This is a genomic window from Streptomyces netropsis (assembly GCF_014203545.1).
In the GTDB taxonomy this organism is placed as follows: Bacteria; Actinomycetota; Actinomycetes; order Streptomycetales; family Streptomycetaceae; genus Streptomyces; species Streptomyces netropsis.
In genome coordinates, this window is sequence record NZ_JACHJG010000016.1 from 150,194 (window position 1) to 195,064 (window position 44,871).

Sequence of the window (44,871 nt, forward strand, 5' to 3'; positions counted from 1 at the left end):
GTTCCGCAGCCCGCACGCGTCCTCGTACAGTTCGCCCTCCGCGCCGAACAGACTCCACAGCGGCTGCAGCGGGAGCCAGGTCAGGCCGAGAAGCCAGCGTCCCACCGCCTGCCAGAAGTGCGGCCGTCCGGCGTCGGCCTCGCGCACCACGCGCGTCACGAGCAGGAACTTGCCCACGGTCGTCCGGAATATCACGGCACCCAGCACGTGGTGGACGAAGGACACTCCGAAGAAGCACGCGGCGACGTACGCCCAGTAGATGCCGACGGTCTTGTCGTCCGCCAGCTGGTGGGCGAGGCCGAAGCCGGCGAAGAGCGTGATGGCCCCGTCGATCGTCGCGGAGAGCATGCGGCGTTCATCACTGATCGGCTCGGGGACGACGGGAGACTGCGGATACGGCTGCGGGTGCGGCTGAGCGTACGGGTGCGGATACGCGTGCGGCTGAGCGTACGGGTCGGGCTGAGCGTACGGGTGCGGCTGTGCGTACGGTGGCTGGGGAGCGTACGGCTGGTGCGGGTGCTGCTGGTGCTGGTAGTCGATCACGGGGGGCCATCCTGCCGTACGACTGTGACAGCTGATTCTCAGGTTGATACCCGGGATGTATCGAAGGCGCACGTGGCGCCGGGCGCTGCGGTCCCCCGTTCTGCAGCCCCCGGCGGCGTGTGGTCGGTCAGTTCAGCCGGGCGTCGGCGTAGGCGGTCATCGCGTCACGCTGGTAGACGGCCAGCCCGTCGGCGATCTTGTCGTAATTCGCACGGAACCGCGGGTCGTCGACATACGTCTGGCCCAGACCCTTGTACCCGCACGCGTTCGGGGTCCAGAAGCGGCAGATGCCCTGGTAGTGGGCGTCCACTTCGGCCTGCACCGCGGGATCGGTGACCGGTGTGCCGGCCACCATGAACTCCGCCAGGCGGATCATCTGCGCCGTCACCTCCCGCTGCCACCGCTCCGTGTCCTCGTCGGTCATCGTCTCGACGGCCTGCCGGGACTCCGCCCAGGCCTCGGGCCACCGCTCCCGTACCTCGGCATCTTCCTCGGCGGAAGAGGGCTCGAAGCCCTCGAAAAGGTTCTCCGGCCTGTTGATCTTCGTCATGGCGTTGTTGTCCTTGCCTTCCTCCAGTTCGGCGATGGTGCGGCCGACCGTGCGGGCGAGCGTCTCCAGCCGGTTCCGCTCCGCCAGCAGCCGCTGGTGGTGCTCGCGGAGCACGGCCACCTGGTCGACCTGGCTCTCCAGGACCGCCCGGATCTCGCGCAGTCCCAGGTCCAGCTCCCGCATCAGCAGGATCTGCTGCAGCCGCAGCAGATCGGCCTCCTCGTAGTAGCGGTGCCCGTTGCTCCCGATCCACGCCGGCGGCAGCAGGCCGATCTCGTCGTAGTGCCGCAGCGTCCGGGACGTCACCCCGGACATCCGGGCCACATCCGCGATCGACCAGGCCATAGCCCTGCTCCTCCATCGCCGGGCCGGTCTCTCCGGCCCCACACGAAGACCGTAGAAGTTGACGCAACGGCAACCGCAAGCCGCAATCGGCGCCGGCCGGGCCTCAGAGCCGGGACAGCTCGTCCACCAGGTCGTCGAGGCCCAGCGGGCCCTGGGACAGGGCCGCCATGTGCCAGGCCTTGAGGTCGAAGGACGCCCCCCGCGCCGCGCGGGCGTTCTCCCGGCCGCGCAGCCACGCGCGCTCACCCAGCTTGTAGCCGATGGCCTGCGCCGGCAGGGAGAGGTAGCGGGTCAGCTCGCTCTCCACGAACGCCGCGGGGCGGCTGCTGTGCCGGCCGAAGAAGTCCTGGGCCAGCTCCGGGGTCCAGCGCTCGCCCGGGTGGAAGGGCGAGTCCGCCGGGATCCGCAGTTCCAGGTGCATGCCGATGTCCACGACGACGCGGCACGCGCGCATCATCTGCGCGTCCAGACAGCCGAGTCGGCGCTCCGGGTCCGGCAGGAATCCCAGCTCGTCCATGAGCCGCTCCGCGTACAGCGCCCAGCCCTCCAGGTTGGCGCTGACCTTGCCGATCGTCGCCTGGTAGCGGGAGAGGCGGTCGGCGACGTGCACCCACTGGGCGATCTGGAGGTGATGGCCGGGCACGCCCTCGTGGTACCAGGTGGACACCAGGTCGTAGACGGGGAAACGGGTCGCGCCCATGGTCGGCAGCCAGGTGCGGCCGGGGCGGGAGAAGTCCTCCGACGGGCCGGTGTAGTACGGGGCGGCGGCCGAGCCCGCGGGGGCGATACGGGACTCCACCACCCTGAGCGGGGCGGCGAGTTCGAAGTGGGTGCCGTCCAGCGCCTCGATCGCCTCGTCCATCAGCTTCTGCAGCCAGAGGCGGGTCTCCTCGACGCCCTCGATGTGGCTGCCGTGCGCGTCGAGGTGCGCCAGCGCCTCCCAGGGGCCCGCGCCGGGCAGGATCTTGCCCGCCTCGGTCTTCATCTCGGCGAGCAGCCGGTGGTATTCGGACCAGCCGTACGCGTACGCCTCGTCCAGATCGAGGTCGGTGCCGTTGAAGTAGCGTGCCCAGCGGGCGTACCGCTCCCGTCCCACGGTGTCCGGGGCGCCCTCGATCGCCGGGGCGTAGACGTCCCGCATCCAGTCGCGCAGCCCGGCCACCGCGGCCGTGGCCTTGGCGGCGGCGTCGTCGAGTTCACGGCGCAGGGGGTCCGGCCCCGCCGCGGCGAACTCCTGGAACCAGCCGCGCCCCTCGTCCACCCACTCCGTCAACTGCCCGACGACGGTCCGTGTCGCGCGCGGTCCGCCCGGCAGCTTCCGGTCGAGGCCGAGGGCCAGCGACTCCCGGTACCCGGCGAGGGCCCCGGGCACGGCTCGCAGCCGCGCGGCCACGGCCGACCAGTCCTCCTCGGTCTCCGTCGGGGTGACCGTGAAGATCTTCCGCACGCTGTGCACGGGTGAGCTGAGATTGCTGACCGACCGCAGCCCCTCCTCGGCCTCGTGCACGGCGAGCTGCGCCGTGAGCCGCTCCCGCAACAGCCGCCCGCACCGGCGCTCCACATCCCGCTCGGCGCCCGGCAGCCGTTCCGCGTCGGCGAGTCGGCTCAGCGTCGCGCGGGAGAGATCGGCGAGGGCCTCCTGGCCGGCGGGGGAGAAGTCAGGGAGCCGTGGGGAGCTCTCCCGAACTCCCAGGTAGGTGCCGGTGATCGGGTCGAGGGCGATGAGGGCGTCGACGTGGGCGTCGGCCACCTGGCGGGGCAGCGCGCCGTTGGAGGTCTCTGGCATGCGGACATCCTGGTACGGGCGGAGGGCCGGCGTCACTGGGGCCGATGGCCCCGGTAGATTCTGGAACAAGTGCGCAGTGGTGATCCGAGATGTCGCCGGACAAGTCAGTGACGGCTCTCAGAGGGTACTGATGGGAGCCCAGTCGATGAACGTTGAGCAGCTCATGGAGCAGTTGGGCCGCGCTGGTGTCAGCGTGCTCGTCAAGGTGGACGACGTGCGAATGACGGAGGGCCGCCAGCCCTGGACCGTGGTGATGACGGGGGCGGTGCTCGGTGAGGACGAGTATGTGCATGTCGAGGCATCCACTCTCGACGAGTGCCTGAAGAAGGCCATCGGCCGTCTGCAGGCCTGCCCTGGTGAATGGGATTGGGTGACGGAACTCCTGTAGCCCGCACTGCGCGGTTTCCCGCGCCGACAGGTGTCGCGGTCCCTAGTGCCGCATCAGGCAACGTTCGCCCTGTTCACGACCTCGCGGAGCCGTTCGTCGGTGGCGTGCTTGTTCCGCCAGATGATGTAGCGGCGGATCATGCTTCCCTGCTCCTTGTGGCTGGTGTGGTCGGTGCCGTCCAGGGTGAAGTAGCGAAGGGCGGTGAACTGGGCCTCGATGCGGTTCAGCCAGGAGCTGTTGGTCGGGGTACAGGCGAACTCAACGTTGTTGGCCTCGGCCCAGTCGCCGACCCGGGTGTCCTTCTTCGTGGTCAGGTGCGGGGAGAAGTTGTCGAGCACGATGGCGATGCGGGTCGTCGGCGGGTAGAGGCTGCGCAGGTAGCGGCAGAACTCCAAGAACCTCGTCCGGGTCTTCTTCGGCTTGATGTGGCCGTAGAGCTTGTCCCGGGCCAGGTCGTAGGCGGCGAACAGGTGCCGGACCCCGTGCGGGCGGGTGTAGGTCGCTCGCCTGCGGGGCCTCGATTCCCGGTCGGGGTCCTGGTGCTCCCCTCCACGCTCGGCCCATTGCCTCCCGGGGTGGGGCTGGAGGTTGAGCGGACCGAACTCGTCCAGGCATAAGACGACTTCAGGATCACCCACCTCGGGTACGACCTCACCGTCGGCAATCGCGTAGAGGTGCTCGACGCGGGCCTTCTTGGCTGCATGGTCCGGGTCGCGGGAGGTCTTCCAGGTCTTCACGCGTTGAAACGAGACGCCCTCCTCGCGGAGCAGGATCCGAAGGCCCTCGTGGCTGATGTCGTCGACCACCCCCTCGGCGACCAGGAAGGCAGCCAGCTTGGCCAGACTCCAGATCGAGAACGGCAGGCCGTGCTCGACCGGCCTGGACCTGGCGATTTTCTTGATCTCCCGGCGTTCCGGGAGAGTGAAGGTCTTGGGCCGGCCGCCCTTGTACTTCGGGTAGAGCGCCCCGAAGCCGTCGGCATTGAAGTTGTGGATCACGTCCCGGACCCGGTCCACGCTGACCAGCGCCCAGATGGCACGTCACACCACGACAGAGGCTTCCAAGTGGGGCGTTGCCCACCTTGACAGCACCATATCGTTTATCGATAGCATCGAATAACGATATGACGTCGCCTGAGTGGGAGGCATTCACGTGCTCGACGCATCGACCTGGTGGTCGCGGGTCAACAATCATGTGCTGGAGTCGGCGCTGGGACTGGCGTTGCTGCTGGTGGGCCTGTTCAAGGTCTTACTGCCGGTCCTCGGGGTTGTCGGCCCGCTCGCGCTCGCGAGCACCACCCGCACGGTCGGCATTGACGCCGACGTGCCCCTACCCGACACGACGGCTTCCGGGGCGGTGACACTGCGGGCGGCCGGCCGGGCCGAGCTGGTCTTCCACAGCCCGGGCTTCGGGGATCGGCTGCTGCTGATCCTGCCCGGTCTGGTCGGCGCGGTCCTGCTGCTCGTGATCTTCGATGTCCTCATCCGCCTGGCCCGCACCTTTCACGCAGGGGACTTCTTCGTCCCGAGGAACGCGCGCCGCCTGCTCGTCGTCTCCGGGCTGGTTTTCCTGATCGGCACGCTCCCCCCTGCTCTGGACGTTCTGACCACGCATCTCCTGGTCGACGGCACGCCGGTGGGGCAGGTCGTCCACACCCCTTACTCCCTCGACATGGTGGCGGTGTTCGGGGCCTTGCTGATCGCAGCGGCGGCTGCAGCGTTCCGTCAGGGTGCGCGTCTGCGCGAGGACGTAGAGGGCTTGGTCTGATGCCGCCGGAGGACCCGCACGAGATCCGCTGTCACCTTGACCGGCTTCTGGCCGACCGCAGCATGACCCTGGCTGAGCTCGCCGATCGCGTCGGAGTGACGGTTGCGAACCTGTCGATCCTGAAGAACGACCGTGCCAAGGCGATCCGCTTCAGCACTTTGAGCGCGATCTGCCGCGAGCTCCACTGCCAACCCGCAGACGTCCTCACATTCGGCACCCAGTGAGGACAAGCGGCGCGTCACGAAGCGACAGGGCAAAGGCTCTCTGACGCGGCACTAGGAGGCCCACCGGAAAAATTTCGGTGGGCCGAATCCCGCGTAGCGCGATGCGCCTCGCAGGCTTCCCCGTCATAGGTAATGGCGAGATAAAGGCGGGCGGCGATAGCCTACCAGTTACCCGAACTTTGCCAGGAGTTGACTGAATTCCGGCTGTCATAAGGCCTGGAATCGCAGGCCGTACCCCCGGTAGTGATGGATGTGGGCATGACATAAGCCCATTTTCGGAGCCTTGCATTCCGCTCACTCCGGCCTCAAGTAAGGCCCCGCATAAGGCCACATGACGGTCAATCAGCGGGGTTATGCTCACCACGCGCCGATGAGTTTCGGCCATCAACTGACAAGAACGGTCAACGTGGTGAGAAGAAAGCCCTATCGGGCGAGACCCGGGGGAAAGCAGGGGCTCTGCACGCGCGCGGTGTGCCTGAGTGTGCTGCCCATGGCTCTCGTGGCGAGCCTGCTCGGAACGAGTACCGCCTTTGCGGCGGAAGAGCCCGACCAGCCGACCGATCGCGGTCGCGTCCTGGAATTGTGGAAGTCGGGCGGGCCCGGTGTCACGGCCGCCGCGGAGGCGGCCCTCATGGGCACCGACGAGGACGTGAAGCGGTTCCTCGGCAGCGAGAAGGAAATCGCCGAACTCCACGACGACCGCATCTACACGATGCAGCTCTTCACCGTCGGCGGTCGCGGGGTGCGCGAGGCCGCGAAGAAGGCGCTCGCCGGGTCCCGCGAGGATCTGACGGACTTCCTGAAGGACGGGTGGCGGGAGCCGCTCGAGCAGGACCAGCGGGTGCGGACCACGCAGATCGGCAGCGCCGGTGGCAGCGGTGTCCAGGACGCGGCGAAGGCCGCGCTCGGCGGCACGAGCGGCGACATCCGCGAGTTCCTCAGCGAGAACCAGTACACCGCCCGGGAGCAGGACGACCGGGTGCAGCTCATGCAGATCATGAGCGCCTCCGGCCCGGCGACCAAGGAAGCCGCGAAGGTCGCGCTGAACGGCTCGGCCGAGGACATCCGGGAGTTCCTGGAGACGGGCCAGCACGTGTCCCGCGCCCGGGACCAGGAGCGGGCCACCGTCGCGCAGTTGGCCGAGCAGGCCACGCAGGCGGGCAGGACGGCCAAGCGGGAGACCGAGGCGGCCAAGGAGGCCTCGGAGCGGGCGGTGGCCGCGTCGAAGCTCGCCAAGGAGGCGGCGCAGAAGGCCGCCGGCGAGACCGAGGAGGCGAAGAAGGACTCCAAGCGCGCGGCGAACGCCGCGGGCCGTGCCGCGGACGCGGCGGCGGGTGCCGCCGAGGCCGCGCAGGAGGCCATCAGCGCCGCCCGGGCGGCGAACAGCTCGGCCCGAATAGCGGCGAGCGCCGCGTCGCAGGCGGCGTCCGCCGCCGCCGGTGCGGCCGAGGCCGCCTCGCGTGCTCGCGGTGCGGCATCCGCCGCCGCGACGGACGCCGGTCAGGCCGCCGCCGCCCGCAAGGCGGCGGAGGACGCCCGTAACGCGGCGAAGGGCGCGCGGCTCGCGGCGCAGGCCGCCGTGCAGGCGGGCACCGCCGCGACGGCGGCGGGCGAGGCGGCCTCGGCCGCGGCCAGTGCCGGTGCCAACGCCGAGGCCGCCGCCGGTGCGGCCGCCCAGGCCGGCGGCTTCGCCGACCAGGCCGGCGCCCAGTCCGCGCGGGCCAAGTCGGCCGCCGCGTCGGCCAGGCGCCACGCGCGTGAGGCGACCCGCGCGGCCGGTGCCGCCAAGTCGCTGGCCGACGAGGCCGCCTCCGCCGCGTACCAGGCGCGGGACGCGGCCAACTCGGCCGCCGACCACGCCGACGCGGCGGCAGCGGCCGCCGACGAGGCCGCGAAGCACGCCGGTGACGCGGTGAAGGCCGCGCAGGAGTCGACGACCCACGCCGAGGCCGCCAAGAAGGCCGCGGACGCGTCGTCGGCGGCGGTCGAGAAGGCCGGCAAGGTCCACGAGCTGGCGGCGAAGATCGAGGCAGAGAACCTCAAGTCCCGCACCGCGGGCGCCATCGAGCAGGCCAAGGACCTCAAGGCGAGCGACGAGGAGCGGAAGGCCAAGTCCGCCGACGCGGCCAAGGAGACCAAGGAACTCGACGACGAGGCCGCACGCCTCGCCGCCGAAGCGGCCGAGCCGGGCACGGACCTCAAGGACGTCGCCGGCAAGGGCCGCAAGGTGGCGCTCCTGGCGATGAAGGTCCGCGGCCCGTGGAGCCGCGCGGCCGCGGCGACCGCCCTGGGCGGGACGGACGACGTCGTCCGTGACTACGTGCGCACCGACTGGAACGCCGCCGCCCAGCAGGACGAGCGCGCCCGGGTCGAGGTCCTCGCGGACCAGGCCGACTCGGAAGCCGTGCGCACGGCGGCGGAGGAGGCCCTCAAGGGCGATGCCGCGAAGATCACGGAGTTCCTGCGGACGGGCCAGCACAAGGCCGCCGCGGACGACTACCGGGTGCGGGTGGTGCAGATAGCCAACGGCACCGACCGGGGCATCCAGGAGGCTGCCAAGGCCGCGCTGAAGGACGGGTCGACGGACAAGCTCCGTGAGTTCCTCAACACCGGGCAGTACTCCGCCCGGGAGGCCGACGAGCGGGTCCGTGCCGTCCAGCTGGCGACCACCGGTGGCGCCGAGGTCAAGGCGGCGGCCCAGGTCGCCCTCGCCGGACCGGTCGAGGTGCTGCACGGCTTCATCCAGGCCGGCCAGTACAAGGCGGCCCGCAAGGACCAGCTCACCGCCACCCACGTGGCGGAGGTGAAGCGGATCATCGCCGAGGCCTCCGGGGTGGCGGCGACGGCCCAGCAGAACGCGGCGGAAGCCGCCCGTGTGGCCGCCATCGCCCGCAAGGCCGCGGAAGAGGCCAAGGGCTACGCGAAGCAGGCCGAGGAGTCGGCCAACCAGGCCAAGGGTTACGCGGAGCAGGCCCGCACCTCGGCCAAGCAGGCGGAATCCTCGGCCGCCGACGCGGCCAGGTCCGCCCGGACCGCCCGTGACGCCGCCGCGGCGGCTCGCCGCGACGCCCGTAACGCCGACGACTCCGCCAGCCGCGCCGGGGCCTCGGCGATGTGGGCCCGTTCGTCCGCCGACCAGGCCTACGCCGCGTCGAGCCAGGCACGTGCCTCCGCCGTGGCGGCGGGCAAGGACTCCGCCGCGGCCGGCAAGGCCGCCCAGGAGGCCTTCGCGATCGCCGTCGCCAAGCAGCGCGCGGAGGACGAGGCCAAGCGACGCGACGAGGAGGCCCGCAAGAAGCGGATCGAGCTCCAGAAGAAGGAGCAGGCCCGCCGCGAGGCCGAGGAGAAGAAGAAGGCGGGCCGCTGGGGCTGGCTGCGCGAAGGCGGGCACTTCCTGCTCGACGTCGCCGGTGCCGTGCCCGGCCTGGGCACGGTGACCAACGGCATCAACTGCGCCTGGTACGCGGCCGAGGGCGACTACGTCAACGCCGGCATGTCCTGCCTCGCGGCCATCCCCGTCGCCGGATCCGCGGCGTCCGCGGCCAAGCTCGCCAAGTACGGCGAGAAGGGCCTCAGCTTCATCAGGGGCGGCCAGAAGGCCTGCAAGGTGCCCAACAGCTTCACCCCGGAGACCCCGGTGGTGATGGCGGGCGGCACGACCAAGCCGATCAAGAACGTCCGGATCGGTGACAAGGTGCTGGCCACCGACCCCGACACGGGCCGGACCGTGGCGAAGCCGGTGTACAACACCATCGTCGGCACGGGCCGGAAGCAGCTGGTCGAGCTCACCGTCGACACCGACGGTGACAAGGGCGGGGCCACCGGCACCATCACGGCGACCAAGGGCCACCCCTTCTGGGTCCAGGACAAGCGCAGCTGGGTCAACGCCGGTGACCTCAAGCCGGGAGCGCTGCTGCGCACACCGGCCGGCACGTCGGTGAAGGTTGCGTCGACCCGTGCCTGGGTCGCGGAACAGCAGGTCTTCAACCTTTCCGTCAGCGACATCCACACCTACTACGCGGTGGCCGGCAACGCCCCGGTCCTCGTCCACAACTGCAACGTCCCGCTGACGAACATCCACCCGCCGGAGTCCCTCTCCCCGGCGTCACTGAAGTTCTGGGGCGACCAGTCCACGGACGACATCGTCCACTCCCTGCGGCCGGGAGCCCACGAGGCGCTGCGCGTGACCCCGGAAGGAGCCGTGCACAACGGCAACACGCGGCTGACCGTCCTGAAGGAGCGCGGCTACGATGTCGACTCGCTTCCCCGGGAGCGGTACGAGAAGACGGGCATGACCGACGAGGAGATGTGGGCGATGGAGCAGTGAACGTACGGGCGCAAGTCCGGTCGATCCTCGCGTCCGAGGCCAGGGAGACCTTCCTGCTGGCCCTCGGCCACCGGCTCGGCACCTCGACCCGCCTGGTCTTCGTCGAGGAGGGTCCGGAGCGCCTGCGGGCCGCCCGGGCCTGCAACGAGATGATGATCGTCGTCTGGTCGCAGCTCTGGGCCACCCGGGCACCGGAGACCGCGTCGGGGTACCCGGACGCGGAGTTCCTCCCGGTCCTGCTGGAGAAGGCGGACGCCGGTGACGCGCGTCCGTATCTGCGGGACGCCCTCGAGAGCACCCTCGTCCACCTCCGCGGCTCGGGCGCCTGGTCCGAGCCGGACGGGGCGGGACAGTAGAACGACCCACCCCGAGGCGTGGCCACGCGGGTGTGCGAAAGCCCCGCCGAGCACCTGCTCGGCGGGGCTTTCGGCTGCGGGCCAGGTCAGGAGCAGCTGCGCACCCAGTTCCAGCCGATGAAGCTGTGCCGGAGCTGCACGTCGAAGGTGCAGGCGGACGTGCCGTCCGCGCGCAGCTCGACCGACGTGTCGTGGGAGTTGGCGTACCAGGCGCCCGTCACGTCGAAGATGCCCTTGTAGCCGAAGTCGGCGTGGGCCTTCGTGGTGGAGGTCGCGCAGTCCTTCAGGCAGTCCTCGCTCTGGCTGGGCGTCTTCAGCGACCAGCCGGCGTCCCACGGCTCCCGGTTCCAGCCGTGCGTGACCGTCGTCTTGGCGTCCGTGATGCGGCCGCCCGCGGTGTTCCACTCCGAGGTGCTGTACAGACCGGTCATCCGGATCTTGCAGCAGTCGAACATCTCGGAAGCGGACTTCACCTGGTGGCGCTGTCCGTCCGCGGCGGCCAGCTTCTGCTGCCGGGCGGCGGCCGGGGCAGGGGTGTACTGCACCGTGCCGAGCTGCGGCTTGCAGTCGGGGCCTATGGTCACCACCTGGCTGACCGTCGTGCCGGCCGGCGGGGCCGGCAGCTCGCCGGTGAGCTGAAGGCTTCCGCAGTCCTTCGAGGTGTCCCGGGAGGGCGTGTCGGCCGCGGCGGCGGAGGTGGCGGTGAGCGGCATCAGACCGGCCGCGAGCGCGGCGGCGACGGTGGTGAGGACGGACAGCTTCTTGCGCATTTCTCATACCCTTCGTGAATTCCTGGGGGAGCGTAACCAGGGGGGAGCGGGGCGAGTTGTGGATCTTCGACGGTTGGCAGGAAGATGACATCCCCGGCCCCGGCGCGGGTGGCGCCGTCGGTTCGTCCGGGAGCGTTCGCAGCCTCCTGCGGCGTGCGGCGGGCCCTCGGTGGGTGCCGTGCAGCTTCCTGCACCGCCCATTGCCCCGCTGTCCCGCCGTCCGTTGGTATGGGCTGCATCTCGACAGTCCGGCTCACGGGGAACCGGAATTCAGCGCGGCCGGTCGCGGCCCACTGGAGAAGTAGGGGGCAAACATGCTCGAGCGGGAGCTCCGCGCTTTCATCTCCACCGCGGAGATCGGGCGGATGGACAGGGCGGCGAAGATGCTGGGGTATTCACAGCCCGCCGTCAGCTATCAGATCAGGTGCCTGGAGCAGACACTGGGCGCCAAGCTGTTCGTCCGGGGCTCGGCCGGCGCCCGGCTGACGGCCGAAGGCCGCATGATCCTGCCGTCGGCGCGGGCCGTGCTCACGCTCATCGACAGCATGAAGGACGTGTGCGAGGTCTGAGGAACGGGTGCCGCCATACCAGGAGGGCCGCCGCCGATCACATCGGCGGCGGCCCTCTTCGTCAGGCGGCGGCGGATGCCACCAGGTCGTCCACCAGCTCGTCCACCGTAGGGCCCTCGGCCCGGATCAGCCGGTGGAACAGCACGGTGTCGAAGACGTCCTCCATCCGGACGGCCCGGCCGTCGCGCAGCGTCCAGGAGTGGATGAAGTCGAGCGTCTCGGTGTGACCGGTGACCGAGGTGACCTGCCGGACGCCGAACACCACCACCCGGTCGCCGGACTCGATGAACTCCTGGGGCTCCAGTCGCATGCCGCCCAGCACCAGGGGAACCCGTGCCAGGAACTGCTTGACGCCGGCGTGGCCCGACTTGGTGCCGCCCAGGCCGAACTCGGCCATCCCCAGCGGATGCACCCACTCGATCTCGGGGTCCAGGGCTTCCAGCAGTGCCTCCAGGTCCCGGGTGCGGAAGGCACGGTACGCGGCGTGGATCACTTCGAGGTTGTCGGTGTGACGAGGCATGTCAGGGTCCTTCCTCAGCTTGCGGTCAGCAGCTCGTGGTCAGCGCTTGTCAGCGGCTCATGTGGTCGGGGTACAGGGCTTCGAGGGTGCGGCGGATACCGTCCCGCCAGGTCACCTCGCACGGCCCGGTCAGGGCGCGGCGCAGGGTGGGGTCGAACTGGTAGGTCTCCCGGGTGACGTCGCTCGGCACCAGCTGCGCCGGCACCCCGGTGAGCTCCTCGATGTAACGCACGCAGTCGGTGATCCCGACGGACTCGTCGCCGCCCCAGTTGACCAGGGTGGAGGGTACCGACGCGGCGTCCCACAGCCGCGGGACCTGGGCGACCAGGTCGTCGGTGTACAGCAGGGAACACCAGTTCTGACCCGTGCGGGGCACCGCGATCGGCTCGCCGGCCAGCATCCGCTTGAAGTACAGCATCGGCACCCCGCCGTAACCGCCCGGGCCGTACGCGATGTTGAGCCGGGCGATGGTGGTGGGCAGTCCGAGCACCCGGGCGAAGGCCCGTACCGCGCCCTCGGTCGCGATCTTGCCGACCGGGTACGCGGGCAGCCAGTCGGCCACCCCGTCCACCGGGTCGGACTCGGTGTACCGGTGGTCCAGGGTCTGCCGGGCGTAGAGGGCTCCCGTGGAGACGTAGAGGAACGCCTCCGCGGTACGGCAGTGCGTCATCAGCCGGCCGGCCGCGACGGAGTTGACCTCGAAGGCCGCGTTGAAGTCACCGTCCTCGCCGCGGCGCACGGCCGAGTGGATGACGTGGGTGAAGTCCTCGGGCAGACCCTTCAGCGCGTGCTCGCCGGTGTCGTCCATGTCCCAGCGCCAGGTGGTGATGCCCCGCTCGCGCAGCTCCCGCTCCACGCCCGGGGTGCCGAACCGGCCCAGGCACCACACGTCGTTCTCCGCGGCCAGTGCCTCGGCCACCGGCCGGGCTACCTGCCCCGTGCCCCCGGTGACCAGGATCTTCTTGCCCGTCATGCCCGTCACGCCGTTCCCCCTTCGCCATCGCCCAGGGCACGGTCGAGCTCGCGGCGCAGGATCGCCTGGAACGCGGCCACGTGCCGTGGGCCCATCAATGTGTAGTGCTCGCCGGGTACGTCGATGTAGCGGGCCGTACCCGTGGTGTGTTCGTCCCAGCGGTGGAGTTCGTCGCGCAGCCAGTCCTCCTTGGTGCCGCGCAGCGGGACGGCGTAGAAGACCGACATCGAGCGGACCGTGCCGCTGGGCTGATAGGTGCGCCCGAGGTCGGTGAGGCCGTCGGCCAGTTCGGCCCATGCGCCGAACTTCGCCACGTCCAGGTCGAGTTCGGCCAGCCGTCGCTTCGGCGCCAGGTCGATGATGCGTGCGAGCTGCTCCTCGCGGGGCAGGCCCCGGAGCCGGCCGGGCAGCTCCAGCGACTGCTTCTTGTCGATCAGGGCGAGGAAGAACGCCAGGTTGGCCGCGGTCTCGACGAAGTCGAGCTCCTCCATGCGGTATTTGATGTGGGGCGGCAGATTGAAGCTGCCGACGAAGTCCACGCGCTCGCCCTCGGACTCCAGGACCTTGGCGATCTCGAAGGCCACCGCCCCGCCGTAGGAGTACCCGGCGACGGCGTACGGGCCGTGCGGTTGCCTGCTCCTGATGGCCGCCACATAGGTGTCGACCATCTCCTCGAAGGAGGCGAACGGCTTCTCGTGCTCGTTGAACCCGCGGGCGCGCAGGGCGTAGAACGGCCGGTCGCCCACGAAGTACTTCGCGAGGTTGACGAAGACCAGCACCTCGCCGACCCCCGGGTGCACACAGAACAGCGGTGTCTTGTCGCCGCCGGTCTGCAGGGGCACGATCGGGTCGTACGCCTGCCCGTCGGGCCCACCGCGCTGCGCGAGCCGGGCGGCCAGCGCGCGGACCGTGGGTGCCGTGAGGAGCGTGATGACCTCCAGGCCCGTCACCCCGAGCCGCCGGGCCACCTGGTTGCGGAGCCGCAGGATGTCCAGGGAGGTCCCGCCGAGGTCGAAGAAGCTCGCCGTGACGCTGATGCGCGACGGCTCGGTGTCGAACATCTCGGCGTAGATCTCCGTCAGGACCCGCTCGGTCTCGCCCTCGGGCGCGGTGTAGCCGCCGAGTCGGCGCAGCGTGAGGTCGGCGACGCGTTCGACGACCGCGTCGTACCGTCCGTCCTCCAGTCGCCGGCGCATCACCGCGCGCTGCGTCTTGCCCAGGCTGGTCTTCGGGAAGGCGGCCTTGGGCAGCGGGAGGACGAGGGCGGGACGGAAGCCCCAGTGCATCACCACGGTGCTGCGCACCGCGGTCAGGACGCGGTGGAGCGCGGCCTCGTCGTCGGCGGGGGTCTCGCAGTGGAAGGCGATCACCAGCTGCTCGGTGTCGCTGCCGGCCGGGCGGATCGGGAACGCGGCGACGTACGACCTCGCGACTCCCTCGAGCTGTTCCAGCTCGGTCTCGATCTCGTGGCTGAAGTAGTTGACTCCGTTGACGATGACGCAGTCCTTGCTCCGCCCGACGAGGCTGAGCCGCCCCTCGTCGATCCGCCCGAGGTCGCCGCTGCGGAACCAGCCGTCGGCGGTGAATGCGTCGGCGGTGGCCCGGACGTCGTTGTAGTAGCCAGGGGTGATCATGGGCCCGGACAGCTGGAGTTCACCGATCTCGCCCTCGGGCAGGGCGCGGTCCCGCTCGTCCGCGACCCGGATGCGCAGGCCCTCGACGGGGGTGCCCAGATTGGCGAACTCCCGGCCCCGGTCGGCGGCGGGGAAGCGGAGGGAGTAGATGCTGCCGGCGCACGTCTCGGTCATCCCGAACGCGGGCCACAGCGTGTCGGGTGCGAGGCCGAGGGGCGCGAAGCGGGTGAGGAACGCCTCGCCGGTCGCGCGGGGGACGGCCTCGCCGCCGCTGATGACGTGCCGCAGGCACGACAGGTCGAGCGGCTCCTCGGTGATCTGGCCCGCGGCCGCGTTGAGCATCCCCAGAAGGAAGTTGGGGGTGAACGTCATGGTGACGCCGTGGTGGGAGACGAGCCGCAGGAACTCGGCGGGTTCGCCGACGACGACCCCGGGTTCGACGTGCAGCTGGCGGCTCCCGGCGTACAGCGGCAGCAGATGGCACTCCATCAGCGCCGCCACATGGTCGAAGGAGACCCAGTTCAGTGTGGTGTCCGTGGCGGCGAGCCGGTGGTAGCCGTTCTTGCCGGCCATGGACGTCAGCAGATTGGCGTGCGTGAGCCGCACCGCCTTGGAGTTGCCGGTGGAGCCGGAGGTCAGCATGAGCACCGCGGTGTCCTGCGGCTCCGCCTCGTGGAACCGCTCCGCGGGCTCCTCCCCGTAGAGGGAGGTGAGGGTGATGGCGGTGATGTCCGCGGCCTGCGGGAGCTCGGCGTGCAGCGACTCGCCGGCGATCAGCAGCGGCCGGCCCAGGAGGGCGTCGACATGGGCCAGTTGGGCGGCCCAGCGCTCCGGGTCGCCGACGAGGGGGGCCATGGGGCAGGGCACGAAACCACCGAGCACACAGGCCCAGAAGGCGGTGAGGAATTCCTGCGGCCGGTCCAGCAGCAGGACCACGTTCTGCCGCGGGCGCACCCCCCGGGCACGCAGCGCGGTGAGGACGCGGCGGGCCTGGTCCAGCAGTTCCGGGTACGTCTGGAAGTGCGACGGGGCGGCGGCGCCACCCAGGCAGTGGCGCAGTCCGGAATCGGGATGCTCGCGGGCGGCCCGCAGGAGGAGGTCCGCGATGGAGCGGGTGTCCGTGGGCCCGCTGTCCCCGGTCGTGGGGCATGCGGCCGCGAGGTATGCGGTCACGGCGGTTTCGGGCACGGCGGTTTCGAGCGCGAGGATGGCCATGGTGTTATCCAATTGCCTTTTCTCTGGGTTCACATGGATGTAGTGCGCAAGATGGGCATTACGGGGGCCGGTGGCCAGAAGAGGCGGGCCGGCCGATGGGCCTCAGATCAGGCGCGCCATCGACTGTGAAAGGCAATTCCATGCCACGCGTCGGGTATACAGATATGCGGACACACTCATCCCCCCGGAGTGAATGTTGTCGAGTTCGGATCGAATAGGGCTTCGAGCCGAGTGGAAGCTATCACGCGTTTTCGCTGCCGCTACACGTTGCTTGAAAGCAGAATTATGTACGCGCTCGTGATCGTTCAACGGTGACGCGGTCGCTGCGGCTGTGGTTCCCGTGTTGCGTGTGATGCCCATGTGCAGCTTGTGGTCACACGGTGACCGTAGTTCGGTGGCGGGGTGACACGCGGGGCGATGGCCAGTAGAGGACAGCCGGGCTACGGACTGTGACCGAGGTGTGATTTAGAGTACGGAAACCGGAAAGATTTAATTCCGGTTGCCTCGGAAGAGGTGCAGCTTGCTGACAACGGGCGGCCCCGATCCCGACCGCTTCGAGAATGGGAATGAACCCGCACCGGTGCCCGCTCACGTCCGCCCGGCAGGATTCCCCCGCGTTGACCGGCCGGATGGGGAGAACTATCGTTTCGGTGATCAACTGCGTTCCTTGCGTGTCCGGGCGGGCCCGGCGACAATGGGGGACGCGCGCCGACCAGCCGGTTTGTTGTGACTGCGGTGGGGTCACCGGATCCGTAATTGGTCGGGCCGGGTGGCTGTGTCGGCCAACAGGGTTCGGCAATCGGGGGTACGGGAAATGGCTGGTACGCCGGTCGGTCCAGCAGGGGCCGACGGAACGGATCGGGCGAGCCAGGGGGATCACGCCACGCGCGTGGAGCAGGCCCTGCTGGAAGCCGACGCCTTGATCGAATCCACACTTTCCCTGCACCAGGAGCGGTTCGAGGCCCCGGTGCTGCTCTCGCGGCTGGACAGCAGCCTCATCGCGGACGCGGTGGACCAGTTCCTCGACGGCGTGCGGCACTCGGTGAGCGTCACCGTGACCGGGGCCGGAGCGTTCGTGGAAGCGGTCGCGAAGGCGCTCGCGGAGCGCGCCCCGGACGGTACCGCCCACAGTGGCTCCGGATTCCCGCCACGGGTCGTGGTGCGGATGCTCTGGGCAGCGAACGCCGTGCCCGAACTGCTCGCCCTGGCCGATCAAGTGCGTGGCGTACGGATGGAAATCCGGGTGGCCGAGGGGGAGATGCGCGAGCTGCTCGTCGTCGACGGAGCCGTGGCGCTCGTGCACTCCAAGGCCGCGATCCCCGACGGGCACGCCGCCATCGTGAAGGACCCCGCCGCGGTTCGAGCACTTGAACTTCTTTTCGCGGGCGCCTGGTCCGGAGCCCGCCCGCTCTCCGTGCACCTCGGGCTGGGCACCCGGCTGCGTACCGACATGGCGCGCAGGATCCTCGAGAAGCTCCGCGCCGGCTACACCGACGAGGAGGCTGCGGGCGAGGTGGGCGTCTCCTTGCGCACCTACCGTCGCCATGTCGCGGAAATCATGCGTGAACTCGACGCGACCTCACGCTTCCAGGCGGGTGTACGGGCCGTGGAACTGGGGCTGTTGCCGGACAGAACCGTCTAGGCGCGTACCGGCGCGATCGAACGAGCGGGCACACTCGGGCCACAGACCGATCAACTACGGGGGGATGGCGGACACATGCCACTGGACAGAAGCCGACACGGCGCGAGACGCGGCAGCCGCATGCGTCCGGTGAGCGCGGGATGCCGATGAGCGCGCGTGGAGCCGGTGAAGGCGACCTCGAGCACGCACTCCGCGAGATCCGGGCGTTGATCGAGACGGCCGTCACCCAGCACCGCAGCCAGCTGACCGGCAGTCGGCTGATCGACACGGTCGACGGCGGATACGGCGAGATCCTCGACACGGCCCAGGAGCTGATCAACGGCGCCGTGGAGAGCGTGGACATCATCCACGGCCGCAGCGTCGGACACGAGGGCCACCCTCGGGAGGCCGAACGCGACCTGCTCTCCGACGCCCCCGACGCCGTCCGGGTGCGGCTGCTGAGCTCCCCCGCCCTGTTGGACGAGTACTTCGTCCGCGAGCAGGCCGGACGTGACCGGCCGGTGTCCATCAGGGTGGCCGGGCTGCCCCCGATCCAGGCGCTGATCGTCGACGGGTCCCGCGGCCTGGTCGTCGCCGAGTCCGCGCTCGGACGGCGGGCCTCGGTCGTCCAGGCGCCGGAGATCCTCCACGCGCTGCACACCCTGGTCGAGGGCGTGTGGCGGGGAGCGGTGCCGGTGAACGACCGCATCTTCTTCGGCGACCAGTCCCGGGCCGACCTCGCCCGGCAGATCCTCGGAGCGCTGCGCGCCGGTGTGACTGACGAGGTGGCCGCCAGGGAGCTGACCGTCTCCGTCCGCACCTACCGGCGCTACGTCGCCGAGATCATGACGCTGCTGGGCGCCCGCTCCCGGTTCCAGGCAGGCGTACGGGCAGCGGAGCTGAGGCTGCTGCCGCCGTCCTGGACGACCGGCCCCTCGGGTCCCGGGCCGGGACGGCCGACGCCGCCCACGTATGTGGCAGCTTCCTGAACGGGCCGTTGCCGATACCCCCGCACGCACAGTTCCATGGGATGTGAGGAAGGCATTTCACCCCACAGGGAATGCCTCTTGTCCGACGGCCCTACCCCTTCGTGCCGTCGTCGCATGGGCCCGGAGCCGCGAATGCGGCTTCCGGGCTCCATGCCGTCCTATGACCTCTGTTCGTAAGGTGATTCGATGAATCCGATGCCGATCGCCCTGGTATTTCCCGGACAGGGAACTCAGCGCCAAGGGATGGGTGAACCCTGGCGGGAGACCGCCTCCTGGTGCATCACCGCCGAGGTGTCCGAGGCAACCGGCGAGGACATATCCGAAATCCTTCTGCACGCCTCCGACGAGGACCTGCGCAGAACCGACCTCGCCCAACTCGCCGTCTTCACCGTCTCGGCGATGGCCCACGCCGAGGCGGTGCGCAGCGGCGCGCTGGAAGGCACCGTGGTCGCCTGCGCGGGACACAGCCTGGGCGAGTACACCGCGCTGACCGCCGCCGGCGTCCTCACCGTCCGCGAGGCCGCGGCGCTGGTCGCCGCCCGCGGCCGCGCCATGCGGGAGGCGGCACGGCAGCGCGAGGGCACCATGGGAGTCCTCGTCGCCGCGCCCCTGGACGAGGTGCGGCAACTCGTGGACGGACTGCGCGAGTCGGGGGCCGAGGTGTGGGTGGCCAACATCAACGCACCCGGCCAGACCGTGGTCTCCGGCACCGTCGAAGGCGTCGAGCGGGCCGCCGAGGCGGCGCCTTCCATCGGCGCCAAGATGATCCGTCTGCGGGTCGGCGGCGCCTTCCACAGCCCGCTCATGGAGCCCGCCGCGGACGTCCTGTCCAGGGCCCTGAAGAACACCCTCTTCGCCCCCTCCGGCGTGCCGGTGGTGGCGAACGTGGACGCCGAGCCCTACGCCGGCATCTGCGACTGGCCGGCGCTCGGCGCCCGGCAGCTGACGTCGCCCGTGCTGTGGGAAGAGAGCGTACGCACCCTCGTCGACCGGCTGGGGTGCCGTCGGATGGTCGAGCTGGGCCCCGGGAAGACGCTGGCCGGGCTGGTCCGCCGGATTTCCCCGGACACCCCGGTGGTGTCCGTGAACAGCCCCGACGTGCTGGGCTGACCCCCACCCGAGTGAGGAGACCCGAAGCACCATGGCAGTAGACATCCGAAGCACCTGGCTGCGCCGGTTCACCACCCAGGCACCACCCCGGCTGCGCCTGCTCTGCCTCCCGCACGCCGGGGGCTCCGCCAGCTTCTTCCACACCTGGGGGCACGCCTTCGGGGACGACGTGGAGGTGATGGTCGCCCGCTACCCGGGGCGCCAGGAGCGGATCGCCGATCCGTTCGTCACCACCATGGAGGGGATGGCCGACGCGCTCACCGAGGAGCTCGGGCCGTACACGGACACGCCGTTGGCCGTCTTCGGCCACAGCATGGGCGGCTCCATCGGTTACGAGCTCACCCTGCGGTTGCGCGAGCGGTACGGGGTGGCGCCGGCCGCGCTGCTGGTCTCCGGCCGCAAGCCGCCGCACCTGCTCACCCCCCGTACGACCGATCTCGACGACGACGACAGCATCGTCGCGGAGGTCGGCCGGCTCGGTGGCACCGATGCCGCCCTGCTGGAGGACCCCGACCTGCGCGAGCTCGTCCTCCCGGCCATCCGCACGGACTTCCGGATCGTCGCCGACTACCCGGCGAGGCCCGGGGTTCCGCTGCCGTGCCCCGTCGTCGCCTACGTCGGCGACAGTGATCCCGATGTGGACCCCGTGTCCGTCTCCGGCTGGTCCGACCTCGCCCCCGGGGGATTCGACATGGTGGTGCTGCCCGGTGACCACTTCTATCTGATCGACCGGCGCACGGAGCTCGTCTCCGACATCCGCGCGCGACTGGAGTCGGTACGGGGCTGAACCCACGACCGCACGAGCCCCGACGGCGTCCGCGCCGTCGGGGCTCTGTGCTGTCTGCTGTCGGCTGCCCCAGGGGGGGGCGAAAGCCGGGCGGCCGGCACCACCGGGAAACCCGGTCGTGCCGGCCGCCGGCCGTGGTTGGGGAGCGTCACCTGGAGGCGGATCCGGAGACCGCCCGGTCCCCGGGCTCCCGGAACGTGCCCGTCGGCTCCGCGGCGTCCGGAGCCTGGTGCCCGGGCCACCACGCCTTCTCCCCCAGCAGGGTCGTCAGGGTCGGCACCAGCAGCAGCGCCATGATGAACGCGGTCAGCAGGATGCCGAACGACACCGCGAAGCCCATCTGCTGGAGCATGCTGTTGTCGGCGAGCATCAGCACACCGAACGTACCGGCGAGAATGACCGCCGCCGCGCTGATGGTCGGCACGGACTGGGCGACGGCGAGCCGGACGGCCTCCCGGGGCGGGGTGCCCTTGCGGACCTCCTCGCGCAGCCGGGCCACCATCAGGATGTTGTAGTCGGTGCCGATCGCCACCACGAAGAGGTACACGATGACCGGGAGCATGAACAGCAGCCCCTTCTCACCCTGCGCCCCCTGGAACAGCCACACCGTGGAGCCCAGCGTCGCCGCGAAGCCCAGGCCCACCGACACCATCAGATAGAGCGGGGCCACGACGCTGCGCAGCAGCAGACCGAGGATGACCATGATGGCGACGCCCGCCACCGGGAAGACCAGCTTGTAGTCGTGGTTGACCGCGGTCTCGATGTCCGCCAGCACGGCCGTCGTGCCGCCCACGAGGGCCTTGCTGCCCTCCGGCGCCGCCTCGTCGACCGCGTCGCGGAGCGGGCCCGAGACCAGGGAGATCGCCTTGTCCTCGGCGGGCCGGTACTTCAGCACCACGCTGAACTGCGCGACATCGCCCTTGGGGCTGGGCACGGCCTCGGAGACCTGGCCCACACCCTGCACGCCCACGAGCGCGTCGTGGAACGCCTTCAGCTCGGGCTTCTCCAGCTTGCCGCCGTCCTTCGCCTCCAGGTACACCAGCGTCGGGTCGGCGCCGCCCGCGGCGAAGCCCTTCTGCAGGACCTCCATGGCCTGGACCGACTCCAGGTCCTTGGGCAGTGAACTCTCCGAGTCGAACTCGGCCTTGAAGCCGAAGACACCGACCGCGAGGACCGCGAGGACACCCGCCGACACGGCGGCCACGGCCGCCGGGCGCCGGCTGACCAGCGAGCCGATGCGGTTGGCGGTGGTGTTCTTCGGCTGCTTCTGCCACGACTTGGACGGCCAGAAGGCCTTCGTGCCCAGCAGGGAGAAGACGGCGGGGACGAGCGTGAGGGCGGCCACCAGGGTCACCGCGACCGCGATCGCCAGGGACGGGCCGAGGGACCGCATGCTGCCCATGGTCGACAGCAGCAGGGCCAGGAACGCCACGATGACCGCGCCGGCCGCCGAGGCGATGGTCTCGCCCACCGAACTCACGGCGTTCACCAGTGCGTTCTTGGGCTGCTCACCGGCCCGCAGCGCCTCCCGGTACCGGAACAGGAGGAACAGGATGTAGTCGGTGCCGACACCGAAGAGGACGACGATCAGCAGGGCCGAGACGCTCTGGTCCGCCTTGAGGCCGCCCAGTTCGCTGGCCGTCGCGATGAGACCGTTGGCCACGGTGAAGACCACGAGGATCGTGAGCACCGGCAGGAAGGCGATGAGGGGGCTGCGGAAGATGACACCCAGCAGCACGATGATCAGGACCAGGGTGGCCATCATGATCATGGCGTCGGTGTCGCCGGACGACTCCCGGCTGTCGAGGGCCGTGGCCGCCGAGCCGGTGATGCCCATCTTCAGCGCGGTGCCGCCCAGCGGGGACTTGGCGTCCGCCCGCATCTGCTTGACCGAGTCGACCACGTCTTCGTCGTAGACGTTCTTCGTGTCGGCGAGGATGTTCGCCAGGGCGATCGTGCCGTCCGCGGACACTGCCGCGGGGTCCGACAGCACCTGCTTGATCTTGCTGTACTTCTGGTCCTGCAAGTTCTTCGCGACCTTGCCCACGGCCTCCTTGTCGGAAGCCGTCAGCTTCCCGCCGTCGGACCGCTGGAAGACGATGATGGCCGCCGGCTGGTCCCGCTGCGGGAAGGCCTTCTCCTGCAGCTTCGCCGCCTGCACCGATTGATAGTGCGAAGGCAGGAAGTCGGCTTGGTCATCGGTGGGCTTGAGTGAAGGCGCGAGCGCGCTGAGCGCTATCGCCGCGACAATCCAAGCCACGATGGTCAGCCACGGGCGGTTGACGCAGAACCGTCCGACTCGTCCGAACATGGGGCTCCTTAAAGGAAAAGGCTTCGCCACTGTCCGGACTTCCGACTCCGGCCAGCGGTATGTGCTCGATGGGGAAGACCGACACGGAAGCCCGCGCTCCGCCCCACGAATAGGCATCAGGTTCCCACCGGGCGCGGGCAGCGGAGGCCACGCGCGTGAAGGGTGTCCGCTTGTTGACAACACGGCCGGTCAAAGGCACGCCCCCGGCCTCCGCCGATGCCCGGACGGCGGCGAGTGGCAGCTTGCTGAAACCCGCCTTGCCGGTGGTCGGCCGCGGCTCCTAGAAATGTGTCCGACCGAGTTTCGTCATTGTGGCTGAAATGAATCGGTATACCGAAAGGGCTGAATCCGTCGTGAGCGGTACGTACGAAGAGCGCCTGGCCAAGATCAGCGAAATCATCTGCGACATTCTGGAGCTCGAGGAGGACGAGGTCACCGAGACCAGCCTCTTCAAGGAGGACCACGGCGCGGACTCGCTGCGGGCCATCGAGATCCTGGCCGCGCTGGAGAAGCAGTTCGGCATCGTCATCGACCAGTCGGAGCTGTCCCGCATGGTCCACCTCAAGGGTGTCTACGAGGTAGTCGCGGAGTCCGCCGGCTGGTAGCGGGGGTCGGTCGATGCCCTGCCGGATTTCTTGCCAGGGCATCACCGCCGCCACGGGCAGCACAGGCCGGTGCGGCCGGCGCATAGGTGAGGGAGAGCAATGACGAGCAAGGACACCCGGGTCGCCCTTGTCACGGGCGGTTCGCGTGGCATCGGGCGGGCGACGGTGCTGCGACTGGCGCAGGACGGCTTCGATGTCGCCTTCTGCTACCAGTCCAATGACGAGGCCGCCCGCGAGCTGGAGAAGCAGGTCACCGAGATCGGTGTCCGCGTCCTGGCCCGCAAGGCCGATGTGACGGACGCCGAAGCGGTCAAGGCCCTGGTCGCCGAGACCGAGGACCTCCTCGGACCCGTCGACGTGGCGGTGACGGCGGCGGGCATCACCCGGGACAACCCGCTGGTGATGATGACCGAGGACCAGTGGCACCAGGTGCTGGACGTCAATCTCGACGGCGTCTACAACCTCTGCCGCTCCGTGGTGTTCTCGATGATGAAGCGGAAGTCGGGAGCGATCGTCAACCTCTCCTCCGTGGCCGGGGTGTACGGGAACGCGACCCAGACGAACTACTCCGCGTCCAAGGCGGGGATCATCGGGTTCTCCCGGGCCCTCGCCAAGGAAGTGGGCCGATACGGCATCCGCGTCAATGTGGTGGCACCGGGCTTCATCGACACGGACATGACCTCCGTGCTCACCGGCGCCGTCAAGGACAAGGCCCTGGAGCAGGTCCCGCTCGGACGGCTGGGAACCGCCGAGGAGGTCGCCGATCTCGTCGGATATCTCGCCTCCGACCGCGCCGGCTATGTCACCGGATCGGTCCTGCAGATCGACGGCGGCATCACCATCTAGCTACGCCCGGACACGCCGGACGAACCGGCCCCGGTTTTCCAGGAGGCATTCGATGGCCATCAAGCCACCGCGCTGGTATTTCTCACTTCGCAGCCCGTACTCGTGGCTCGCGTTCCGTGACCTCACCGAACGGTACCCGGATGTCGCGGACGCCATCGAATGGCGCCCGTACTGGGAGCCGGACGAGGTCAGCAACCGAATGCTCGCCGAGGAGGGCGTCCAGCTTCCGTACGTCCCCATGTCCAAGGAGAAGCACTTCTACATCCTCCAGGACGTCAAACGGCTGAGCACCGAACGGGGACTGACGGTCGCCTGGCCCATCGACAAGGACCCCAACTGGGCGGTCTCCCACCTCGGTTACCTGGTGGCGCAGGACGAAGGCCGCGGCCGCGACTACATCGGGGCGGTCAGCAAGGCCCGCTGGGAGCACGGCCACGACATCGCGGACCGCAAGGTCATCGCCGGCGTCGCCGAGGAACTGGGGCTGGACCCGGACCGGGTGGCGAACGCGGTCGACGACGAAAAGCTGCGGGCACGCGGCCTCGACATCCTCCGCGAGATGGAGCGGGACGGGGTGTTCGGAGTGCCCTTCTTCATCCATCGGCGCGACAAGTTCTGGGGAATCGACCGGCTCCCCGCCTTCGTCGAGACGGTCCGGGCAGCCCGGGCAGTCGGCGCAACCACCTCTACGACCCGCACGGAAGGAACCGAATCATGAGCAACCCCTTCGAGGACGAGAACGCCAGCTACTTCGTTCTGGTCAACGACGAGAACCAGCACTCCCTGTGGCCCGCCTTCGCCGAGGTCCCGGCCGGCTGGACGACCGCCTTCGGCCAGGACACGCGCGCCGCCTGCCTGGAGTACGTCGAGCAGAACTGGACCGACATGCGCCCGAAGAGCCTCGTCGAGGCCATGGGCTGATCGTCCACCCCAAGCTGCGGGGCCCCGCGTCGAAACCCCCGACGACGCCGGGCCCCGCTTTGTGCTGGCAGCTTGCTGCTACCCGCCTTGTTCCTGGTTGCAGCGGGCTGTTAGAAGAATTCAGAAGAATTCAACGACACCATCCGCATCCATTGAGGAATATGCATGACGATAGCGACCGTCGTCCTTGCGGCGGCCAGTTTCGCGCTGTTCCTGGTCGTCTTCCCGGTGCTGGCGCGGCGGCTGCTCGGAGTGCGGGTGGGAGTCATCCGCACCTTCCTCACCGGAGCCGTCGCCGTCGGCGGGGTCCTGGTGTTCAGCACCGTCATCCGGACGCCCGACCGCAGCGGGCTGCTGATGGGCCTACAGATGGGCTGTGCCCTGCTGCTCGCCATGGGATTCCTGGCCGTGACGGACATGGTCTTTCCCAGTGACTCCGCGGGACCGGCCGTCGGATGGTTGCGCGCCCTGCGCTCCCGTGTCGCCAGGGCCCGCAGATACGCGCAGATCAGCGGCATCGCGGTGCGGCACGGTCTGCGACCGTACCTGCGCGGGCGGGGAATCGACCGCGGCGGCAGCGAGGCCGCGGGCGCCGGCCGGGCCACCGCCCTGCTCGCCAGGCCCCTGCGGCTGGCGCTGGAGGAGGGCGGCCCGACCTTCGTCAAGCTCGGCCAGGTGCTGGCGACCCGCCACGACCTGCTGCCGCCCGCGTTCATCAGCGAGCTGAGCCGGCTCCACTACCAGGTGCCGCCGGAGCCCGCGGAGCGCATCGCCCAGCAGCTGCACACGGAGTTCGGGAGGCCGCCGGAGGAGGTGTTCGCCTCCTACGACCCCGAGCCGCTGGCCGCGGCCTCCATCGCGCAGGTCCACCTGGCGCGGCTGCACTCCGGAGAGCGGGTCGTGGTCAAGGTCCAGCGCCCCGGCGTGCGGCCCGGTGTCGAGCGGGACCTGGACATCATCCGACGGATCGCGCGACTGCTGGAGACCCGCGCGCACTGGGCCCGCACCCTGGGCATGATCGAGCTGGCCGAGGGATTCTCGGCGTCCGTGCGGGAAGAGCTCGACTTCCGGATCGAGGCACGGAACCTGACCACCGTCCGGGCCGCGTGGGAACAGCGCAAGGCCGACACCTCGGTGGTCATCCCGGACACCCATGAGGAACTGAGCGGCGAACTGGTCCTGGTCCTTGAGGAGTTGCCCGGCAAGCCCATCAGCGCCGACGACGCCCTCGCCGCCGCCTCGCCGGCCGCCCAGGCCGACCTGGCGCGGGCACTGCTCGGCAACCTCCTGACCCAGATCCTCTCCGACGGCACCTTTCACGCGGACCCGCACCCCGGCAACATCCTGCTGCTCGACGACGGCCGGGTGGGCCTGGTCGACTTCGGCTCCGTCGGGCGCCTCGACGGCCAGGTGCGGACCGCACTGCGGCGTTTCCTCATGGCGGTGGACCACGCCGACTCGGCGGCCCTGTGCGATGCCCTGCTGGACCTGGTGACCCGGCCGGAGGAAATCGACGAGCAAGGCCTGGAGCGGTCGCTGGGCCGCTTCATGGCCCGCCACTTCACCCCCGGCGCCGTACCGGACGTCAAGGTCTTCGTGGATCTGTTCCGGGTCGTGTCCCAGCACGGCCTGGGCATCCCGCCCGAGGTGGCCGCGGTCTTCCGGGCGCTGGCGACCCTGGAGGGCACCCTCGCCCGGCTGTCACCGGGCTTCGACATCGTGGCGGAGTCACGGACCTGGGCCGTGCGGCAGTTCACGAGCCAGGCCGGCTACGCGTCCACCGGGTCCTCGACCCAGAACGAGCTGTACTCCGCGCTCTCGGTGCTGCGCCGGCTGCCACGCCGGCTGGACCGGGTCACCAGCGCCCTCGAGGCCGGGCGGCTCGCGGTCAACGTACGGCTGTTCGCCGACAGCCGTGACCGCCGCTACTTCCGTGCGCTCGTCCACGAGATCCTGCTCACCTGTCTCGCGGCGACCCTCGGGCTGATGGCGGTGATCCTGCTGCACACCACCGGCGGGCCGATGGTCACCCGGTCGATCCGGCTATTCGAGATGCTCGGCTACCACCTGCTGGTCATCAGCGGTGTGCTGTGCCTGCGGATCGTCTTCGCCATCTTCCGCGCCCAACGCTGAACGCACGAACCCTGAACGCACCGAGCTCCGAGCGCATCACGCCTCGCGCCCCCGGCCGTCATCGGACCGGGGGCGCGAGGCGTCGCGGAGGTGTTCGGCGTCACCACACCACGGGCAGGGACTCCAGCGGGCGCACCACCATGTTCTGCACATAGCGCAGTTCGGACGGATCCACGGCCGGCCGGGCGTCCGGGAACCTCTCGAAGAAGCGGCGCGCCGCCACCTCCGTCATCAGCTTCGCCAGGTGCGCGCCCGAGCAGTAGTGGATGCCGTGGCCGAAGCTGAGGTGCGCGGGCTTCGGGCGCTTGAGGTCCAGCTCGTCGGGGCGCTCCGGGAACGGGCACCGGTCGCGGTTGGTCGACATCGCGGAAACGATCACGATCTCGTCGGCGGGAATGGTGACCCCGCCGATCTCCACCGGCTCCAGCGTGACCCGCTGGAGCGTGTTGGCGATGGGGCTGACGTAGCGGATCAGTTCGTCCATCTCCGCCATCCACCGGCCGGGTGCCGCCAGCAGCTCGGCGCGCTCCGCCGGGTGGGTGAGGAGCGTGCGCAGCACTCCGCCGATCAGGCTGGCGGTGGTGTCGTTGCCGCCCGTCATCAGCGCGAAGCTGGTGGAGAGGACCTCCGTGCCGGTCAGCCTGCGGTCGGGCTCGGCCTGGATGAGGGCGGAGATCAGGTCGTCGCCCGGCTCCCGCTCCTTCTCCGCGATGAGCGCCGACATGTAGGCGGACAGCTCCTTCACCGTGCGGTCCGCGGCGGGATCGGTCGGGTCGGTCGCCCGCAGCTCCGTCGACCAGCGCAGGAAGTCTGGCCAGGCCGTGGCCGGCACGCCCATCAGCGTGGCGATGACGATCACCGGCAGCGGATCGGCGTAGTCGGCGATCAGATCGGCGCCCGGCTTCGCGGCCAGCTTGTCCAGGAGTTCGTCCGCGACCGACTCGATGTGCGGACGCAGGGCGTCCGCCCGGCGGGGAGTGAAGGCCGAGCTGATGGCCTTGCGCAGCGGCGTGTGCCGCGGCGGTTCCAGGTTCGCCAGGTGGTTGGCGTGCTCCGGGGGCGGCGTGAGGCTGGTCCCGGTCAGCTTGGAGAGCAGCTTGTAGTGGGTGTGGATGTCGCGGCTGAGCCGCGGATCGGCGAGGGCGGCCTTGGCGTCCTCGTGCCGGGTCACCACCCAGACGTGCCCCGCGCCGGGGATGGAGAGCTTGCAGACCGGCTGCTCCTCGCGGACCTGCTCCAGAACGGGATAGGGGTTCTGGGTGAAGTCGTCGGTGAGCATCCAGTACTTGGAGAGTTTCCGCTGTTGCGTCATGTCTTCCTTCTCGACCGGGAATTCGCTCGTCGCCGGGGCTCAGGCGGGCCGTAGGTGATCGCCGGGGCGGAAGGCCATCACCATCTGCCCGACGGACATCACCGGACCCGCGCCACTGCGGCTCTCGCCCTCGAAGATCACCGAGTCGCCGAGCGACCGGGACAGCGTGATGCGGTGCTCGACCACGTCGCCGGGGAGTACGGGACGGTGGAAGACCGCCTGCGACACGGAGCCGAACAGCATCACCTGGCTACGGGCGTCCGGCGCCGCCGCCGAGGCGAGCAGCCCGGCGGCCTGGCCCCAGGACTCGACCAGCAGGGACGCCGGGTAGGCGAGGTCCCGGCCGGGGGTGAGCCCCGCGTACCAGGGCTCGTTGTGCGTGACCGTCTTGACCACGGTGATCCGCTCGCCCGGATCGAGCGCCGTGATCCGGTCGACCAGCAGCATCGGATACCGGTGCGGCAGCAGGCTCGCCACCTCGGGCAGCTCCGCCTCCCGCTGCGCCCGCGTGGCCACGGGCGCGGCCCCGGAACCGGCACCCGCGTCCGGCGGTTGCGGGGCACTGCCCGCGGCGCGGTACCGCAGCCGGACGGACGCGGCAGCGCCGCGCGCGGTGGTGGCGGTGGCCGACAGCCGCCAGTCGCCGTCCTTATGGCGCCACTTCAGCGCGAAGTCCAGGACGTCGCCGGGGAACGCCGGCCCGGTGAACCGGGCCGACTCCACGGCCGCGAGCTCGACCGGCTCCGGCGCCGTGGCCAGCGCGCCGCGGTGCGCGCAGTCGACCACGCACACCCCCGGGAAGATCGGGAAGTCCGGGTAGTGGCCGGCGAACACCGGCTCGTCGGGGGAGACCACGAACCGCGTCGCCGCGCTCCCGTCGTCCCCCCGGGGGGAGACCACGGATACGTGTCCGGCCACCGGGCTGATGCCGGACTCCCGGCTCAGGGTGCCGGTCATGACGCCGCCAGTCGCAGCACCGCGCAGGACAGCGAGCCGTCCCGGTCCACCGAGGTCGCCACCGCGAGCCGGCCGGCCGCCTCGGCGTCACCGTCGGCGGTGGCCAGCAGCATCGCGATCTGGAACGCGCCGGAGGCGGCCGAGACATCGCCCAGCGTGCCGACGCCCGGCACCCGCTCCAACGCCCGGTCGCCCACGACCGAGGCCAGCACCTCGCGCTCCACCACCCCGGCAGCGCCGGGGGCCTCGCTGTGACCGGCCGCCCACACCTCCTCCGCCGAGCCGCCGGACGCGACGAGAGCGGACCGTACGCAGGCCTCCAGCGTCGCCCGCAGGTCGTCCCCGAACGCCACCCGCGACTCGACCGCCAGGATCTCGGCGAGCGCGGGACGCTCCGGGCTGCAGGCGTCGGCGGGCTGGATCAGCAGCATCGCGCAGCCCTCACCGAGCGCCGGATCCTCTCCACCGGACTCCCGGCTGTGCCGCTCCAGCCAGTAGCGGGCCGAGGAGAACTCCTCCGCCGCGCCGCACAGCACCGACTCGGCCCGCCCGGAGGACAGCAGCCGCGTCGCGTAGTTCACCGCCGACAGGCTGGCCGTCCGGCCGCCCGCGAGGGTGGTGTTGGGCCCGCGCATGCCGTACCAGATCGCACACTGGCCCGCCGCGCAGTTCATCACCGCGTTGGGCATCTGCGCCGGGTCGACGTCGAACGGCCGCGCCCCCACCAGGGAGCTGCGGGTGAAGTCCATCATGCTGGCGACGCTGCCCGTCGTGGTGCCCAGCACCAGCGCGGCCCGGTCCCCGGTCTCCCGGTCCCGGTCGGCCTGCGGCTGCTCCAGCAGGGCGCCCACGGTGGTCACCGCGAGCCCGGTCACCCGGTCCATGGAGCGGGTGCCCTTCTTCCCCAGCACCTCGCGGACCTCGAAGCCCGGCACCAGATGGGCGTCGCCCTCCGGCACCCCCCAGCGCTCGGTGTCCACCGGCGCGGACGTCGCCCGCCCGGCCCGCAGCCCCTCGGTCAGGGCCTGCGCGCCGATGCCGTACGGGGACACGGCCGACCACGCCGTGATCACCGGCCGGGACGCGGTCGCGGCACTCATGCGTCCACCCGCTTCGGGGTGCTCAGCGCGGAGACCGTCGCCTCGTCGAACGTCGCCATCGACCACTCGTTGGGGGCGTGCTCGGTCAGATAGCCGTGGGTGATGGTGCCGGTCACGGTCCGCACCAGCTCGCCGTCGCGGATGACGTAGCAGTCCATGCGCGCGGTGTAGAGAAGGCTCTTGAAGACGTTCTCGATGGTGTAGACGGTGTAGAGCTCCTCCTCCATCAGCGTCTCGTCGAGCAGCCGCAGCTCCGACTGGGTGACGACCGGGATCCAGTTCCGGGTGTCCAGAACCTCCTTGATCGCAAGGCCCCGGGAGGCGAGGAAGAGGTCCTCGACCTCCTCCATCACCCGCAGGAAGCCCGACATCTGCACACGGTCGTTGAAGTGGCAGTAGAAGTAGGGCATCCGCCAGCGCCAGCCGAACGCGTTGTCCTCACCGATCAGCTCGTCGAGCACCGGGTCCGAACCGACGGTCCCGCGGCCCTCGACCAGGCTCCCGTACGGGCTCGGGGTCGCGGCCAGCTCCAGCCGGTCCCCGCTGCCCAGGGAGCGCACGGCGAACCGCTCCAGGCCCGCCGGGTACGCCTCGGAAGCGGCGATGTGGTCGTCGATCCGCAGCGCCACCCGCACCGTGGACGTGGCGCACTTGAGGCGCTCCCCGTCCCGCTCGACGAACTGCGCGACCTTGAAGGTGAACTCGGTGGCGCCGTCCTTCGTCGCCGGGGTGACCTCCGCCTCCACCTCGTCGTCGACGTCCAGCAGCGCACCGAGCCGGGAGCGCAGCTCCACGACCTCGAAGCCCAGGCCGAAGCGCTTGTACATCGAGCCGACGGACAGCCCCGCCGCGCGGAAGTGGCTCAGTACGGCCGCTTCCGCGACGTAGTTGATGTGCTTGAAGCCGATCGCGAAGCTGATGTTGTTGCCCTCGAAGACGGGGCGCAGCCGGGTCGTGGTCGGGTTGTCCAGCAGCGCCGCCACAGCGGGATCGAGCACCGGGCTCATCGCTGACTCCTTCAGTTCGGTCATGGTCGGTTCGGTTTTCTCGGGGATTTCTTCGGTTCGTGTTCAGGCGGCCGGGCTGAGCCGGGCCGGTACGCGGTCGAGGAAGCCGTGCACGGCCTCGGCGAAGGCGCGCGGCCGGTCCAGCATCGGGAAGTGGCCGCCCTCGGGCAGGATCAGCGCCTCGCCCGCGGGCAGGTCCGCGGCGAGGTGCCGGGCCTCGGCGACGGGCGCGGTGACGTCCTGCTCCGCGCCGATCACCAGACAGGGCACGGTGATCAGGTCCAGCCGCAGCCGCGGCGAGTTGAGATAGGCGTCGAAGAACCGCAGCCACCCGTAGGGGCCGATCCACTCGCAGAGCCTGCGGGCCATGTCGGCCCGCAGGTCCGGCGGCACGGGCCGGTCGCCGGACTGCAGCCGGATGGCCTCCGACATGGTCTCGGGGAAGCTGTCCAGCAGTGGCGCGATCATGTTCCAGTGGAAGTCGTCCGGGTCCCGCCGGTAGAACGGCGTCACCAGGACCACCCCCGCCACCCCCGGCCGCTCGCCCGCCAGTGCCCGGCGGGCGAGCAGCTCCAGCAGGGGCAGCGCGGTGAACGAGTGGGCGACCACCAGGTCCGGCCCGCCGGGCACGGCGGACAGGGTCTCGGCGAGCCGGCCCGCCGAGTCGGTCTCGAAACGCCAGGCGTCGATCCCGTCGCTGCGCCAGGGCAGATCGGGGTTGTGCACCCGCACGTCGGCAGGCCAGTGCTCCTGCGTGCGCGACCAGATGGCGCCGTTGTTGCCGAGCCCGTGCAGCAGCACGACCTGCTTCATGAGGACGGCCCACGGGGGGTGAGGACGAGCCCGGTGGAGGCCGTACCGGCACCGCCGAGCAGCGCGTACACCGGCTCGGTCCGGCCCGTGGCGGCCCAGCCGACGGCCGCCGCGCACTGCAGGACGCCCAGCGCGCCGGAGCACTCGCCCCAGCCGTGCAGGCCGAAGTGTTCCGCGCCGACCGGGACGAGCGCCGGGTCGTCGGTGAACCACCCGGCGCCGCCGGGCGCCGTGCGCGTGAGCTCGTCCGCGCAGGCGGCGAGCGAGGCGGCACGGACCGTCGGGCCGAGCGTGACCTCGGCCCGGGCGCTCCCGGCGGCCCGGCCGAGGACCACGGCCGCGCCGCCGTCCACGACGGGTCCGCCCACGAGCGCCCGCGTCACCTCGTTGTCGGGCTCCACGCCCAGGACGAGCATGTGGTCGGCGCGGCCGGACCGGACGGTCAGCGCCGCCCAGCGCACCGCGTCCAGACCGGAGGTGACGCCGTTGCACACCGTCAGGTTCGGCCCGCGCAGATCGAAGCGGATCGCGGTCTCCGAGGCGGTGATGTTGCTGGAGGCGTTCGGGGTGTCCATCGGGCTGAGCCCGGCGGTGCCCTCCTTCGCGATGGTCGCGACCGCCCGGCAGACCGTGTCGGCGTTGCCGAGGTTGGTGCTGACGACGACGCCGACCCGCTCACCGGGGACGGTGAGCCCGCCGGCGTCCAGCAGCCCCGCGTCGGTCAGCGCCGCCGACGCCAGGCACAGACCGATCTGCGTGGCCCGGTCCTTGTAGCGCAGCCCCTTCTTGCCGATCAGGGCGGCGGGGTCGACGGGGTCCGCGCCGGGCACGGCGGGCCCGAGCAGGCCCTGGGGGTCGGTGAGTCCGGGCAGCAGCAGCCCCACACCGGTGATCGCGACGCTCATGCCGCACCCGCCACGATCGCCACGGCGTTGACGCCGCCGAACCCGAAGCCGTTGACCTGGGCGACGCCCACCGGCTCGGCCAGCGGGGTGTCGCGGACCAGCCGCAGCCCCGCGGCCTCCGGCAGCGGATCCGACAGCCCGGCGATCGGCGGTATCCGCCCGGACGTGATGGCGGACAGGGCCACCAGCAGGCTCATCAGCCCGGCCGAGCCGGAGGTGTGGCCGGTCTGCGACTTGATGCCCGTCAGGGCCGGCCGCGCGCCGGCGAAGACCTCGGCGGTCACCTCGGCCTCCATGAGGTCGTTGACGGGGGTCCCGGTGCCGTGCAGCAGCACCAGATCGATGTCGCCCGGGGCGGCCTTCGCCGTCTCGTGGGCCTGCCGGACGGACGCGGTGATGCCCTCCCGGTCGGGCGCCGTGGGGTGCCGGGCGTCGCAGTTGACGGCCACTGACCGCAGCCAGCCGCGCACCGGACGGCCCGGGGCCGCCTCCCGGCGCAGCACGACCGCGGCCGCCCCCTCGCCGAGGATGGTGCCCTGCCGCTCCCGGTCGAACGGGCGCACGGCGGGCGGCGGGTCGAACTGCACCCGGTCGGCCTGGCCGAACATCGACTCGGTCACGGCGTCGCAGCCCGCCACGATGACCGTGTCGGCCTCGCCCTGCTCCAGCAGGTCCCAGCCCAGGGCCAGCGCGTACAGCGAGGCCGAGCAGGCGTTGGCGAACGTATGGGTGTCCAGCGCCCCGAACCGCTCCCGCAGCGCGGGGCCGAAGTCCAGGTCCGCGGCGTCGAAGGGGATGCCGTCGCGCCACCACAGCTCCAGCGACCGCAGCTCCCGCAGGCCCGTGCCGACCAGGATCGGCACACCGCTGAGGTCCTCGCCGAGCCCGGCGTCCGCCGCGGCCTGCCGCACGGCCTCGACGAGGAAGCGGGTCGCCCGGCCGGGCTCGTCGCCCTCACCGGACCGGTCGTCGATCTCGAAGAGCTGCTGCGCCTTGAACTTCTCCCGGTCGAAGCCGCGCAGCGGGGCGAGCCCGCTGCGGCCCGCACACAGGCCGGCGAAGATCTCATCGGGTGTGTTCCCGATGCTCGCCACCGCGCCGACCCCGGTGATCGGAAAACTCATGCCGCGTTCTCCCGGCTCTCCCGGCCGTCCTCGTACTTGCCGAGGATGACGATCGCGTTGTTGCCGCCGAACGCCAGCCCGTTGTTCTGCACGATCCGCAGGTCCGCCTCGACCGCGTGGTTCGGCACGCAGTCGATCTCGCACTCGGGGTCGGTCTCGGTGTGGTTGATGGTCGGCGGGATGAAGCCGTGGGCGATGGCGAGCCCGCTGGCGATCGCGCCCAGCGCGCTCGCGGCGCCCATCGTGTGGCCGAGCATCGACTTCAGGGAGATCGTGCGCGGCGGGGCGGTGCCGAAGACGTCCCGGATGGCGTGCGCCTCGGTGATGTCGTTGGCCTTGGTGCCGGTGCCGTGCGCGGAGATCAGATCGACCTCCTCGGGCTTCACACCCGCGTTCTTCAGCGCGATGTCCATGCAGCTCGCGACGCTGGCGCCGTTCGGGGCGACCTGGTGGTACGCGTCGCAGTTGAGCCCGTAGCCGAGCACCTCGGCGTAGATCGTGGCGCCGCGCGCCAGCGCCGAGTCCAGGCGCTCCAGGACCAGGACGCCCGCGCCCTCGCCGGTGAGGATGCCCTTGCGGTTGACGTCGAAGGGCTGGCAGCACTCGGGGGCGATGGTGCCCAGCCGGTAGAAGCCCGTGAACGTCTTGCGGCACATCGCGTCGGCCCCGCCGCACAGGGCGAACTCCGCCTCGCCGGAGCTCACCGCGTCGAAGCCGTACCCGATCGCGTAGTTGCCCGCCGAGCAGGCCGTCGCGATGGTCTGTGCCTCCACGTTGGTCAGCCCGAGCTCCTGGGCGATGGCCGTCGACAGCCGCACCGGGGACACCCGGCGGACGACCTCGGGGTCCATCCGCTCGGGCCCGTCGGCGAGTTCGACGGCCACCAGCTGGTCGAGCTCGTAGGACTCGCCGTCGGTGGTGCCCAGCGAGATCAGCCCGCGCCGGTCGGCCAGCTGTGCCGGTTCGAGGCCGGCGTCCTGCAGGGCCATCCGGGCCGCGCCGACCGCGAAGCGGCTCGCCCGGCCGAGACTGGAAATGGGGGTGTTGTGGACCCACTGTTCGGGATCGAACGAGGAGACCTCACAGCCGTTGCTGTGCGCGAAGCCCTCGACATCGAATATCGAGATGGGCTTCGCGCCACTGCGGCCCGCCTTGAGGCTCTCCGTGAATTCGGCGGCACCGATGCCGATGCTGGACACCACGCCGAATCCGGTGAGCACCACACGGTGCCTTTCCGGCGCACTGCCGGGAAGCGCTGGGGACATACCTATCCTTCGGTCTGATTGAAGCGCGCCCGCAGCAAGCTGCCATGTCGCGCGTTTATCCGGCAGGTATTCCTGCGGTCGGCCGAGGCCCCGCACCAAAGCCTGAGGGCATCGTCTGCCACACGGTGACCGGCACGTCGTGGTCGGCTCAAGTGTCCCTGCAGCAAGCTGCCATGACGGTCGTCACGAGGCGAAGTCAGCCATGGCAGCTTGCTGCCGGGCCGATTGCCGGGAATACCGGCCGACCGCAGGATGGCACGGGTCGGGCCCAGGCCTGCTCGAAGCCTCCTACGCACTTTCGCCGGAAAAGGAAGACATTGACGATGGCGACCAATACCTTTGCCGGTCCCTTTGCTGACGACGCCGGGGTCCTGGCGGATTGCGCATTGATCTGCCTGCCCTTCGCGGGCGGCGGCGCGGGATTTTACCGGGGGTGGAAGGACCTGCCGGCCGGCGGCCCGGCCGTCGTCCCGCTCCAACTGCCCGGCCGCGAAGAACTCTTCATCGACGAGCCGTTCCGGGACGCCGTGGTGGCCGGCGAGCGGCTCGCCGAGCAGGTCGCCGGACTGAGCGGACGCTACGGCCGCATCGCCCTGTTCGGGCACAGCCTCGGCGCCGTGCTCGCCTACGAGATCGCCCGCAACCTCGACCGGGCCGGCACCGGCCGCCCCTGCCACCTCTTCGTCAGCGGATCCCCCGGCCCCTGGAGCGGGCGCAGCGACCGGGCCACCGGCCTGGACGACGCCGGCTTCCTCGCCCAGGTCGAGTCGTTCGCGGGCTACAAGCACGAGGCGCTGGAGGACCCCGACATGCGGGAGCTGCTGCTGCCGCTGCTGCGCGCCGACGTCGAGATGCACGAGGACTACAAGCCCGTCTCCAAGGACCCGCTGCACATCCCCGTCACCTCGCTGCGCGGCACCGACGACGAGCTGGTCACCCGCGAGCAGGCCGAGGAGTGGCGGAAGGCGACCGCCGCGGACTTCGAGCTGGTGGAGATCCCCGGCAGCCACATGTACCTGGCCGACGACCCGGCGCCGCTGCTGGCGGCCGTCACCCGGACCCTTGGCTGAGAGAGGCCGCACCATGCAGCTGAAAGGCAAGACCGCCGTCATCACGGGCGCGGCCCGCGGCCTCGGCCGGGCCTGCGCCACCCGGTTCGCCGAGGAGGGCGCCGACCTCGTCCTGCTGGACATCGGGCAGGACCTCGACGGGGTGCCCTACCCCCTCGGGTCCGGCGGCCAGCTGGAACACACCGTCGACCTCTGCCGCGCCCACGGCGCCGCCGTGCTCGCGGTGACCGCCGACGTGCGCAGGTCCGCGGAGTGCGAGACGGCGATCGGGCAGGCCCTCGACCGGTTCGGTTCGGTGCAGGTGCTGGTCAACGGCGCCGGTATCGCGGCCCCTTCGGGCAAGGCGGTCCACGAGATCACCGAGGACGAGTGGGACCTGATGATCGACACCGATCTGTCCGGTGCGTGGCGGATGACGAAGGCGGTCAGCGCCCACATGGTCGCCCGCAACGAAGGCAGCATCATCAACGTTGCCTCGACCGCGGGCCTCGTGGGCTACCGCCACTTCGCCGGTTACGTGGCGGCCAAGCACGGTCTGATCGGCCTCACCAAGGCGGCGGCACTCGACTACGCCCCGCACCGGGTGCGCGTCAACGCCCTGTGCCCCGGCTCGGTCCGGGACGACCCGCTCGTCGAGGGCCGCATGCTCGCCGAGATCGCCCGCTCCCTCGACGTCGCCGTCGAGGAGCACGAGCAGATCTTCGTCCAGGCACAGCCGATGAACAGGCTCATCGAGCCCGAAGACATCGCGGGCGCCGCTCTCTGGCTGGCCGGCGACGACTCGCGCCAGGTGACCGGCAGCACGATCACGGTCGACGGCGGCTTCACCGCACGTTGAGCCGGGCCTGCCCGCCGGGCCGCCCCACACCACCCGATCCACGCCCTCGATCACCTCGTTCCGCAGGAGTTGCGCACATGGCGACAGCCGTCCGCTACCGTGTGGCCGTCCCCGTCGGCCCGGGCCGACTGCCGGCCGCCCAGGCAAGGTCCTGCCACAGCCTGACCGTCCGGGCCCGCGGCCCGGTCGCACCGGCGACCGTGGCAGGCGTCCACCTCTGGCACGAGCCCGTGCCCACCGCCTCCGACACCCCGCTCGCCCTGGCCCGCCGGGAAGCCGAGGCCGGACGCCCGTTGTCCCCCTCCGGCCCCCCGGTCCGCGCCGTGCTGCTGCGCTACGCCGACGGGCAGTCCGACCTCGTTCTCGTCGCCCGGCGGGCGGCCCTGAACGAGGAGGAACTGCGGCGACTGGCCGCGTTCTTGCTGGAGGGAACCGGCCTCGAGCCGCGCATCCCGGCCCCCGGCGCGCGGCCGACGTACCCCGCCGGTGCCCGCCCCGAAGCGGAGTGGGGCCTCGGCGACCCGTCCCGCGCGGGCCTGGCCGGCACGGTGGCGGTGGAGCTCAAGGAGCCGGAGCCGTCGGACGCGACCCTCCTCGCGGCCGTGGGTCTCGTCCTCGCGCGCTACTCCGCGGGGGAGTGCACCGCGGTCGCCGTCTTCGACATGGCGAGCGCCGACGCCGGGCCCCTCGTCCGCTCCGTCGCCCCCGACGGGACGCTGACGGCCGACGCGTACGTGGCCGAGTGGGCGGCCGGCGACGGTGACGAGGTCACCGCACCCGGCCCCGTGCCGGCCGTGGGTGTCGTCTTCGGCGAGCTGCACCCGGGGGCCGACCACCGGCCGTTCCTCGCCCCCGCACTGCCCCTCGTCCTGCACTGGCGGCGTGCCGCCGACGGCACGACGGACGGCGTCCTGGCCTACGACGAGGGCGACGTCGCCCCCGAGATCGCCCGTGGTTTCGCGGCCCATGTCGCCCACGTCGCCGACCAGCTGACCGCCGGCCAGGACCGCACCCTCGCCGACATCGACCTCATGAGCGCGTCCGACGCCCTGGCGATCGTCGCCTCCGGCGTCACCCCGCCCGCCGCGGGCCCGGACACCTCGCACCGGACCGTCCACGGCCTCTTCGAGGACACCGCCCGCCGGCAGCCGGACGCCGTCGCCGTCGTCGACGGCGACACCACGCTCACCTACGCCCAGCTCGACGAGCGCGCGGACCGCCTCGCCCGGGGCCTGCGGGTGCTCGGCGCCACCCCCGGCGACCTCGTCGGCGTGGCTCTGGACCGCACCGCCGAACTCATCGTGACGCTGCTCGGCGTGCTCAAGGCGGGCTGCGTGTACGTGCCCATGGACATCCGCTACCCGGAGGAGCGGCTGCGCTACACCGTCGGCAACGCGGGCACCCGGATCGTCATCGGCTCCGCCGACACCTTCCCCGCCATCGAGGACGTCCGCGTGGCCGCCCCCGCCGACCTGATCGCGCTGGCGGCGCGCACCAGTGACGAACTGCCCCCGCTCGCCGAGAACGCCGCGGCCGCCGCGTACGTCATCTACACCTCCGGCTCCACCGGCCGCCCCAAGGGCGTCGCCGTCCCGCACCGCAACGTCGCCGCGCTGATCGCGGCCACCCGCGAGGACTTCGCCCTGGGCGACACCGACGTGTGGACGTTCTTCCACTCCAGCGCCTTCGACTTCTCCGTCTGGGAGATCTGGGGCTGCCTGCTGACCGGCGGCGAACTCGTGGTGGTGCCCTACTGGGTGACCCGCGACACCGAACTCTTCTACGAGCTGCTCGTCGACCGCGGCGTCACCGTACTCAACCAGACCCCGTCCGCCTTCGCGCAGCTCATCGAGGCCGACGGCCGGCTGCGGTCCCCGCTCGCCCTGCGCCTCGTCGTCTTCGGCGGCGAGCCGCTGGACGTCGGCATGCTGACCCCCTGGTTCGCCCGGCACTCCCACACGCGCGTCCGCCTGTCCAACATGTTCGGCATCACCGAGACCACCGTGCACGTCACCGAGCAGACCGTGACCCCCGCCGACGTGGCCGTCAAGGGCCGGTCCGTGGGCCGTGCCATGCCCGGCTGGTCCGTGTCGGTCCGCGACACCGAGGGCCGGGTGCTGCCGCCCGGGGCCCCGGGCGAGATCTACGTCGGCGGCACGGGAGTGGCACAAGGCTATCTGCACCAGCCGGAGTTGACGTCCGAGCGGTTCATCGAGGACCCCTACGGCGGCGGCCGCGTCTACCGCAGCGGCGACCGCGGCCGGCTGCGCCCCGACGGACGGCTCGACCACCTCGGCCGCCTGGACAACCAGGTCAAGATCCGCGGACACCGCATCGAACTCGACGAGATCCGCAACGTCCTGCTCAGCCACCCGGAGGTCACCGGCGCGGCGGTCGTGCTCCGCCAGGAGACGCCGGGCGACAACGCCACGGCCCGCATCGACGCGTACGTCGCGCTCAGCGGACCGGGGGTCGCGGCGGCCGACCTGCTCAGCCACGCGAGCGGTGTGCTGCCGGACTACATGATGCCCGCGACCCTCACCCCGGTCGAGGCCATCCCGCTGACCATCAACGGCAAGGTCGACACCGCCGCGCTCCCCGCCCCCACCGCCCGGGAGACCCCCGCCCCCGCCGCCCGGCCCGCCGACACCTCGGAGACCCCGGCCCCCGCGGACCCGCTCGCCGCCGACATCCTCGCCCTGTGGAGCCAGGTCCTCGGCACCGACGTCGGGCCCGGCGACAACTTCTTCGAACTCGGCGGGAACTCCCTGCTGGTCATCCGGCTCCTGCGGGAGATGCGCGACCGCGGGCTGCCCCGTGTCGCGACCCAGGACTTCTACCGCAACTCCGTGGCGGCGCAGTTCATTCAGTTCGTCGGCGGCGGCAAGGGCTGAGCCCCCGCCGACGACGCGGCAGCAGGTATTCACGAGCGCCCTTGGACACGCCAGGGGGCATCGACTCCGCTGGAGGTAATTAGTTGTGTCCGAGCACCAGGACGTCCCGCTGCCGCTGACCGCCGCCCAGGCCGGCATCTGGTACGCACAGCAGCTGAACCCGCAGAACACGATCTTCCACCTCGGTGAGTACCTCGACATCGACGGCCCCGTGGACGTGGAACTGCTGGAGCGGGCCCTGCGCCGTGTCGTCGAGGAAGCCGATACCCTGCGCGTCCGGTTCGAGCTCGCCGACGGCGAGCCCGTCCAGCGGGTGCTGCCCGCAGCGGACTTCGCCTGGTCACCGGACCGGCTGGACTTCACCGCCGAGAGCGACCCCCAAGCCGCGGCGCGGGCCTGGATGGCGGCGGAACTCGACCGCCCGGTCGACCCGATGCGCGACCCCCTGTTCCGGTTCGCCCTGCTCAAGGTCGCCGAGGAACGCCACTTCTGGTTCTACCGCTACCACCACCTGCTGGCCGACGGATACACCGTCGTCGTCATCGCGCAGCGCGTACCGGAGATCTACTCGGCACTCGCCGAAGGCCGGACCGTGGGCGACAACCCGTTCGCGCCGCTGTCCGACCTGATCGCCGAACACACCGCGTACCGGGGCTCCGAGCGCGGGGCGAAGGACCGGGCGTACTGGTCGGAGCACATGGCCGACGCACCCGAACCGGCCGGCCTGTCCGGACGCCGCCCGGGCACCGTGGAGAGGCTCATCCACCGCACCGCGCACCTGCCCCAGCAGGACACCGACGACCTGCGCAACCTCGGCCGCGCGGCCGAGGTCTCCTGGCCCCCGGTGCTGTTCGGCGCGGTCGCGGCCTACCTCCAGCGGCTGACCGGCGAGGACGAGGTGATCCTCGGACTCCCGGTGTCCAACCGGCTGGGCCGTACGGCCCTCAGCGTGCCGTCCATGGTCTCCAACGTCCTGCCGCTGCGGATCACCTTCACCCCCGGCATGACGGTCGCCGAACTGATGGCCCAGGTCTCGGGCGAACTGCGCGGAGCCACCCGGCACCAGCGCTACCCGTACGAGGACATCCGCCAGGACCTCGGCATGCTCGCCGACGAGCGCCGGCTGACCGGCCCGCACGTCAACCTCATGCTCTTCGACCACAAGCTGTCGTTCGGCGAGCACCGCTCCCGCCCGCGCACCCTGGCCACCGGCCCGGTCGACGACCTGTCGTTCCTCATCTACGACCGCACGACCGAGCCCGGGCTGCAGATCGACTGCGACGCCAACGCGGAGCTCTACGGCGAGGACGAACTCACCACGTACCAGGAAGGCTTCCTGGAGTTCCTGCGGCAGCTCGCCACGGCGGGACCGGACCGGCGCGTCGAGGACCTCGCCGCCCCCGAAGCGGCACGCCGCACCCACCGGCGGGCGGTCGCCGCGACCTCCGCCGACGACGAAGCGGCCGACACGCCCCCCGCCGCCGAAGCGGCGGCCACGGACCGCCCGCGCACCCCGCAGGAGGAGGCCCTCTGCCGGATCGTCGCCGAGGTGCTCGACGTCGACGACGTCGGCGTCCACGACAACTTCTTCCTGCTCGGCGGACGCTCCCTCCAGATCACCAAGATCGTCAGCCGGGTGCGCGCCCTCTTCCAGGCCGAACTTCCCCTCCGCCGCGTCTTCGAGGCCCCCACCGTGGCCGACGTCGCCCAGCAGCTCGGCGCTGCCGGAGGAGCCCGGCAGCCCCTCACCGCCGCCGAACGCCCGGAGATCATTCCGCTGTCGGCCGCCCAGAACCGGCTGTGGTTCCTCAACAAGCTCGGGCGTCAGGACGCGGTCTACAACGAGGCCGTGGCCATCCGCCTGCACGGCCGACCGGACGTCGCGGCACTGCACGCGGCACTCAACGACGTCGTGGCACGCCACGAGAGCCTGCGCACGGTCTACCCCGAGCTCGGCGGCGAGGCACGGCAGCTGATCCTCGAGGCGGGCACCGCGACCGTGGCACTGCCCGTGGCACCGGTCACCCCGGCCACGCTGCCCACCGCCCTGGCGGAGACGGCACGGCACGGCTTCGACCTCGGCACCGAGATCCCCGTCCGCGCCCGGCTGCTGGCCCTCGCCGAGGACGAGCACGTCCTCCAACTGGTCGTCCACCACATCGCGTGCGACGGCTGGTCGGTCACCCCCTTCACCCGGGACCTGTCCACCGCCTACGCCGCACGCCGAGCGGGCCAGGCACCGCAATGGCAGCCGCTGCCCGTGCAGTACGCCGACTACGTGCTCTGGCAGCGTGACGTGCTGGGCGACGCCGACGACCGGGACAGCGAGCTCGGCGGACAACTGCGCTACTGGAGCGAAACGCTCGCCGGACTCCCCGAGGAGATCCCCCTGCCCACCGACCGGCAGCGGCCGGCGACGGCGACGTACGAGGGGGGACGCGTCCCGTTCCGGCTCTCCCCGGACGCACACGCCAAGCTCCGGGCACTGGCGGCCGAGAACGGCGCCAGCATGTTCATGCTCGCGCAGGCAGGTGTGGCCGCGCTGCTGACCCGCTACGGGGCGGGCACGGACGTCCCGGTCGGCTCCCTGATCGCGGGTCGTACGGACGCGGCGCTGGACGATCTGGTCGGGTTCTTCGTCAACACGCTGGTGCTGCGCACGGACACGTCGGGCGACCCGACGTTCCGCGAGCTGCTGGGCCGGGTCCGGGAGACGGACCTCGCGGCCTACGCCCACCAGGACCTGTCGTTCGAGCGCCTCGTGGAGGCCCTCAACCCGACCCGTTCGCTGGCCCGCCACCCCCTGTTCCAGACGGCCCTCGACGTACAGAGCGGCGACACGTCACGGCTGGAGCTGGCCGGGCTGGACGCGGACTCCGAGCTGATGGACACCGGGAGCGCCAGGTTCGACCTGTTCTTCCGGCTGGTCGAGGAGAACGCCCCGGACGGTTCGGCCGCCGGCATCGGAGGTCGTCTGGAGTTCGCGCGGGATCTGTTCGACGAGGGTTCGGCGCGGCGGTTGGCGGAGGGGCTGGTGCGGCTGCTGGAGGCGGTCGCGGTTGACCCCGGTGTGTCGATCGGTGCGGTGGAGGTGCAGTCCGGGACCGACCGCGGGCTGGTCGTCGAGGAGTGGAACGCGACCGGTCGTGAGGTCGCGGCGGGGACGTTGCCTGGTGTGTTCGAGGCCCAGGTGGCCCGGACCCCGGATGCGACGGCTGTGGTGTTCGAGGGTGAGTCGCTGTCGTATGCGGAGTTGGACGCGCGGGCGAACCGGCTGGCGCACGAGCTGATCGCGCGGGGGGTGGGAAGCGGTGACTTCGTCGCCGTTGCCGCACCTCGGTCGCTGGAGTTGATGGTTGCGCTGTATGCGGTCACCAAGGCGGGTGCGGCGTACGTACCCGTGGACCCGGACTACCCGGCCGAGCGGATCGGCTGGATCCTCGAGGACGCCAAGCCCGCCCTGGTCCTGACCACGACCGCTGTCGCGGGCCGTCTGCCGGACAGTGATGTGCCGGTGCTGTTGCTGGACACCCCTGCCGGTGCGGCAGCGGAGCACCCCGACACCGCCCCTGAGCGGGTGCTGCCGGAGAACGCGGCGGCGTATGTCATCTTCACCTCCGGTTCCACCGGACGCCCCAAGGGCGTCGTGGTCGGGCACGAGGGCATTCACAACCGTCTGGAGTGGATGCAGGACACTTACAAGCTGAATGCTTCGGACCGGGTGTTGCAGAAGACACCGTCGGGGTTCGATGTGTCGGTGTGGGAGTTCTTCTGGGCCCTGCGCACCGGCGCCACCCTCGTCCTGGCACGTCCGGAAGGGCACAAGGACCCCGCCTACCTGGCACGCCTGATCCAGGACGAGGGGATCACGACGGTTCACTTCGTGCCCTCGATGCTCCAGGCGTTCCTCGCCGACCCGGCGGCGGGTGACTGCACCGGCCTGCGCCGGGTCATCTGCTCCGGTGAAGCCCTCCCCGCCGACGCCGTCCAGCGCTTCCATGACCTGCTGCCGGGTGTGGAGCTGCACAACCTCTACGGGCCCACCGAGGCGTCCGTCGACGTCACCGCCCACGCCACCAGCCCCGACACCCAGACCGCGTCGGTGCCGATCGGCCGCCCCATCTGGAACACCCGCACCTACGTCCTGGACGCGGCCCTGCGCCCCGCACCCATCGGTGTCCCCGGCGAGCTCTACCTCGCGGGCATCCAGCTCGCCCACGGCTACACCGGCCGCCCCGGCCTCACCGCCGAACGCTTCACCGCCGACCCCTACAGCACCACCGGCGAACGCATGTA

The 44,871-nt window shown here is 70.9% G+C and carries 35 protein-coding genes and 1 pseudogene (1 of these 36 running past the window's edge); 19 read left to right on the forward strand and 17 right to left on the reverse strand.

Annotated features, from left to right (window positions below):
- From FHS38_RS30155 to FHS38_RS30165, 3 genes are all read right to left on the reverse strand, one after another.
- Positions 1 to 543 carry the 5' portion of an RDD family protein gene (locus tag FHS38_RS30155; protein ID WP_184738951.1) on the reverse strand. It extends 24 nt beyond the left edge of the window, so the window shows 543 of its 567 coding nt (coding positions 1-543); it begins with the start codon at positions 541 to 543; the stop codon falls past the left edge of the window.
- 127 nt (positions 544 to 670) lie between these two features.
- The gene (locus FHS38_RS30160) at positions 671 to 1,438 is read right to left on the reverse strand and encodes a MerR family transcriptional regulator (RefSeq protein WP_184738953.1); all 768 of its coding nucleotides are present in this window, start codon (positions 1,436 to 1,438) and stop codon (positions 671 to 673) included.
- 103 nt (positions 1,439 to 1,541) lie between these two features.
- Positions 1,542 to 3,224 carry a DUF885 domain-containing protein gene (locus tag FHS38_RS30165; RefSeq protein ID WP_184738955.1) on the reverse strand — a complete coding sequence of 561 codons (1,683 nt, stop codon included), beginning with the start codon at positions 3,222 to 3,224 and terminating at the stop codon, positions 1,542 to 1,544.
- 145 nt (positions 3,225 to 3,369) lie between these two features.
- Between FHS38_RS30165 and FHS38_RS30170 the strand changes: the two genes are divergently transcribed.
- The gene (locus tag FHS38_RS30170) at positions 3,370 to 3,612 is read left to right on the forward strand and encodes a hypothetical protein (protein WP_229822808.1); all 243 of its coding nucleotides are present in this window, start codon (positions 3,370 to 3,372) and stop codon (positions 3,610 to 3,612) included.
- A 53-nt stretch (positions 3,613 to 3,665) separates the two neighbouring features.
- Here FHS38_RS30170 and FHS38_RS30175 read toward each other — a convergent pair.
- A pseudogene (locus tag FHS38_RS30175) lies at positions 3,666 to 4,637 on the reverse strand (IS630 family transposase); the annotation flags it as partial.
- Positions 4,638 to 4,764: 127 nt separating this feature from the next.
- On the opposite strand from FHS38_RS30175, the gene FHS38_RS30180 reads away from it, so the two are divergent.
- The 4 genes from FHS38_RS30180 to FHS38_RS30195 all read left to right on the forward strand — a co-directional run bounded on the left by FHS38_RS30180 (position 4,765) and on the right by FHS38_RS30195 (position 10,286).
- Entirely contained in the window at positions 4,765 to 5,379 is a 615-nt protein-coding gene (locus FHS38_RS30180) for a DUF2975 domain-containing protein (protein WP_184738959.1), read from the forward strand.
- Positions 5,379 to 5,603, forward strand: coding sequence for a helix-turn-helix domain-containing protein (locus FHS38_RS30185; RefSeq protein WP_033269900.1), 225 nt, complete (start codon positions 5,379 to 5,381; stop codon positions 5,601 to 5,603). Before FHS38_RS30180 ends, FHS38_RS30185 begins: the two co-directional genes overlap by 1 nt.
- Before the next feature lie 490 nt (positions 5,604 to 6,093).
- Positions 6,094 to 9,930, forward strand: coding sequence for a polymorphic toxin-type HINT domain-containing protein (locus tag FHS38_RS30190; RefSeq protein ID WP_184738961.1), 3,837 nt, complete (start codon positions 6,094 to 6,096; stop codon positions 9,928 to 9,930).
- The gene (locus FHS38_RS30195) at positions 9,912 to 10,286 is read left to right on the forward strand and encodes a hypothetical protein (RefSeq protein WP_184738963.1); all 375 of its coding nucleotides are present in this window, start codon (positions 9,912 to 9,914) and stop codon (positions 10,284 to 10,286) included. Before FHS38_RS30190 ends, FHS38_RS30195 begins: the two co-directional genes overlap by 19 nt.
- Before the next feature lie 86 nt (positions 10,287 to 10,372).
- Here FHS38_RS30195 and FHS38_RS30200 read toward each other — a convergent pair whose 3' ends face one another.
- Positions 10,373 to 11,056 carry a hypothetical protein gene (locus tag FHS38_RS30200; protein WP_184738965.1) on the reverse strand — a complete coding sequence of 228 codons (684 nt, stop codon included), beginning with the start codon at positions 11,054 to 11,056 and terminating at the stop codon, positions 10,373 to 10,375.
- A gap of 314 nt (positions 11,057 to 11,370) precedes the next feature.
- Here FHS38_RS30200 and FHS38_RS30205 point away from each other — a divergent pair, with 314 nt between their 5' ends.
- A complete protein-coding gene (locus FHS38_RS30205; RefSeq protein ID WP_184738967.1) occupies positions 11,371 to 11,625 on the forward strand; it encodes a LysR family transcriptional regulator in 255 nt (84 codons plus the stop codon).
- A 61-nt stretch (positions 11,626 to 11,686) separates the two neighbouring features.
- On the opposite strand, the gene FHS38_RS30210 is transcribed toward FHS38_RS30205, so the two are convergent.
- The 3 genes from FHS38_RS30210 to FHS38_RS30220 are packed head-to-tail and all read right to left on the reverse strand — an operon-like array spanning position 11,687 to position 15,967.
- Positions 11,687 to 12,145 carry a nuclear transport factor 2 family protein gene (locus FHS38_RS30210; protein ID WP_184738969.1) on the reverse strand — a complete coding sequence of 153 codons (459 nt, stop codon included), beginning with the start codon at positions 12,143 to 12,145 and terminating at the stop codon, positions 11,687 to 11,689.
- A 49-nt stretch (positions 12,146 to 12,194) separates the two neighbouring features.
- Complete coding sequence (locus FHS38_RS30215; RefSeq protein WP_184739030.1) at positions 12,195 to 13,118, reverse strand: NAD-dependent epimerase/dehydratase family protein; 924 nt, start codon at positions 13,116 to 13,118, stop codon at positions 12,195 to 12,197.
- Between the two features lie 5 nt (positions 13,119 to 13,123).
- Positions 13,124 to 15,967: a non-ribosomal peptide synthetase gene (locus FHS38_RS30220; protein ID WP_184738971.1), complete on the reverse strand. Its 2,844-nt coding sequence runs from the start codon at positions 15,965 to 15,967 to the stop codon at positions 13,124 to 13,126.
- Positions 15,968 to 16,856: 889 nt separating this feature from the next.
- Here FHS38_RS30220 and FHS38_RS30225 point away from each other — a divergent pair.
- From FHS38_RS30225 to FHS38_RS30240, 4 genes are all read left to right on the forward strand, one after another.
- A complete protein-coding gene (locus tag FHS38_RS30225; protein WP_184738973.1) occupies positions 16,857 to 17,609 on the forward strand; it encodes a helix-turn-helix domain-containing protein in 753 nt (250 codons plus the stop codon).
- Positions 17,610 to 17,755: 146 nt separating this feature from the next.
- Entirely contained in the window at positions 17,756 to 18,577 is an 822-nt protein-coding gene (locus tag FHS38_RS30230) for a helix-turn-helix domain-containing protein (RefSeq protein ID WP_229822806.1), read from the forward strand.
- Positions 18,578 to 18,772: 195 nt separating this feature from the next.
- Positions 18,773 to 19,687 carry an ACP S-malonyltransferase gene (locus FHS38_RS30235; RefSeq protein WP_338933389.1) on the forward strand — a complete coding sequence of 305 codons (915 nt, stop codon included), beginning with the start codon at positions 18,773 to 18,775 and terminating at the stop codon, positions 19,685 to 19,687.
- Positions 19,688 to 19,718: 31 nt separating this feature from the next.
- Positions 19,719 to 20,474 carry a thioesterase II family protein gene (locus FHS38_RS30240; protein WP_184738979.1) on the forward strand — a complete coding sequence of 252 codons (756 nt, stop codon included), beginning with the start codon at positions 19,719 to 19,721 and terminating at the stop codon, positions 20,472 to 20,474.
- A gap of 148 nt (positions 20,475 to 20,622) precedes the next feature.
- Here the strand turns inward: FHS38_RS30240 and FHS38_RS30245 are convergent, their stop codons facing one another.
- Positions 20,623 to 22,785 (reverse strand): MMPL family transporter, encoded by a 2,163-nt coding sequence (locus tag FHS38_RS30245; RefSeq protein ID WP_184738981.1) that lies wholly within the window; start codon positions 22,783 to 22,785, stop codon positions 20,623 to 20,625.
- 320 nt (positions 22,786 to 23,105) lie between these two features.
- On the opposite strand from FHS38_RS30245, the gene FHS38_RS30250 reads away from it, so the two are divergent.
- The 5 genes from FHS38_RS30250 to FHS38_RS30270 all read left to right on the forward strand — a co-directional run bounded on the left by FHS38_RS30250 (position 23,106) and on the right by FHS38_RS30270 (position 27,290).
- Positions 23,106 to 23,390, forward strand: a complete 285-nt coding sequence (locus FHS38_RS30250; protein WP_184738983.1) for an acyl carrier protein — start codon at positions 23,106 to 23,108, stop codon at positions 23,388 to 23,390.
- 99 nt (positions 23,391 to 23,489) lie between these two features.
- Positions 23,490 to 24,236, forward strand: a complete 747-nt coding sequence (gene fabG, locus FHS38_RS30255) for a 3-oxoacyl-[acyl-carrier-protein] reductase (RefSeq protein ID WP_184738985.1) — start codon at positions 23,490 to 23,492, stop codon at positions 24,234 to 24,236.
- Positions 24,237 to 24,288: 52 nt separating this feature from the next.
- Positions 24,289 to 24,954 carry a 2-hydroxychromene-2-carboxylate isomerase gene (locus FHS38_RS30260; RefSeq protein WP_184738986.1) on the forward strand — a complete coding sequence of 222 codons (666 nt, stop codon included), beginning with the start codon at positions 24,289 to 24,291 and terminating at the stop codon, positions 24,952 to 24,954.
- Positions 24,951 to 25,157, forward strand: coding sequence for an MbtH family protein (locus FHS38_RS30265; RefSeq protein WP_221495520.1), 207 nt, complete (start codon positions 24,951 to 24,953; stop codon positions 25,155 to 25,157). The genes FHS38_RS30260 and FHS38_RS30265 overlap by 4 nt, the downstream gene beginning before the upstream one ends.
- A 165-nt stretch (positions 25,158 to 25,322) precedes the next feature.
- Positions 25,323 to 27,290, forward strand: a complete 1,968-nt coding sequence (locus FHS38_RS30270; RefSeq protein WP_184738988.1) for an ABC1 kinase family protein — start codon at positions 25,323 to 25,325, stop codon at positions 27,288 to 27,290.
- Between the two features lie 100 nt (positions 27,291 to 27,390).
- Here FHS38_RS30270 and FHS38_RS30275 read toward each other — a convergent pair whose 3' ends face one another.
- From FHS38_RS30275 to FHS38_RS30315, 8 genes are all read right to left on the reverse strand, one after another.
- Positions 27,391 to 28,602: a cytochrome P450 family protein gene (locus FHS38_RS30275; protein WP_184738990.1), complete on the reverse strand. Its 1,212-nt coding sequence runs from the start codon at positions 28,600 to 28,602 to the stop codon at positions 27,391 to 27,393.
- 39 nt (positions 28,603 to 28,641) lie between these two features.
- Positions 28,642 to 29,559: a 3-hydroxyacyl-ACP dehydratase FabZ family protein gene (locus FHS38_RS36210; protein ID WP_308433598.1), complete on the reverse strand. Its 918-nt coding sequence runs from the start codon at positions 29,557 to 29,559 to the stop codon at positions 28,642 to 28,644.
- On the reverse strand, positions 29,556 to 30,659 hold the full coding sequence (locus FHS38_RS30290; protein WP_184738992.1) for a beta-ketoacyl synthase N-terminal-like domain-containing protein: 1,104 nt from the start codon (positions 30,657 to 30,659) through the stop codon (positions 29,556 to 29,558). The genes FHS38_RS36210 and FHS38_RS30290 overlap by 4 nt, the downstream gene beginning before the upstream one ends.
- Positions 30,656 to 31,666: a hypothetical protein gene (locus FHS38_RS30295; protein WP_184738994.1), complete on the reverse strand. Its 1,011-nt coding sequence runs from the start codon at positions 31,664 to 31,666 to the stop codon at positions 30,656 to 30,658. Before FHS38_RS30295 ends, FHS38_RS30290 begins: the two co-directional genes overlap by 4 nt.
- Positions 31,667 to 31,729: 63 nt before the next feature.
- Positions 31,730 to 32,479, reverse strand: a complete 750-nt coding sequence (locus FHS38_RS30300) for an alpha/beta fold hydrolase (protein WP_184738996.1) — start codon at positions 32,477 to 32,479, stop codon at positions 31,730 to 31,732.
- Complete coding sequence (locus FHS38_RS30305) at positions 32,476 to 33,384, reverse strand: beta-ketoacyl synthase N-terminal-like domain-containing protein (protein WP_184738998.1); 909 nt, start codon at positions 33,382 to 33,384, stop codon at positions 32,476 to 32,478. The genes FHS38_RS30300 and FHS38_RS30305 overlap by 4 nt, the downstream gene beginning before the upstream one ends.
- Positions 33,381 to 34,508, reverse strand: a complete 1,128-nt coding sequence (locus FHS38_RS30310) for a beta-ketoacyl-[acyl-carrier-protein] synthase family protein (RefSeq protein WP_184739000.1) — start codon at positions 34,506 to 34,508, stop codon at positions 33,381 to 33,383. Before FHS38_RS30310 ends, FHS38_RS30305 begins: the two co-directional genes overlap by 4 nt.
- A complete protein-coding gene (locus tag FHS38_RS30315; RefSeq protein WP_184739001.1) occupies positions 34,505 to 35,773 on the reverse strand; it encodes a beta-ketoacyl-[acyl-carrier-protein] synthase family protein in 1,269 nt (422 codons plus the stop codon). Before FHS38_RS30315 ends, FHS38_RS30310 begins: the two co-directional genes overlap by 4 nt.
- 323 nt (positions 35,774 to 36,096) lie before the next feature.
- Here FHS38_RS30315 and FHS38_RS30320 point away from each other — a divergent pair, with 323 nt between their 5' ends.
- From FHS38_RS30320 to FHS38_RS30335, 4 genes are all read left to right on the forward strand, one after another.
- Complete coding sequence (locus FHS38_RS30320) at positions 36,097 to 36,843, forward strand: thioesterase II family protein (RefSeq protein ID WP_184739003.1); 747 nt, start codon at positions 36,097 to 36,099, stop codon at positions 36,841 to 36,843.
- Between the two features lie 13 nt (positions 36,844 to 36,856).
- Positions 36,857 to 37,681: an SDR family oxidoreductase gene (locus tag FHS38_RS30325; protein WP_184739005.1), complete on the forward strand. Its 825-nt coding sequence runs from the start codon at positions 36,857 to 36,859 to the stop codon at positions 37,679 to 37,681.
- A gap of 77 nt (positions 37,682 to 37,758) precedes the next feature.
- On the forward strand, positions 37,759 to 40,575 hold the full coding sequence (locus tag FHS38_RS30330; protein WP_184739007.1) for an amino acid adenylation domain-containing protein: 2,817 nt from the start codon (positions 37,759 to 37,761) through the stop codon (positions 40,573 to 40,575).
- Positions 40,576 to 40,660: 85 nt separating this feature from the next.
- Positions 40,661 to 44,871, forward strand: a 4,211-nt coding sequence (locus tag FHS38_RS30335) for a non-ribosomal peptide synthetase (protein WP_184739009.1), incomplete at its 3' end; no start/stop codon positions are given.

Excerpts from the sequence above, each read along its gene's own strand:
- FHS38_RS30210 (WP_184738969.1), bottom strand. The coding sequence starts at position 12,145 with ATGCCTCGTCACACCGACAACCTCGAAGTGATCCACGCCGCGTACCGT.
- fabG (WP_184738985.1), top strand. The coding sequence starts at position 23,490 with ATGACGAGCAAGGACACCCGGGTCGCCCTTGTCACGGGCGGTTCGCGT.
- FHS38_RS30200 (WP_184738965.1), bottom strand. The coding sequence starts at position 11,056 with ATGCGCAAGAAGCTGTCCGTCCTCACCACCGTCGCCGCCGCGCTCGCG.
- FHS38_RS30235 (WP_338933389.1), top strand. The coding sequence starts at position 18,773 with ATGCCGATCGCCCTGGTATTTCCCGGACAGGGAACTCAGCGCCAAGGG.
- FHS38_RS30290 (WP_184738992.1), bottom strand. The coding sequence starts at position 30,659 with ATGAGTGCCGCGACCGCGTCCCGGCCGGTGATCACGGCGTGGTCGGCC.
- FHS38_RS30275 (WP_184738990.1), bottom strand. The coding sequence starts at position 28,602 with ATGACGCAACAGCGGAAACTCTCCAAGTACTGGATGCTCACCGACGAC.
- FHS38_RS30250 (WP_184738983.1), top strand. The coding sequence starts at position 23,106 with ATGAATCGGTATACCGAAAGGGCTGAATCCGTCGTGAGCGGTACGTAC.
- FHS38_RS30160 (WP_184738953.1), bottom strand. The coding sequence starts at position 1,438 with ATGGCCTGGTCGATCGCGGATGTGGCCCGGATGTCCGGGGTGACGTCC.
- FHS38_RS30215 (WP_184739030.1), bottom strand. The coding sequence starts at position 13,118 with ATGACGGGCAAGAAGATCCTGGTCACCGGGGGCACGGGGCAGGTAGCC.
- FHS38_RS30170 (WP_229822808.1), top strand. The coding sequence starts at position 3,370 with ATGAACGTTGAGCAGCTCATGGAGCAGTTGGGCCGCGCTGGTGTCAGC.
- FHS38_RS30205 (WP_184738967.1), top strand. The coding sequence starts at position 11,371 with ATGCTCGAGCGGGAGCTCCGCGCTTTCATCTCCACCGCGGAGATCGGG.
- FHS38_RS30300 (WP_184738996.1), bottom strand. The coding sequence starts at position 32,479 with ATGAAGCAGGTCGTGCTGCTGCACGGGCTCGGCAACAACGGCGCCATC.
- FHS38_RS30270 (WP_184738988.1), top strand. The coding sequence starts at position 25,323 with ATGACGATAGCGACCGTCGTCCTTGCGGCGGCCAGTTTCGCGCTGTTC.
- FHS38_RS30185 (WP_033269900.1), top strand. The coding sequence starts at position 5,379 with ATGCCGCCGGAGGACCCGCACGAGATCCGCTGTCACCTTGACCGGCTT.
- FHS38_RS30325 (WP_184739005.1), top strand. The coding sequence starts at position 36,857 with ATGCAGCTGAAAGGCAAGACCGCCGTCATCACGGGCGCGGCCCGCGGC.
- FHS38_RS30330 (WP_184739007.1), top strand. The coding sequence starts at position 37,759 with ATGGCGACAGCCGTCCGCTACCGTGTGGCCGTCCCCGTCGGCCCGGGC.
- FHS38_RS30265 (WP_221495520.1), top strand. The coding sequence starts at position 24,951 with ATGAGCAACCCCTTCGAGGACGAGAACGCCAGCTACTTCGTTCTGGTC.
- FHS38_RS30190 (WP_184738961.1), top strand. The coding sequence starts at position 6,094 with ATGGCTCTCGTGGCGAGCCTGCTCGGAACGAGTACCGCCTTTGCGGCG.
- FHS38_RS30245 (WP_184738981.1), bottom strand. The coding sequence starts at position 22,785 with ATGTTCGGACGAGTCGGACGGTTCTGCGTCAACCGCCCGTGGCTGACC.
- FHS38_RS30295 (WP_184738994.1), bottom strand. The coding sequence starts at position 31,666 with ATGAGCCCGGTGCTCGATCCCGCTGTGGCGGCGCTGCTGGACAACCCG.
- FHS38_RS30315 (WP_184739001.1), bottom strand. The coding sequence starts at position 35,773 with ATGTCCCCAGCGCTTCCCGGCAGTGCGCCGGAAAGGCACCGTGTGGTG.
- FHS38_RS30220 (WP_184738971.1), bottom strand. The coding sequence starts at position 15,967 with ATGGCCATCCTCGCGCTCGAAACCGCCGTGCCCGAAACCGCCGTGACC.
- FHS38_RS30305 (WP_184738998.1), bottom strand. The coding sequence starts at position 33,384 with ATGAGCGTCGCGATCACCGGTGTGGGGCTGCTGCTGCCCGGACTCACC.
- FHS38_RS30320 (WP_184739003.1), top strand. The coding sequence starts at position 36,097 with ATGGCGACCAATACCTTTGCCGGTCCCTTTGCTGACGACGCCGGGGTC.
- FHS38_RS30310 (WP_184739000.1), bottom strand. The coding sequence starts at position 34,508 with ATGAGTTTTCCGATCACCGGGGTCGGCGCGGTGGCGAGCATCGGGAAC.
- FHS38_RS30240 (WP_184738979.1), top strand. The coding sequence starts at position 19,719 with ATGGCAGTAGACATCCGAAGCACCTGGCTGCGCCGGTTCACCACCCAG.
- FHS38_RS36210 (WP_308433598.1), bottom strand. The coding sequence starts at position 29,559 with ATGACCGGCACCCTGAGCCGGGAGTCCGGCATCAGCCCGGTGGCCGGA.
- FHS38_RS30230 (WP_229822806.1), top strand. The coding sequence starts at position 17,756 with ATGAGCGCGCGTGGAGCCGGTGAAGGCGACCTCGAGCACGCACTCCGC.
- FHS38_RS30165 (WP_184738955.1), bottom strand. The coding sequence starts at position 3,224 with ATGCCAGAGACCTCCAACGGCGCGCTGCCCCGCCAGGTGGCCGACGCC.
- FHS38_RS30260 (WP_184738986.1), top strand. The coding sequence starts at position 24,289 with ATGGCCATCAAGCCACCGCGCTGGTATTTCTCACTTCGCAGCCCGTAC.